Annotated in this window: 56 protein-coding genes and 4 pseudogenes (1 of these 60 cut by a window edge); 30 read left to right on the forward strand and 30 right to left on the reverse strand. The window is 59.9% G+C overall.

Annotation, left to right across the window (positions count from 1 at the left end):
• Positions 1-72: 72 nt before the first annotated feature.
• Entirely contained in the window at positions 73-1224 is a 1152-nt protein-coding gene (locus FXB40_RS11085; RefSeq protein ID WP_148772253.1) for a CYTH and CHAD domain-containing protein, read from the forward strand.
• Positions 1225-1511: 287 nt separating this feature from the next.
• On the opposite strand, the gene FXB40_RS11090 is transcribed toward FXB40_RS11085, so the two are convergent.
• On the reverse strand, positions 1512-3287 hold the full coding sequence (locus FXB40_RS11090) for an adenylate/guanylate cyclase domain-containing protein (RefSeq protein WP_148772254.1): 1776 nt from the start codon (positions 3285-3287) through the stop codon (positions 1512-1514).
• 230 nt (positions 3288-3517) lie between these two features.
• Here FXB40_RS11090 and FXB40_RS11095 point away from each other — a divergent pair.
• The 3 genes and pseudogenes from FXB40_RS11095 to FXB40_RS11105 all read left to right on the forward strand — a co-directional run.
• A pseudogene (locus FXB40_RS11095) lies at positions 3518-4363 on the forward strand (IS110 family RNA-guided transposase); the annotation flags it as partial.
• Positions 4364-4439: 76 nt separating this feature from the next.
• Positions 4440-4721: a hypothetical protein gene (locus FXB40_RS11100; RefSeq protein ID WP_148772256.1), complete on the forward strand. Its 282-nt coding sequence runs from the start codon at positions 4440-4442 to the stop codon at positions 4719-4721.
• Positions 4722-5083: 362 nt separating this feature from the next.
• The gene (locus FXB40_RS11105; protein WP_148772257.1) at positions 5084-5284 is read left to right on the forward strand and encodes a hypothetical protein; all 201 of its coding nucleotides are present in this window, start codon (positions 5084-5086) and stop codon (positions 5282-5284) included.
• 292 nt (positions 5285-5576) lie between these two features.
• Here the strand turns inward: FXB40_RS11105 and FXB40_RS11115 are convergent, their stop codons facing one another.
• Together FXB40_RS11115 and FXB40_RS11120 are read right to left on the reverse strand one after the other, a co-directional pair.
• Positions 5577-5867 carry a hypothetical protein gene (locus tag FXB40_RS11115; protein ID WP_148772259.1) on the reverse strand — a complete coding sequence of 97 codons (291 nt, stop codon included), beginning with the start codon at positions 5865-5867 and terminating at the stop codon, positions 5577-5579.
• Positions 5868-6004: 137 nt separating this feature from the next.
• Positions 6005-6262, reverse strand: a complete 258-nt coding sequence (locus FXB40_RS11120; protein WP_246207526.1) for a hypothetical protein — start codon at positions 6260-6262, stop codon at positions 6005-6007.
• A 738-nt stretch (positions 6263-7000) separates the two neighbouring features.
• Between FXB40_RS11120 and FXB40_RS47760 the strand changes: the two genes are divergently transcribed.
• The gene (locus tag FXB40_RS47760; RefSeq protein ID WP_187434659.1) at positions 7001-7150 is read left to right on the forward strand and encodes a hypothetical protein; all 150 of its coding nucleotides are present in this window, start codon (positions 7001-7003) and stop codon (positions 7148-7150) included.
• Positions 7151-7395: 245 nt separating this feature from the next.
• On the opposite strand, the gene FXB40_RS11125 is transcribed toward FXB40_RS47760, so the two are convergent.
• The 4 genes from FXB40_RS11125 to FXB40_RS11140 all read right to left on the reverse strand — a co-directional run bounded on the left by FXB40_RS11125 (position 7396) and on the right by FXB40_RS11140 (position 9166).
• A complete protein-coding gene (locus FXB40_RS11125) occupies positions 7396-7614 on the reverse strand; it encodes a hypothetical protein (RefSeq protein ID WP_148772260.1) in 219 nt (72 codons plus the stop codon).
• Positions 7611-7796 (reverse strand): hypothetical protein, encoded by a 186-nt coding sequence (locus FXB40_RS11130; RefSeq protein ID WP_148772261.1) that lies wholly within the window; start codon positions 7794-7796, stop codon positions 7611-7613. Before FXB40_RS11130 ends, FXB40_RS11125 begins: the two co-directional genes overlap by 4 nt.
• Before the next feature lie 59 nt (positions 7797-7855).
• Complete coding sequence (locus FXB40_RS11135) at positions 7856-8458, reverse strand: N-acetylmuramoyl-L-alanine amidase (protein WP_148772262.1); 603 nt, start codon at positions 8456-8458, stop codon at positions 7856-7858.
• 141 nt (positions 8459-8599) lie between these two features.
• The gene (locus tag FXB40_RS11140) at positions 8600-9166 is read right to left on the reverse strand and encodes a hypothetical protein (protein WP_148772263.1); all 567 of its coding nucleotides are present in this window, start codon (positions 9164-9166) and stop codon (positions 8600-8602) included.
• A 348-nt stretch (positions 9167-9514) separates the two neighbouring features.
• Here FXB40_RS11140 and FXB40_RS11145 point away from each other — a divergent pair, with 348 nt between their 5' ends.
• Positions 9515-10960, forward strand: a complete 1446-nt coding sequence (locus tag FXB40_RS11145; RefSeq protein ID WP_210250861.1) for a DUF1254 domain-containing protein — start codon at positions 9515-9517, stop codon at positions 10958-10960.
• 201 nt (positions 10961-11161) lie between these two features.
• Here FXB40_RS11145 and FXB40_RS11150 read toward each other — a convergent pair whose 3' ends face one another.
• Positions 11162-12160 (reverse strand): ABC transporter substrate-binding protein, encoded by a 999-nt coding sequence (locus FXB40_RS11150; RefSeq protein WP_148772264.1) that lies wholly within the window; start codon positions 12158-12160, stop codon positions 11162-11164.
• A 132-nt stretch (positions 12161-12292) separates the two neighbouring features.
• Between FXB40_RS11150 and FXB40_RS11155 the strand changes: the two genes are divergently transcribed.
• Positions 12293-12871 carry a tetratricopeptide repeat protein gene (locus tag FXB40_RS11155; RefSeq protein WP_148772265.1) on the forward strand — a complete coding sequence of 193 codons (579 nt, stop codon included), beginning with the start codon at positions 12293-12295 and terminating at the stop codon, positions 12869-12871.
• A 121-nt stretch (positions 12872-12992) separates the two neighbouring features.
• Here FXB40_RS11155 and FXB40_RS11160 read toward each other — a convergent pair whose 3' ends face one another.
• Positions 12993-13376, reverse strand: coding sequence for a cupin domain-containing protein (locus FXB40_RS11160; protein ID WP_148772266.1), 384 nt, complete (start codon positions 13374-13376; stop codon positions 12993-12995).
• A gap of 309 nt (positions 13377-13685) precedes the next feature.
• On the opposite strand from FXB40_RS11160, the gene FXB40_RS49055 reads away from it, so the two are divergent.
• The 4 genes from FXB40_RS49055 to FXB40_RS47765 all read left to right on the forward strand — a co-directional run bounded on the left by FXB40_RS49055 (position 13686) and on the right by FXB40_RS47765 (position 17215).
• Positions 13686-14189, forward strand: coding sequence for an alpha/beta fold hydrolase (locus FXB40_RS49055; RefSeq protein ID WP_148772334.1), 504 nt, complete (start codon positions 13686-13688; stop codon positions 14187-14189).
• Positions 14096-14470 carry a hypothetical protein gene (locus FXB40_RS49060; protein ID WP_187436807.1) on the forward strand — a complete coding sequence of 125 codons (375 nt, stop codon included), beginning with the start codon at positions 14096-14098 and terminating at the stop codon, positions 14468-14470. Before FXB40_RS49055 ends, FXB40_RS49060 begins: the two co-directional genes overlap by 94 nt.
• Positions 14471-14741: 271 nt before the next feature.
• Positions 14742-16811 carry an adenylate/guanylate cyclase domain-containing protein gene (locus FXB40_RS11175; RefSeq protein ID WP_246207527.1) on the forward strand — a complete coding sequence of 690 codons (2070 nt, stop codon included), beginning with the start codon at positions 14742-14744 and terminating at the stop codon, positions 16809-16811.
• A gap of 5 nt (positions 16812-16816) precedes the next feature.
• Positions 16817-17215, forward strand: a complete 399-nt coding sequence (locus FXB40_RS47765) for a hypothetical protein (protein ID WP_187436791.1) — start codon at positions 16817-16819, stop codon at positions 17213-17215.
• A 640-nt stretch (positions 17216-17855) separates the two neighbouring features.
• Here the strand turns inward: FXB40_RS47765 and FXB40_RS11190 are convergent.
• The 5 genes and pseudogenes from FXB40_RS11190 to FXB40_RS11210 form a co-directional block, all read right to left on the reverse strand.
• The gene (locus FXB40_RS11190; protein ID WP_148772269.1) at positions 17856-18113 is read right to left on the reverse strand and encodes a hypothetical protein; all 258 of its coding nucleotides are present in this window, start codon (positions 18111-18113) and stop codon (positions 17856-17858) included.
• Positions 18114-18514: 401 nt separating this feature from the next.
• Positions 18515-19108 (reverse strand): DUF1349 domain-containing protein, encoded by a 594-nt coding sequence (locus FXB40_RS11195; protein WP_148772270.1) that lies wholly within the window; start codon positions 19106-19108, stop codon positions 18515-18517.
• Positions 19109-19246: 138 nt separating this feature from the next.
• Positions 19247-20164, reverse strand: a complete 918-nt coding sequence (locus FXB40_RS11200) for a substrate-binding domain-containing protein (RefSeq protein WP_430647086.1) — start codon at positions 20162-20164, stop codon at positions 19247-19249.
• A gap of 37 nt (positions 20165-20201) precedes the next feature.
• Positions 20202-21539: an ABC transporter permease gene (locus FXB40_RS11205; RefSeq protein ID WP_148772272.1), complete on the reverse strand. Its 1338-nt coding sequence runs from the start codon at positions 21537-21539 to the stop codon at positions 20202-20204.
• Positions 21536-23176: pseudogene (locus tag FXB40_RS11210) on the reverse strand (sugar ABC transporter ATP-binding protein). The gene FXB40_RS11205 and the pseudogene FXB40_RS11210 overlap by 4 nt, the downstream one beginning before the upstream one ends.
• Before the next feature lie 168 nt (positions 23177-23344).
• On the opposite strand from FXB40_RS11210, the gene FXB40_RS11215 reads away from it, so the two are divergent.
• The gene (locus tag FXB40_RS11215; RefSeq protein ID WP_148772273.1) at positions 23345-24058 is read left to right on the forward strand and encodes a GntR family transcriptional regulator; all 714 of its coding nucleotides are present in this window, start codon (positions 23345-23347) and stop codon (positions 24056-24058) included.
• Positions 24059-24405: 347 nt separating this feature from the next.
• On the forward strand, positions 24406-24705 hold the full coding sequence (locus tag FXB40_RS11220; protein WP_148772274.1) for a hypothetical protein: 300 nt from the start codon (positions 24406-24408) through the stop codon (positions 24703-24705).
• 1522 nt (positions 24706-26227) lie between these two features.
• Here FXB40_RS11220 and FXB40_RS11230 read toward each other — a convergent pair.
• Entirely contained in the window at positions 26228-26446 is a 219-nt protein-coding gene (locus FXB40_RS11230) for a hypothetical protein (protein WP_148772276.1), read from the reverse strand.
• Between the two features lie 468 nt (positions 26447-26914).
• Here FXB40_RS11230 and FXB40_RS11235 point away from each other — a divergent pair, with 468 nt between their 5' ends.
• From FXB40_RS11235 to FXB40_RS11270, 9 genes and pseudogenes are all read left to right on the forward strand, one after another.
• Positions 26915-27352 carry a DUF2231 domain-containing protein gene (locus tag FXB40_RS11235; RefSeq protein ID WP_210352149.1) on the forward strand — a complete coding sequence of 146 codons (438 nt, stop codon included), beginning with the start codon at positions 26915-26917 and terminating at the stop codon, positions 27350-27352.
• A gap of 8 nt (positions 27353-27360) precedes the next feature.
• Entirely contained in the window at positions 27361-28671 is a 1311-nt protein-coding gene (locus tag FXB40_RS11240) for a PQQ-dependent sugar dehydrogenase (RefSeq protein WP_148772277.1), read from the forward strand.
• A 546-nt stretch (positions 28672-29217) separates the two neighbouring features.
• Complete coding sequence (locus tag FXB40_RS47770) at positions 29218-29571, forward strand: sigma-70 family RNA polymerase sigma factor (RefSeq protein ID WP_283812895.1); 354 nt, start codon at positions 29218-29220, stop codon at positions 29569-29571.
• A gap of 190 nt (positions 29572-29761) precedes the next feature.
• Positions 29762-30019 (forward strand): sigma factor-like helix-turn-helix DNA-binding protein, encoded by a 258-nt coding sequence (locus FXB40_RS50355; protein ID WP_148772279.1) that lies wholly within the window; start codon positions 29762-29764, stop codon positions 30017-30019.
• 273 nt (positions 30020-30292) lie between these two features.
• Positions 30293-30727 (forward strand): annotated as a pseudogene (locus tag FXB40_RS49065) (ATP-dependent DNA ligase); the annotation flags it as partial.
• A gap of 83 nt (positions 30728-30810) precedes the next feature.
• Positions 30811-31119, forward strand: coding sequence for an ATP dependent DNA ligase (locus FXB40_RS49070; protein ID WP_246207530.1), 309 nt, complete (start codon positions 30811-30813; stop codon positions 31117-31119).
• A 25-nt stretch (positions 31120-31144) separates the two neighbouring features.
• A complete protein-coding gene (locus FXB40_RS47775) occupies positions 31145-31294 on the forward strand; it encodes a hypothetical protein (protein WP_187436794.1) in 150 nt (49 codons plus the stop codon).
• Between the two features lie 2002 nt (positions 31295-33296).
• Positions 33297-34079, forward strand: coding sequence for a DUF6597 domain-containing transcriptional factor (locus FXB40_RS11265; RefSeq protein WP_148772281.1), 783 nt, complete (start codon positions 33297-33299; stop codon positions 34077-34079).
• A 71-nt stretch (positions 34080-34150) separates the two neighbouring features.
• Positions 34151-34552: an ester cyclase gene (locus FXB40_RS11270; protein WP_187436795.1), complete on the forward strand. Its 402-nt coding sequence runs from the start codon at positions 34151-34153 to the stop codon at positions 34550-34552.
• 79 nt (positions 34553-34631) lie between these two features.
• Here the strand turns inward: FXB40_RS11270 and FXB40_RS11275 are convergent, their stop codons facing one another.
• On the reverse strand, positions 34632-34982 hold the full coding sequence (locus tag FXB40_RS11275) for a hypothetical protein (RefSeq protein WP_148772283.1): 351 nt from the start codon (positions 34980-34982) through the stop codon (positions 34632-34634).
• Positions 34983-35092: 110 nt separating this feature from the next.
• Between FXB40_RS11275 and FXB40_RS47780 the strand changes: the two genes are divergently transcribed.
• Complete coding sequence (locus FXB40_RS47780) at positions 35093-35248, forward strand: hypothetical protein (protein WP_187436796.1); 156 nt, start codon at positions 35093-35095, stop codon at positions 35246-35248.
• 1230 nt (positions 35249-36478) lie between these two features.
• Positions 36479-36637 (forward strand): hypothetical protein, encoded by a 159-nt coding sequence (locus FXB40_RS47785; RefSeq protein ID WP_187436797.1) that lies wholly within the window; start codon positions 36479-36481, stop codon positions 36635-36637.
• Positions 36638-36959: 322 nt separating this feature from the next.
• On the opposite strand, the gene FXB40_RS11285 is transcribed toward FXB40_RS47785, so the two are convergent.
• Both FXB40_RS11285 and FXB40_RS11290 read right to left on the reverse strand, forming a co-directional pair.
• Positions 36960-37742: an alpha/beta fold hydrolase gene (locus FXB40_RS11285; protein WP_187436798.1), complete on the reverse strand. Its 783-nt coding sequence runs from the start codon at positions 37740-37742 to the stop codon at positions 36960-36962.
• Positions 37743-38183: 441 nt separating this feature from the next.
• Positions 38184-39665, reverse strand: coding sequence for an FAD-dependent monooxygenase (locus FXB40_RS11290; protein WP_210352151.1), 1482 nt, complete (start codon positions 39663-39665; stop codon positions 38184-38186).
• A gap of 84 nt (positions 39666-39749) precedes the next feature.
• Here FXB40_RS11290 and FXB40_RS11295 point away from each other — a divergent pair, with 84 nt between their 5' ends.
• Positions 39750-40403 carry a TetR/AcrR family transcriptional regulator C-terminal domain-containing protein gene (locus FXB40_RS11295; RefSeq protein WP_210352152.1) on the forward strand — a complete coding sequence of 218 codons (654 nt, stop codon included), beginning with the start codon at positions 39750-39752 and terminating at the stop codon, positions 40401-40403.
• A gap of 99 nt (positions 40404-40502) precedes the next feature.
• Here the strand turns inward: FXB40_RS11295 and FXB40_RS11300 are convergent, their stop codons facing one another.
• Together FXB40_RS11300 and FXB40_RS11305 are read right to left on the reverse strand one after the other, a co-directional pair.
• Positions 40503-40838, reverse strand: coding sequence for an antibiotic biosynthesis monooxygenase family protein (locus FXB40_RS11300; RefSeq protein ID WP_246207532.1), 336 nt, complete (start codon positions 40836-40838; stop codon positions 40503-40505).
• Positions 40839-41008: 170 nt separating this feature from the next.
• Positions 41009-42004: a zinc-dependent alcohol dehydrogenase family protein gene (locus FXB40_RS11305; RefSeq protein ID WP_148772287.1), complete on the reverse strand. Its 996-nt coding sequence runs from the start codon at positions 42002-42004 to the stop codon at positions 41009-41011.
• A 119-nt stretch (positions 42005-42123) separates the two neighbouring features.
• On the opposite strand from FXB40_RS11305, the gene FXB40_RS11310 reads away from it, so the two are divergent.
• Positions 42124-43044, forward strand: a complete 921-nt coding sequence (locus FXB40_RS11310) for a LysR family transcriptional regulator (RefSeq protein ID WP_210352153.1) — start codon at positions 42124-42126, stop codon at positions 43042-43044.
• A 302-nt stretch (positions 43045-43346) separates the two neighbouring features.
• Here FXB40_RS11310 and FXB40_RS11320 read toward each other — a convergent pair whose 3' ends face one another.
• From FXB40_RS11320 to FXB40_RS11335, 5 genes are all read right to left on the reverse strand, one after another.
• Complete coding sequence (locus tag FXB40_RS11320; RefSeq protein ID WP_148772288.1) at positions 43347-43979, reverse strand: cyclic GMP-AMP synthase DncV-like nucleotidyltransferase; 633 nt, start codon at positions 43977-43979, stop codon at positions 43347-43349.
• Entirely contained in the window at positions 43936-44181 is a 246-nt protein-coding gene (locus tag FXB40_RS11325; RefSeq protein ID WP_148772289.1) for a hypothetical protein, read from the reverse strand. Before FXB40_RS11325 ends, FXB40_RS11320 begins: the two co-directional genes overlap by 44 nt.
• Entirely contained in the window at positions 44178-44699 is a 522-nt protein-coding gene (locus FXB40_RS47790; protein ID WP_246207534.1) for an SAVED domain-containing protein, read from the reverse strand. The genes FXB40_RS11325 and FXB40_RS47790 overlap by 4 nt, the downstream gene beginning before the upstream one ends.
• Positions 44700-44740: 41 nt before the next feature.
• Positions 44741-45190 carry a hypothetical protein gene (locus FXB40_RS47795; protein ID WP_187436800.1) on the reverse strand — a complete coding sequence of 150 codons (450 nt, stop codon included), beginning with the start codon at positions 45188-45190 and terminating at the stop codon, positions 44741-44743.
• Between the two features lie 664 nt (positions 45191-45854).
• Entirely contained in the window at positions 45855-46103 is a 249-nt protein-coding gene (locus FXB40_RS11335) for a hypothetical protein (protein ID WP_148772291.1), read from the reverse strand.
• 70 nt (positions 46104-46173) lie between these two features.
• Here FXB40_RS11335 and FXB40_RS11340 point away from each other — a divergent pair, with 70 nt between their 5' ends.
• Positions 46174-46425 (forward strand): hypothetical protein, encoded by a 252-nt coding sequence (locus FXB40_RS11340; RefSeq protein ID WP_148772292.1) that lies wholly within the window; start codon positions 46174-46176, stop codon positions 46423-46425.
• Positions 46426-46827: 402 nt separating this feature from the next.
• On the opposite strand, the gene FXB40_RS11345 is transcribed toward FXB40_RS11340, so the two are convergent.
• Positions 46828-47163: a hypothetical protein gene (locus tag FXB40_RS11345; RefSeq protein WP_148772293.1), complete on the reverse strand. Its 336-nt coding sequence runs from the start codon at positions 47161-47163 to the stop codon at positions 46828-46830.
• Positions 47164-47335: 172 nt separating this feature from the next.
• Here FXB40_RS11345 and FXB40_RS11350 point away from each other — a divergent pair, with 172 nt between their 5' ends.
• Complete coding sequence (locus tag FXB40_RS11350; protein ID WP_148772294.1) at positions 47336-47677, forward strand: P27 family phage terminase small subunit; 342 nt, start codon at positions 47336-47338, stop codon at positions 47675-47677.
• 272 nt (positions 47678-47949) lie between these two features.
• On the forward strand, positions 47950-48348 hold the full coding sequence (locus FXB40_RS11355; RefSeq protein ID WP_148772295.1) for a hypothetical protein: 399 nt from the start codon (positions 47950-47952) through the stop codon (positions 48346-48348).
• A gap of 246 nt (positions 48349-48594) precedes the next feature.
• Here the strand turns inward: FXB40_RS11355 and FXB40_RS11360 are convergent, their stop codons facing one another.
• The 4 genes from FXB40_RS11360 to FXB40_RS11375 form a co-directional block, all read right to left on the reverse strand.
• Positions 48595-49518, reverse strand: a complete 924-nt coding sequence (locus FXB40_RS11360; RefSeq protein ID WP_148772296.1) for a MerR family transcriptional regulator — start codon at positions 49516-49518, stop codon at positions 48595-48597.
• 122 nt (positions 49519-49640) lie between these two features.
• The gene (locus tag FXB40_RS11365) at positions 49641-50468 is read right to left on the reverse strand and encodes a patatin-like phospholipase family protein (protein ID WP_148772297.1); all 828 of its coding nucleotides are present in this window, start codon (positions 50466-50468) and stop codon (positions 49641-49643) included.
• 244 nt (positions 50469-50712) lie between these two features.
• Complete coding sequence (locus FXB40_RS11370; RefSeq protein ID WP_210352154.1) at positions 50713-52470, reverse strand: FAD-binding oxidoreductase; 1758 nt, start codon at positions 52468-52470, stop codon at positions 50713-50715.
• 772 nt (positions 52471-53242) lie between these two features.
• Positions 53243-53542 carry a PRC-barrel domain-containing protein gene (locus tag FXB40_RS11375; RefSeq protein WP_148772299.1) on the reverse strand — a complete coding sequence of 100 codons (300 nt, stop codon included), beginning with the start codon at positions 53540-53542 and terminating at the stop codon, positions 53243-53245.
• 484 nt (positions 53543-54026) lie between these two features.
• On the opposite strand from FXB40_RS11375, the pseudogene FXB40_RS11380 reads away from it, so the two are divergent.
• Positions 54027-54784 (forward strand): annotated as a pseudogene (locus tag FXB40_RS11380) (KUP/HAK/KT family potassium transporter); its annotated part runs 411 nt beyond the window's last position; the annotation flags it as partial.

A 54784-nucleotide genomic window follows, 5' to 3' on the forward strand; every position in this document is an offset into this window, starting at 1 on the left:
CGCGACACCGCGCTCGCGCCGCTCCTGACGGCCAAGCTGACGAAACAGCTGAAGCCCATATTCGAGACGCGCGTGGAGCGCGTCGTCATTCCCTTGCATATTGGCGACAGCGATATCGAGCTAGCCTTCGATCAAGGCTGCGTGGCCACGGCGGATGCGAAGCTCGACCTCGCCGAAATCGAGATCGAATTGAAACATGGTGATCGCAGCGAAGTCGCGCGGCTTGCGAAAAAGCTCATGCGCATCACTCCCTTCACGTTGTCCGTTCGCTCCAAGGCGGAGCTGGGCTATGCGTTGCTCGAAGGCCCGCTGGATGCTCCCGTCTTTGCTGAGCCGGTCATGATGGCGCGAGAGGTCACGGTTGCAGACGCCTTTGCCACGGCCGGCTTCGCCTGCCTCCGCCAGATCGCGGGCAACGAGGGCGCGGTGCGGAACGGTGATCCTGAAGGCATTCACCAGATGCGGGTTGGCTTGAGACGGATGCGCGCGGCGCTATCGCTATTCAAGGATATGCTGCATGACCGTAAGGTGAAGAGACTGAAACGAGAGCTGAAGTGGCTTACGGAACAGCTCGGTCCCGCGCGCGACTTCGATGTATTCGTCAATGAGACGCTGACGCCCTATCGCGCCAAGCATCCGGACCGGCAAGAGTTCGAGATCCTGGAGCACGATCTCGAGAGAACACGCAACGCCGGTTTTGCGACTGCAAGGGCGGCGGCTGGAAGCAAACGTTTCTGTAGCGCGTTGCTGGATTGCGCGTTGTGGCTGCTTGATGGCGACTGGCGCAACGATACCGATGCGTTGACGCAAGCGCTGAGGAAGCGCCCGGCGCGTGCCTTCGCGCGAGACGAGCTCGCGCGCCGCATCCGCAAGATTGGCAAGCGGGGGCGCAAGCTTGAGCGGCTCGATTGGCGCAAGCGTCACAAACTTCGGATTGCGGTGAAAAAGGTACGATATGGTCGTGAATTCTTCGCAACGCTCCGTTGCGATGGCCGCAAAGCCGGGCGTAAGCTCGACAGTGCCCTGAAAGAACTTCAGAACGAGCTCGGCATACTCAACGACATGCGCGTGCATCTGGAGCGGGCACGCGAGTTCGCCAGCGCTGGCAAAGCGGCAAAAAAGGCTTTCGCGATTGGCTGCCTCACCGGCCGCGAGGAGAGTTCCGCAAGCGACGTACTGACGAAGGCACTTGCAGCAGGGAAGCGATTGCAGAAGGCCGCCTGACTTGTGATTAACCTGTCACCTGATGGCCAGTATCTGGCCGGGGTCATCCACGGCCCTACAGGAGATGGAGAAGCTGCGGACGAGCTGGACTGGCACTTTTTGATATCGAATAGGGCGATCCGTTTCGGTGTTATGTCAGCATCTGGCCCATCAGCGAAGTGGCGCCTGCTTCATTGAGGTCCGCTTACTGAAAAAGGGCGGACTAGATTTGCCCAGGTTGAGTTCTTTGCATTTTGACCCTGTGCAGACATAGGCTGCTTCGCCCATGCCAAGGAAGTCAACGTGCATCACTCAGGAAGCCCGGTGAGGCGGAGGCCCGCGTCAAATGCGGCCAAATCCTCGGGACGGCGCAGCGGCCACATCTGGGCGAACTTGCCGATGCCCGAAGTCGGATCGATTTGGTGCAGGCGGCCAACCGCCTTTCGCACCTCGTCGTCGCGTCCCGCCATGGCCGCACTTGCCGCGGCCATAATAATCGCAGCGACATAATTTGGGTTGTGTCTCAGCGTTCCCTGGGCCGAAGAAAAAGCCTCTTCGTAGCGTCCGGCGAAGAAGTGAGACAGCACAATGCCGTTCTTCACGATGAAAATCAGCGGATCGAGCGGGCTCAGGCGGATTGCACGTTCGAGATGGGCAATCGCGAGTTCCGGCTCACCGAGAAAGACCCTGATGTATCCGCTGAACCGCCACGCCATCGCTAGGTTGACATTTAGGGCAAGGGCTCGGTCGATCAGCGCGGCACCGTCGTCGAGGGCACCAACCACGAAGGCAAGTGCGAAGCCGGCCTGAGAAAGCGCTACGGCATCATCCGCCCCGAATCTTGCCGCCGAACGGGCCAGTCGCTCCGCTTCAGCGGTTTCCCGCTCACGATCTTCCACCCAGCCATTTGCCTTTCGCCAGACGTAGCAATATGCACACATGCCGTAGGCGGTTGCAAAATCCTCATCGACGCTGATCGCTCGTTGAAAGTTTTGCAAGGCGTCAAGGTTGGCCTGTTTCGTGCCTTGATAGATATTCGCCATCCCCCGTAGAAAATGGTCGTAAGCCGCTAATTTTTCAGTTGGCTTGCGCTTGGCGCGTTCGATCTCGGCCTGTTCGATCTTTGGCGAGATCGCTCCGATGACGTTTGTGGTCACTTCATCCTGGAGATCGAAGATATCCTCAAGACTTCCATCAAAACGATCAGCCCACAAATGCGTCCCGGTCGACGCATCGATCAACTGCCCCGTAATGCGTACCTTGTTGCCGGCCTTACGCACGCTGCCTTCCAGCACATAGCGCACGCCCAGTTCACGGCCGACCTGCTTGATATCGACGGCTTTGCCCTTGTAGGTGAAGCTCGAATTGCGCGCGATGACAAATAGCCACGTCATCCGTGACAGCGCAGTTATGATGTCTTCCACCATGCCATCGGCAAAATACTCCTGTTCGGCCTCGCCGCTCATGTTGGTAAAGGGCAGCACCGCTATGGAAGGCTTGTCGGGAAGTGCGAGCGTGGGCAGATCGGTAGCAGGCGGCGGATCCACCGTTGAGCCGACAGGCCGCGCGCGCCACGCGCGCATCGGCTCGGAAATATTTTTCAACGATTGCTGACCCATATCGTCATATGCGATTTCCGTTTTGCCCCGGATCTGGCGATGAGCGTCGTCGGAAATGCAGATGCCACCAGGGTCGGCGATCCCCTCAAGCCGGGCGGCGATGTTGACGCCGTCGCCGAATATATCGTTGTCGTCGATGATGATGTCGCCGACATGGATGCCGATACGAAATTCGATACGCTTGGCTTCGGGCACGTCGATATTGCCGTTGGCCATGCCGCGCTGAACCTCGACACCGCATCGAACCGCATCCACCGCGCTTGCAAACTCGACCAGCATACCATCGCCGGTCGTCTTGACGATACGGCCGCGGTACTCGGCAATCTTGGGGTCGACAAGCGCCCGCCGGCATTCCTTCAGCCTGGCCAGCGTGCCCTCTTCATCCACGCCCATGAGCCGACTGTAGCCGGCAACATCAGCCGCGAGCACAGCCGCAAGGCGTCGCTCAACCCGGGCGGTAGTCATATTCCAGTTTCCATGCGGGAAATTTGTACGCCCAGGCTGGTCTGAATTGCCGGGAGTGCTCCTGTATTGCGCTACCCCAAAAAGTAAACCGAAAAGTCGGGCTCTCGGCAAGCGGATTGTTCATCGCTGTGCTTGTGAGCACACCTGGCTCCGTTCTGGCTCCTCCACGGGCACGAGAGTGCCAAGGAGTGGGCGCCGCTTGAAGCTCCCACGATTCGGAGGAGCAGCCTATGCAGTCAATTTCAACGATTGGTCTGGATATCGCGAAGTCGGTCTTTCAAGTGCATGGCGTCGATGCAGCCGGTCAGGTGGTCATACGCCGTCAGCTCAAGCGCCGCTTCGTGCTGTCCTTCTTTGAGAAGTTGCCGCCGTGCCTGGTGGGAATCGAGGCTTGCGCGTCATCCCATTATTGGTCCCGCGAGCTGCGGGCGTTGGGGCATACGGTGCAATTGATGCCTCCGGCCTATGTGAAGCCCTACGTCAAGCGGCAGAAGAACGACAGCACCGACGCGGAGGCGATTTGCGAGGCGGTCACGAGACCCAACATGCGGTTTGTGCCGATCAAAACGATCGAGCAACAGAGCTGTCTGATGCTTCATCGCGTGCGCCATCTCTTCATTCGCCAGCAGACTGCCGTCATCAACTCAATCCGCGCTTATCTGGCAGAGTTCGGGGTCGTCGCCCCCGTCGGGCGCAGGGGTGTCGAACAGCTGTTGGAAGTCGTCGCCGATCCAGCTGAATGCCGCCTTCCGGAGGTGGCCCGTGCGTGTCTTGCGGCTCTCGGCAGTCAGTTGCGGGCACTGAAGGCTCAGATCCTGGATTTCGACCGGCGCATTATCGCCTGGCATCGCTCAAACGCGACGAGCAAGCGACTGGATGCGATCCCCGGCGTCGGTCCAGCACTGGCAACGGCGCTAGTCGCGAGCGTTGCCGATGCCAATGCCTTCCGATCGGGGCGGGACTTCTCGGCCTGGGTCGGGCTCGTGCCGAAGCAGAACTCCAGTGGGGGCAAGGACAGGCTTGGCAGTATTAGTAAGCAAGGCGATCGCTACTTACGCAGCCTGTTCGCGGCAGGTCACCCTGGGAAATTTACGGGTGGGTTGCTGCCTGATTTGGATCAAGCCATCACCGGTTGGCGCCGCACCTTTAGGCATGGCCAAACCTGACTCTCTTGCGCTCTTGAGCGTCACCGCTAAGATTGCATCGGGGCTCAAACGTATCCTTGGGTTTAGCGAACCCAAGTTCGGCGCCATGTTCGATGAGGCAGCCAAGTTCCGTGGCGAGTATGAGTACTGCCGCAGGCAGGCGGGCATGACGCGCGACCCGTCCTCGAAAGCTCGGTGGCTCTTGTTTGCCGCCGAATGGCTAGAGCGGGCAGAAACCGCCGAGGCTCTTGCGAAACGCGAGGCAGCTGAAACTGTCTCCGCGAAGTGAGGCCGCCCTGGAACAAGCGTACACTTTGGGACTTAGCGAGGCAGTGCCAATGGACCGCGATTTTAAGAACCAAGTATTTTCCAGCTACGACCCTAACCCCATGCGATCCTGCAACGACGGCGGCAGGAAGTGAAGCCTGCGCTCGTCCGGTTAATGCTCGACTCTCTCACTGGACGAACGGTGCGCATGTTCAAATGCGAGTGCGGTAGCCAGATCTGGACCGAGGATAATGGGTAAGGCGCTGGCCTGTTTCTGACCTCAGTGGCCTCATTTGTAGTGTTCACTTCTGAACCGACGTGCGACCAACGGCGTATTAAAGATTGGGAACTCAAACCCCCACGGCTAGGACCCGAGGTAGCGTCATGCAGCATCGTCGCAGGTTCACACAAACCACGTCCCTCGAAGAACGCCTCGCCCAAGAAGCCGAACGATTGAGAGAGCAAGCCAAGAAGCTTCCCCACGGCCCAGCGCGCGAAATCCTCCTCCGCAAAGCCAGACAGGCCGAGACCGGCTCGCATATGAGCGAGTGGCTGACCTCGCCCGGCTTGCAGGCGCCAAAATAGAAGGTCCCTCAGCCAGCCGCGAGTTGCCCCGCGTATATCCGAACGCGGCCGTTTGTGGTCATTCTGAGCCGGCCAGACAGATGGGCCATGTAGCCCAGAGCAATCAACCGGTCGCGGTGTGCAACAGGGATTACGGGTGCGGGGCCATTTGGGGGCACATTGCCAACCACAAGCAGCGATGCGAACTCTTTATCGGTCAGGGGTTCTGTTTTCGGGGGCATACCCTCAGACTGAACCGCATCGACAATCCTGCCTGTTCAATTTTGCTCAAGACAGAAAAATAAAGGCCGCCTCAGTTGGCCGCCTCTTTCATACCGATGATCGCTAGCCGTTGGTTGCCACGCTCAAAGGCGGGCCGAACATCGGCACCGCGGGATCCACAGCCTTGGCAGATAAACCGCGGCTCGATATCGGATAGCCTTACATTGTCAGGCCAGCGGTCGGCATCCAGAGCAACGTGATGGCCGCAATGGCAATAGACCAGGACGCCGCGCAGGCCCATCTCGCGCATCTCTCCGAAGGTGATCTTGAGCGGCCGGCCGTCGGCGTGCGTAGGTGCTTGGTGGCGGGCAGGACGAGGCATGCCGCCATCGAAGCGCGGCGCGAGCGAGAGTCAAATTATTGTCGATTACTGGTGGCTCGGGGCGCGCGCGAGCTACTGCGCGTCGTGGGTGTGGAGAAGTCTACGGCGGCAACGGCATAGGGCTTCAGTCCCCTCTTTCAGCGCATGAGCGCGCCGAAGGTTAGAAACTCGCACCCGACAACAACAGAACTGCACCGATTGCCATAAGGAGAATGCCCGGCCAATTCTTCGAGCCCCAAGAATCCCACGCCGCGCCGTCGCGGCTCCAGAGTGCCGCGAACCGGCCGGCCGGAATCCGGGCCGCTAAGCGATCCCCGCCAAATAACAGCGCGCACCATGTACAAGACACCGCCGAGAACGAGCAGCGCGCCAAGCCCCATCAGGATATTGCTCATAACTCGAAGCTCCCGGGTTGGTGGTCGCCCCGATCACAACCTTCCTCAACGCGCGCGGCGCTTTAAAGGTCCTACGCGGCACCGGCGCGTCGCCGATTGCTTTTCCCCGTGGCCGACGGTTGAGGCGGTAATCAAGGGACCCGCCGGTTCACGCTGGCGGGCCTCGTCCTCTCGGAAAGCTTGGCAATAGCGCCAGGAACTTCGACTGGTCGCGCGCGTCGTATCCGAGCTCCGGCCCCACTTGCGCCCCGAAAGCCCCCCGGGCCGCGAGAAAAACTTTCAGAGAGGTTGGCGACCTTAGCGCTCCCCGCGCCGAGGTCGTTTGGCGGCAAATGAATAGGAACAGCGGCTCGCGTTATTGGTTTTCGACATGCGAACGGCCATTTTGTGTATCGGCCGGACGTCAGAAGCACCCTCGGCCCCGGCTCATCCCTGGGGCCATTTTTTGTGGGCATCCTCATGCAGTAGGGCCGCCTTGGGCTGGCATTCAGGCATCTGCCGCTGCATATTTCCACCTATGGAGACGCGCGAGGACTACCTGCTCCGGCTAGGGCCCTCATCAGCAGCCCCTGCAGATCGATGGTGGCGGCGGTGGATAGGGCGGCAGCGCAGGTGGGGTGCTGTCCGTATTTGACCCCGAGTGTCCTAAGTTGAATTCGCGCGACTGTCCTAGTTTGCTTTTGGGAACGGCAACCTGACCGACGGAGTTTATTCGCGGGGCGGACATGGAGACATCCCATGTTGACGCTGCTGGTACTGGCCGGGACCGTGTTGATGATGATCGTCATCACTCTCGTTCTCTTTAAAGCCGCTGGGCTGAAGCGAGTTGAAGATTTGATCCCGACGCCTAAGAAGACCGATAAATGGGACCGTCTTCACGAGGAGTAAGGCCGCTCGCGGACAAAGTTCATTGTTTTAATTCCCCTCCGCGAGTGTCGGAATCGAAAGGGGCCACCTCGCGGTAGCCCCTTGCCGGTTGAAATCTTGTTCGGGATGAAATGCCAGCCCCGGCCTGCGTAGTTCAACTGAGAGCGGCGCGAATGTGGAGTCCGGGCAACTCCGGTGTTCCCGTACCGGAACTTGGACTGTCCTAATTTCCCGAAATGAGCCCAGTGGTGGGACTTGGCTGTCGCCTATGGCCTTCCCAGCCGGGGCGGCCCTCCGTCGAGCACGCCGACGAAGTTGAGCAGCAGCAGGATGATGATCAGCACGCCGATCACCAGTATCGCGACCTTGGCCACGCGGCGGAAACGCTCCTGCAGCGGTAAGACATCGACCAGATAGCTCAGCAGCCAGAGGATCAGGCCGACAACGATGATGTAAACCACGAGATAGGTCAGACCGGAGATCATGGCCGTGCACTCCTCTCAATGCAGCTTTGCAGGATGCTTTCCCGTCGCTCCATTGCGTTGCTGACTTGGTGCAGCGTGTAGGCAAAGCCTGCGAGCACGATGATGTTGATCACCAGCAGGGCGAGCACGAAGGGTGTGCCCTTGAGCTGCTCGACCACCTGCCGCGCAAGCTCTCCGGTCATGGCCCTACGTGACCGGGACGCCGTTGATGATGATCGCGATCTCGCCGGTCACCTCGACATCAAGCCGAAGCGTTGGGCGGTGCCTTGTCGGGCTTCGGTGGCGGCTCGGTTTGTCCAGGCGGGGGCTCGACAACCTCTTGCGATCCGCCGAGCACGCTGGCGATGGCGTCGCAGATCGAGCTGAACTGCGCCTGATAGGTGGCAGCGTCGGCTTCGCTATCGACAAAGCAGGTCTCGATCAGGATCGAGGGCATTTCGGTGCTGTTGAGGAAGAACAGATCGGTGCGTTTCTTCGCGCCTCGGTCGATCAGATCGCCAGCCTCGGCGATAGCGCTCGACATTTCGCCCGCAAGCGCGCTCTGCGTCACGAACAGCACCTCGGTGCCCATCGGCTTGTCGGTCTCGACATAGGCGTTGAAGTGCACCGAGACATCGAGATCGCGCTGCTTGGAATTGTGAAAGTCCACGATGCGATTCAGGTTCTCGCTTTGGCTCTGGCTGACATCGTCGTGGTAGGTGGTGACCTCGGCATTGCGTTGGCGCAGCTCATCGGCCACTTGCTCGACCACGCGGCGGGCCTCGTCGACTTCATCGAGCACGCCAGAGGCACCGCGGATGTATTTGCCATGGCCTGACGAGATCACGATGCGGCCGTAGCTCATCGCTCGGGGCTCCACGAAGAAACCGGCCTCGATGGGGCGAGAGCCGGTTAAATTCCAGTCGCGTTGTGTAGTGGGGGCGCTGAACAGTCACACCTGTGGCCGCGCCAGCGCGCGTGAAGAGATCACCCCGGAACCGAGAAATCAATTCCCGGCAGCGGCGGGAAGATCCGTTCTGAGCCGATCTGGACCTCGCTGGTCAAGGCGGGCTCGGGCCTCGCTGTAGGACATGCCGCGACCGAGCTGCTTGGCTTCGAGCCGCCACGCGCGATAGCTGCGGTTGAACTCGTGCAGTTCGCCGGCAGCCTGCGGGTGGGCGATCCTCTCCTCGATGTACGCGACCGCGCTGCGCGTGCGCATCAGCACCGTCTGATGATCGGTGAGCGGGATGCCCATGTGCGCGGCGGTGTTCTCGATCTGGCGCTGCGCGGTCTTGGCGTCGGCCAGCAGCACGCGCCGCTCGGGATGCCGCAACAGTCTGGCGTTGACCTCGGTGGCAATCAGGCGGGCCTCGCTGCGATCCCTGGCCCAGTATGCGCAGCTGATGCGCAGCCCGCGCCATTGTCGCCGCAGCGTGAGCAGGCTGTGCAGCAGATCGCGCGAGAAGCCGACGACGCTTTCGTCGCTTGGCAGCGCGCCGACATAGACCGCGACGATGCCATAGATTGCGAGATATTCACGCTCTGCACCCCTTGGCAATTTGAGCGCCATGGCTGTTCCGCTCCAACTCGCGCACGACCAAGACTATTTCAGTCCTTGCCTTGGCGATAGGGCGCGGACCTGGCCCCAAGTGACGCAGACCAGTGCGCTGATGTCCGACACCAGCGGCGGTCGAAGGATCATAGCAGGTGAGTCCGCTTTACTAGTGACAGCGGACCACGGCGAGCCTCTGGGCGACTTCGCCTGGGCCAACAGCGGTCATGGCACGCTTGGCTTTAGAGTGCAATTAATGGTATGCTTCAAAGATTAAGGTCAACTGGGCGTCGTGTTGAGCCGCTGAATTTTCCTTAGGTTCGACGAGCGCTTGTCTCCCCTTTGAACCAAAGTGCGGAGTTCGCCATGAAATCGACCCGACGATCATTCGTAAACGGCGCGGCTGCGGCCAGCTTGGCATTCACAATCCTCAACGGAATGCCCCTGCCTGCAAACGCACAAGCAGTCACTCCTGAGGAAGCGCAGCAAATCGCTGAGGACGCCTATATCTACGGCTATTCGCTCATCACGACCGAAGTCACCCGGGTTCAGATGAGCAATGTGCCAAAGGTTGAAGGGCTTACGGCGCCGACCGGACAGTTCATCAACATTCCGCGGTATCCGCCGGCGGATTATCGTGGCGTTTCGGCGCCAAATGCGGACACACTTTATTCTCTGGGTTGGCTCGACCTCACTGAACCGCAGGTGTTCAGTCACCCAGATATGGGCAATCGTTTCTATTTGTTCGAGGTGACCGACCTTTGGATGTCGGACTCCGAGTCATCGCCGAGCAGACGCACGGCTGACGGCAAGGCCGCCAACTACCTGTTCACCGGCCCTGGCTGGAAGGGCGAGGTACCGGCAGGCATGAAGCAGTTCCCCATGGCGACGCGCTACATGGTCATTCTGGGCCGAACTTATGCCGATGGCACCGAACAGGATTACAAGGCAGTTAACGAGTTGCAGGCACAGTACAAGATCACGCCGCTTTCCTCATGGGGCAAGTCGTATACACCTGTCGCGCCGCCGGTGAATCCGAATCCCGGCTTCAGCATGACCGATAAGCCGCAACCGGTCATCATAGCTATGGGAACGGAGGGATATTTCAATCTCTTGGCGAAGCTAATGGGTGGGGATGCACCGCCAGCAGCGGGAGATGGCCCCATCCTCGCGAGCATGGCGAAGATCGGTATCGTACCCGGCAAGCCGTTTGAGATGAGCAAACTCGATCCCGCTGTGCAGGCTGCATTGAAGGACATTCCGCAATCAGCCCTGAAGAAGATTGAAGACAACAAGGCAGCCTTGGGCGGGATCATCGACGGCTGGGTGGTGACAAAGGGACTAGGTACCTACGGCCCCGACAGCTACATGATGCGCGCTGTGGTGGCGGCATTCGGTTGGCCCGCCAACCAGCAGCGGGATGCGGTCTATCCCTACACGGAGACCGATTCGACGGGACAGAAGCTGACGGGCGCAAACAAGTACACCTTGACCTTCGCCAAGGACGCGACGCCGCCGGTCAACGGCTTCTGGTCGATCACCATGTACATGATCGACCAGGGCTGGTGGTTCGTTCCCAACCCGCTGAACAAATTTACCGTCAGCCTGCGCGACAATCCAAAGTTCAGTGCCGATGGTTCGCTGACGCTTTACCTCCAGGATGAATCGCCGGGTAAGGACAAGGAGGCGAACTGGCTTCCGGCTCCGAAGGGCGAGTTCATTCCGATGCTGAGGATGTACTGGCCGAAGGATGAGTCGCCTTCGATCCTGAACGGCTCGTGGAAGCCCCCGGCGGTGCAAAAAGCGAGCTAAACTTGTACCGCGCCGGCGCAAACGCACCGGTGCGGTATTTCCCAACTGCGCAGTTAAATCGGAGACAAGTTCAACGTCCGAGTTGGGTCATTCTCGTCGTTTTGACAGCGTAACCGGCGCTTCCGGTCGCCTTCGGAGAAGCGGACGATCACCAAACCGATGGGCAGGTCTCAAACGGGCCATAACCGGACCTTTGCTTGTTTACTCAATTACTTTGTCGGCGCTCGCGAGAAGTGCTTGAGGTACGGAAAGGCCCAGCTGCTTGGCAGTCTTGAGGTTGATGGACAACTCAAATTTGGTCACTTGATAGATCGGGATATCGCCGGGCTTTGCTCCTCGGAGAATAGCGTCGATATTGTTGGCGACGCGCTTATACAGTTCGATCAGGTCGAAAGAATAGGCCATTAAGCCCCCGGCCTCGACGGATTCAGTAAATCCGGAAATCGACGGAAGGTTCGCGTCGCCGAGCAACTTGACGATCATGGTACGGTTTTGAAAGGTCTCAGGTGAATCGGCGACCATGACCGCATTTGCACCGTCCCGGGAGATGCTCTCGACCGCCGCCCGCCAGTCCGTTTCTTTGGAACCAATTTCCAGTAAAGACACTGGAAGGCCCGCTGCCTCGGCCGCCGCTGCGATTGGAGAACCCGTGAAAGGACCGCTGTTTTGAATGCGAAGCGCGAGACAGCCAAGTTTCGATAACGCCGGAAACATCTCGCGCAACAGCGCAATCCGTTTTCCATGAATGGACGGGCCGGGGTCAACGCTGGCTCCCGTGAAATTGCTGCCGGGATGAGCCAGACTTTCGGCGATCCCTGCTTTAACGGGGTCGGCAGTGACTACTGCGATCGGAATACGCGATGTCAGTTTTTTGAAGATAACTACGCCAGGGCCAGTGGCGAGGATGACATCCGGGTTGCTCCGAACGATTTCCGCCGCCAGGGCTTCGAAGCCGGATGTATTTTGCTCTCGGCCGTAACTTTCGACCGAGAGGTTCTGTCCCTCGATCTGCCCCAACCGTCGAAGCTCGGCGAAGAAGGCTCGAGAATATCTGTTTCCGCTGCGCTCATGCCAGTCCGCACCCAGCTCCGATGGGACGAAGATAGCAAGATGTTTCTTATTGGCGTTCTGCTGTGCCGCCGCAGCGAGCGGCCATGCCACCGCACTACACACGACACCGAGAAAAGCCCGCCGCCTCATGTCCAGTCCCTAGCTTAGATTGTATGCATCAAGACGATCCCTAAGAGCAAATGTGCAAAGGGGTGGTTCGGTGCATGGGACAGCGCCTCTAGGAGTATCGTCTCTGTGGCTGCCAGACGAAGAGGTAGGTCGTTGATCAAAAAGATCGATGAGGATGTCACATCGACCGCGGCCATCCAGACTGTCGCGTCAACGTTATCAGCGTCGATCGCCAATGCCCGCTCGACGAACCGCGCGCTTCAAGGCCTGACAGAGTGCGAGCGAGCGTTGGAACTAGATCGCAATTTTGCTGACGCCCACGCGATGATTGGTCTCGCTAAGTATATGATGGGTTGCGGCGCAGAGACCGAGGCGCACGTAAACCAAGCATTGCGTCTCTCTCCTCGTGACATCCTTGCCTACCGACGGCTGTCGCCAGTGGCGTTTTCCAAGTTGCAGATCGGTGCAGATAACGAAGTAGTCAGCTGGTTCCGTCGCGGTATCGAAGTGAACCGAAATTTCCCCCTCGTACATTTTGGGCTTGCGGCTGCTCTCGCCTTACTTGGCAAGCTGAACGACGCATACGCCGCTGCGAAAGCAGGGCAAGCGCTCGATCCCACATTTACTATTCGTCGTGTGAAGAGCATCTCAATGAGCAATAGTACGCCGTATCTCGAGGGAAGTAGGCGCATCCTGAAAGGGCTGCGCTTGGCGGGGATACCTGAGGAATGATGTCCGAAGTGGGTCAAAATGCGAAGAAGCAAATCTTGTCCGCCATGCCTCAGCATAGCGGACCTCGTGGAGCGATGCTGCCACTTCGCCGAAGGGCCAACAACGGAAATGAGCCCGAACATCATTTCTGCTTCCGTGGATCATCCTCGGGATTCAGGTAGTCGATACCTGTTGGTCCGATCCCGGTAACCTCAAAGATCACTTCCTCGTCTCTCGTTTCGGCAAACTGCCAAACCTTGGGCGGCACATGCGAAAACGTCCCGGGTGGAAAGCTCAAGAGTTTCGATGTATCGACCTTGTCACCGAGCGCTGAATAATATGTCCCCGAAATGATAACGCGAACGCGTTCGTCAGGGTGAGAGTGCACAGGCATTTTGGAATTTGCCGGTATCTTGAGGCGAGCAGTATACAGGCCAGGCTTGCCCGGATTGCCGTGAAGCACCGTCGTTTGCGTCCCCTTCGGCATGGAGGGGATTGGTGCCCATTTGATGTCGCTCGACGTCACGCGGTTGTATTCAAGCGAACTATCTTCTGCCAGGACTGTACAAATTCCGCTCGTGGCAAGTATGGCATCAAACCAGCTATGGTCTTGAAAATGCGCATCTCGCGCTCCATTGGGACTTTTACGGGCCGGCGGCCGCGAAGAATATTAGACGACGAGATCGAGTTGCATCACCCTAACGGGTGACAGTTGGGATGTCTGCTTACCTTGTCACTTTGGTGGCAACTCTTTATGGTCAACGACTAATAGTTGTGGATTACGAAACAGAGGGAGATACGCGTCGTGACAAGATTTCACGTTACTCGCCGCCGCATGCTTCGCACTGTTGCAGCTGGCGGTCTCGTGGCAACAGCGGCATCCGGCGTGACTGGTGCCGCCCGCGCCCAATCGGCGCGAAAGACCTTCGTCTTGGTCAGCGGAACTTATTGTGGCGGCTGGATCTGGCGCCGGGTCACGGACCGGCTCGAACAGAGCGGCCACAAAGTATTCGCTCCATCCCTGACGGGTCTAGCAGAACGCTCGCACTTGCTGAGCAAGGACATCAATCTTGACACCCACATTGCCGACGTCGTCAATCTGGTCCAATGGGAAAGTCTCGAGAACGTCTGCCTTGTGGCGTGGTCCTATGCTGGCTTCGTAGGCGCAGGCGCACTCGAAAGCATTGGCGGTCGCGTCTCCTCAATCGTGTGGCTTGATGCCTTTCTGCCGACCGACGGACAGCAGTGCCGGACCTCTCGGTCGAGGCGGTTCGCAAGGCCGTGCAGTCTGCTGTTGAAACGGGCACGGCAGGCTTTGGTCCGCCGAAGTTTGGGGTGACTGCTGTCGCTGAACGTGATCAGCCATTCGTAAAGTCCAAGGCCACAGCGCATCCGGTCGGCACGTATGTCCAGCCGATCAAACTTTCTGGGGCGCTCGAAAAGGTTGCAAAGAAAACTTACATCCGCCTTCCGAAATTTCCGCAGCCAGTTTTCGATAAGGCTCTTGCGGACTGCAAAGGCAACAAGTCTTGGTCCACATTCGAACTGCCGGACGCTGGGCACATGGCCATGCTCGATGCACCGGACCGCCTGAGCGACTTGATCCTGCAAGCCGCGTGAGATCGACTCCCCATAACGTAAGGTGCAGACATCACGCCGGAGTGCGCCGCCTTGGTCAAAAGCATCGCTCTAACACGTCGCCGTTCACTTCCGGTCTACTCCGATGATCGGACGTGCTCAGGCTCGCTTGCCACTTCGCTGATGGGCCATGACCGGACATCCCCGCGATCAGACGTTTGGCAGAGCTAGCCCAGCCGAGAGGCCTTCCGGCGGCTGTCCATCCAAGCCTGCAATTTGGTGTATAAGGGGAAGGGGGTTGGAGATCAGGGCCATGGCTGCCTCGGGTCAGGACCGCATCGAACGCCGACTTGCTGCCATACTGGCTGCCGATGTGGCCGGCTACAGCCGCCTGACAAGTGCGGACGAAGAGGGCACGCACGTCCAGCTTCAGGACCATCTGCGCGCCCTTGTCGATCCCAAGATCGCTGAACACCGTGGCCGGGTCGTCAAGAACACCGGCGACGGGATGCTGGCTGAGTTTAGCAGCGTAGTGGACGCATTGCGCTGCGCTCTTGATGTCCAACACGGGATGGCCGAGCGCAATGCCGAGGTGCCAGATGAGAAGCGCATCGAGTTCCGGATAAGTGTAAATGTCGGCGATGTCATCATCGATCGAGATGACATTTTCGGCGATGGCGTGAATGTGGCAGCGCGTCTGGAGGGATTGGCGAAGCCCGGTGGCATTTGTATCTCCGAAGATGCGCACCGGCAGGTTCGGGGCAAGTTCGATGTCACCTTCGAGGACGCAGGCGAACAGCAACTCAAGAACATCGCACGGCCAGTGCGGGTCTTCCGAGTCGCTCTTGATGATGCGCGGCCCGCCAAGCCAATCTCGCAGCCGCACAACGCTGCGCTAGCTGTGCGTCGCGACAGGTCGAGCGGGCGCGTCACGGCGATTGGAGCCGCAGTCGTGCTGATCGCCGCCGCCGGTGGCGCTGCATTCTACTTCCATCTCGGCCGCGCGCCCGTCGTTTCACAGATGCCGGACCAGCTGGCAAAGCCCTCCGAGCGCTTCTCCATCGTCGTGCTCCCCTTTGCCAACCTATCCGGCGATACAAGCCAGGATTATCTGGCAGACGTCATCAGCGACGAACTGACCACCGGCTTCTCGCGTTTTCGGGACATTTTCGTCATCTCCCGGTCAACCGCTTTCACTTACAAGGGCAAGCCAACCAACGTGCGGCAGATCGGGAAGGATCTCGGTGTGCGCTATGCGCTAGAAGGTAGCGTGCAGCCGAATGGCGACCGGCTGCGTGTGAATGTCCAGCTCATCGATACCGAGAGCGATGCACATATCTGGGCTGACCAATTTGACGAGAACCGGTCCGACCTCTTGCAGATGCAAGATGCCATTGTTACGCGCATCGCGCACGCGATCGGTATGAAAATGATTACAGAAAGAGCCCGTTTGGCGCAAACTCGCGCTGCTAATCCCAATGCGGAAGACCTTGCTTTGCGCTGCTCCGCGGCCTTAATGCGCGCGCATGCGACGTCGGAACGCGATTCTGCCTTCCGCATGTGCGAGCAGGCATTGCAGATCGACCCTGAGAATCTTCGCGCAGCGTCCCAAGAGTCATTCAAGTTCACCCACCGCGTTGCCAATTATACGAGTCCCGATCGTCAAGCTGATCTTCGACGCGCGGACGAACTTGCCTCCTTAGCCATAAAGATCGATCCAAACTACTCCCAGGCCCACACGGCCAAAGGCGATGTTCTACTATTGGCGGGGCGCTATCGGGAGGCTCTTTCCTGGGCGCGTCGTCGGAAGATACCGGTTGTAATGGTGCGCAGCCATACCAAGCTGGATTCGCTGGGCGCGGAATATGGTCGTCTCGGCTCTCTGGCTGTCGTCGCAGACGACGCGACGGGGCAGTTGGTCGATGTCGTTAACGAAATGAAGACGGCCGTACGCCTTTTCGGCGGCGCGGCGCTGCCGGCGCATTTCCCGCCATATGTGGGCTCCGAACAATTCAGACGGCTGACCCGTTTACGGATGGCCGCCATGCTCCGTAACAATCGCATGGCAGCCCGCGTCCTGAGCGTGGCCTTCGGGTCGGCGCTTGACAAATGGAGTGGCCTCTATGTCACGCTGACCGGGGACTTCGATGAGAACGCTGCGCGTAATATCGTGGAACGCATGAGCAACGAATTGCGAGCAGAAGGCTTGCCGCTCCGACATGCCGGTAGCTTTGGATTCGATTTTGCCGCGACCGAGTGGTTCCGGAATTCCATAACGGGCCGATATGCGGTTCGCATCGCGTTATCTGATTTTCCTGACACCATCACTCGACGGCTAATTACCGAGATCGCGGGGTGGTGGGGCCGCAACCAACGCCAATAGGGGTGTTGTTCGGCGACGCCGCCGGGTGGCTATGCCAAAAGAAACGACAGCGAGGCGAGGAAGGCGGGCAAGTCCGCCGGAGCTTGCCGTCGCCCAGCGACGTGGTCGCCGACTTCGCGCTGGGTGCGATCATCGAGCGCTGCTGCGCCTGTGGACGGCTATCCGCTTCGAACATCGGAGAAAGTGCGACCATGCCCATTCTTGAGAACGCCAAGGAATACATTCAGCGCGCGACCGGGCTGCGCCGTCGAGGCAGGAAGGCGGCTCCGGAACTCGCCCGTGCGCGAAACCTCACACTGTCCGCTTCAAAGATGACGGTTTCGTCCCCAATCACCCGCGATGGCCGCTCATCATCTACCGAAGCGCTGTCGATATCGGCGAAGGGCACGACCCGGCGGCCGTGATGGAAGAGCTCTTCGAGGGCAACGGCTCGGGCGATACTTGGCGTGACGGTATCTATGACTGTACGCAGCGGTAAATCCTTGGCCAGTCGCCTTTTTGAAGCGCCGCTCAGCCTCGGCCAGGTGCTTGGAGCCATCTTGCTTAAAGAAATTTCGGCTGTCGCCTGTGTAGTGGTAGCCATGGAAGAGAACTGCGCAATGCCTAGCTTCTGATGAGGAAAGAAACCTCGCGGCGCTAAATAGTGTGCCTAAATCTCGGCGCGCCATTCCAGCAGTTGGCGACTAGTCTGGGGACGCTCGAAATCGAAGAAAACCTGATCCGCCGCGACCTGACGCCGGCACAGCGCGCGAAGCTGATCCGCGAAGCGGAAGTTCAGTGAGTGTTCCGACGTGGCGTGTCCAGCGTCTCGCATCAGTGAGCGATCCTGCGTACTGTAGGTGCAGGCGAACGCTGCGGAGACCTTATAGAGAATAGCGCTTATAAAGCTGCGACTGGCCCGCAGAGATTGAGCTCGCGTTAGGGAGGATGGGGGTTGCATGTCTTTGCTCCAGTTTGGCGCGGATTGGGCGCGCGGGCTTTTTCCTGGAAGACTTTGGCAATGGCAAAAAAAGCCCCGGCTGAACAAACCGGGGCTGGGAAATCTTAGTCGTTATCGTGATGGATTACAGTCTTCTCTCGATTCCCATCACTGTCTTCTTTCTTGATGACAGTCTTGCTCTCCGTCGTGGGCTCGCGCTCCTTCACAACGGTCGTCCGGTCACGCTCCACCACAGGCCGATCACGAGTCTCGCCAACCGTCACACCGGCACCCACCGGGCCCGCGTGCACGCCTATCTCATCCGCAAACGCTGGGGCGGCAACAACCGTAGCCAGAGCGGCAGCAAATAAATACTTCATCATAGTCTCCTCCAATCTTGTGAGTTCTTAGAACTGATAGGTGCGACATATTGTTCCCTGCAAAGTAGCTAGTATCAGACCTCGGGGTGCTTTCGATAAAACCGCTGCGCGTGGGTTGTGCACGCCTTCGATGCGCGAAGAGGAAGCAACGGTCTTGAGGCACGAGCTTGCTCCGTCCGCACGGACAATAGTGGCGGACGGCGTGGAGTCTGCCGGAACGAAGAAGCGACGATGAATGAGGCGATGTCGTCCCGGAGACCGGCGAAGCGATGCTGGCGTGCTTGCGTCTGCGGATGTAGGGATCGAACGAGCGTAGCCGGAGCTGGGGGCAGAGCCACGCAGGCTGTGCGTTTGCCCGTGGCCATACATAACGAAGGCGCCGGTTCCACACGTTCGCCGCTGCTCTAGCTGAGATCGTGCAGATCTTTGCCAAGCGGCGGTTTCAGGGAAAATTTCGTGAACGTAACCGGCAATCCCTCTCGTTCGGGCGTGCAAGCCATAGGTCCGACCCAGTAGGATCCCGCTTTGGTGAAAGGAGCCAGTCGGACGAGGGGCCAGATTTTGCCATCAGCCGACGCTTGCAATCGCAGAACGCCGCCGGTGACGGTGACGCGCATCCAGAAATCGCCGGCATAGTGCTGGTAGGGGGCTGTTGCCCAATCCGACTGCCCGTTGGTCAATACGCTCGAAAGCATGGCGCGCCCGTCCGAAAACTCGATTCCGGCTTTGACCCAGTGCTCCGCATCGATGCGCACCATGATGCCGGCTTGATCATAGAGTTCCTGAAAATCGCACTTGACGCGCAACTCGGCAGTGAACGCCTCCGCGGTCTGAAAACCCAGAAAGTGGCCGCTGTCGCGGCAAAACCCGTAATGAGTTTTTTGCCAGAAGTCGGTGGCCTTGTCGGTGACGATCTCGAGGCCATCGCCCTGCGCGGTCCACCGTTCCGGTTCATTTAGCCAAACACCATCGTGCCTGGCGAAGATGGCAGCGCTCATGTCAAACCTCAAAGATAAATGCCGATTCCACCGGATGTCGATCTGGCGCGGTAAGACGGCCGCGAGGTGAACGGAGAGCCCGGTGCGAGATGAAGCACCCGGCTCTCCGAAACACACTTCAGTGTGGCCAGATCAGGGCTATCCGTTCTTCTTCAGGATTTCCGACGCGTTCTCCTTGGTGATCAGCATCGTCGGCAAGGTGATGACTGGCTCGAGCTTCTCGCCCTTGAGCAGCTTTGCCGCCTGCCTCAATCCTTCAGCGCCGGGCGTTGCGTAGAGGAACGTCGCGGTGAGCTGGCCCTTGGAGACCCAGGTGACGCCTTCGTCCGGCAATCCGTCGATGCCGATGATGAACCTGATGTCCTTGTCGCGGCCGGCGTCCTTGGCCGCGAGATAAGCGCCATAGGCCATCGGATCGTTATGGCCATAGACCATGTCGATCTTCTCGTTGTTGCGCAACGCCGTCGTCATGATGTCGTAGGCCTTGTCCTGCTTCCAGTCGCCCGACTGGTTGTTGAGCAGGTTCTTGATGCCAGGCTCCTTGTCGGTGAAGGCATGGAAGCCGTCGTGCCGGTCGTGCGCAGGTTGCGTGCCCATGCCACCCCAGATTTCGACGACGTTGCCGGCCGCCTTGCCGGGACCACCGAGCAGCTTCACCGCGTGCTCGCCGGCCGCCTTGCCGATCGCGACGTTGTCGCCACCGATGAACTGGGTGATGCGCTTGGTGTCGACATTGCGGTCGAGCACGATGACGGGAATCTTGGCGTCGATCGCCTTTTCGACCACGCCGGTCAGGCCGGCCGATTCCTTGGGCGAGATCAGCAGCACGTTGACCTGCTGCACGATCAGATTGTCGCAATCGGCGACCTGCTTCTGGGTCTTGTCCTGACCGTCCGTAATGATGAGGTCGATGTCTGGATGGTTCTTCGCCTCGGCCTGGATGTCCTTGTTGAACTGCACGCGCCAGGGCTCCAGCGTGGTGCACTGGCTGAAGCCGACTTTCGACTTGCCGGCGGCCCTTGCAGGCGTCCAGCCAACCGGTAGATAGATGGTCATTGCGGCACCCGCCGCCGTGGTCGACATCTTCAAGAATTCACGACGCTTCATCGAGATCCTCCCTTGCGAGTTGGGCCTTTGCGGCGCTTGGCGGCCGATGGGGTTCGGCCGTTCTCGGATCGGCCTGTGCTTCGCCCGATCGGCGAAACCGCCATCGCGCGACGAGCTGGCCGAGATTCTGTTCCTGCACCAGTACGGTGCAGACGATGATCAACCCCTTCATCACGAGCTGGACATTGGAGTCGATGTTCTGAAGTTGCAGGATGTCGGAGAGCAGGCCGAAGATCAGGACGCCGACGAATGTGCCGGCGAGGCCGCCGCGGCCGCCCATCAGGCTGGTGCCGCCGATCACAACGGCGGCGATCGCGTCGAGCTCGAGGCCGGTACCTGCGTCAGGCTTGCCCTGCCGGTACTGCGCGACGAATAGCACGCCGGCGATCCCCGCGAGAAGGCCAGACAATAGGTAGGCCGTGAGCTGCACCTGCGCGACCTTGATGCCGGAAAGCCTTGCGGCCTCGATGTTGCCGCCGATCGCGTAAGCGTAGCGCCCAAAGGTGGTGAAGCGCAGGATCGCGCCGAACAGGCAGATCGCCGCGAGGAAGAAGACGCTCGGAACCGGCAATACGCCCCACAGCATCGAGCGCAGCAGCTCGAAGGCCTCGGTCGCATTGGTGCCGGTGTAAACAGGTACCACGGCATTGTCGGACCCTGCCGTCAATCGCGCGATGCCGAGTGCGCTGACCATCATCGCGAGCGTCGCGATGAAGGGCTGTAGCCGGCCGGCGACGATCAAAAGCCCGTTGATGCCGCCAAGCACCATCGCGAGGCAGGGTGCGATCAGCAGGACACCGAGAACACCGAATTTGGCTGGTACCTGGTTCATCGTCCACCACCCGATTGCGATCGCGGCGAGGAGGCCGAGCAATCCCGGAATGCCCATACTTTGCCAGCGCGTCAGCGAGACCTCCCGTCGCCGCCCGGCACTGACATAGCGGCCACGCGCGAGGCCGGCGAATACGAAGCGCGCAGCCAGCGCCACGGCAGCGCCGCCGACGAGGATCGCGGCCGGCACGCCCATAACGGACGCCGAGGTCCAGCCGGGCTTGGTCAGCAGCATCGCGCAGATCACCGTCGAGAAGCCCATCACCGAGCCGACCGACAGGTCGATGCCGCCGAGCAGGATGACCATGGTCATTCCGGTCGCGACCAGTCCGGTGATCGAGACCTGGCGCAGCACGTCGGTCAGATTGCCGTAGGACAGGAAGATGTTGTGGCCGGATGACGTGTGCGGCGAGATAAGGGCGCCGATCAGGCAGATCAGCAGGAGTCCCCAATAGAGCTTGGTGCGGGAGAGCAGGTGGACCAGGGCTTTCATGATGCGGCTTCCTGCGACCAGTTCGCCATTCCTGGTGCCGCAAGGCGCATCACCGTCTCCTGCGTTGCGTTCTCGCGTGCGAGAATGCCGGTCTGCCCTCCCTCGCACATGACGAGGATGCGGTCGGACAAGAGCAGGAGTTCGGGCATTTCCGAGGTGACCACGATGATGCCGAGCCCCTGCGCGGCGAGATCGAAGATCAACCGGTAGATCTCCTGCTTGGCGCCGATGTCGATGCCCCGGGTTGGCTCGTCGAGCAGCAGGATGCGCGGTTCGGTCGCCAGCCATTTGCCGATCACGACCTTTTGCTGGTTGCCGCCAGACAGCGCGGCGGCTTGCTGGCCGATGCCGGTGCAGCGAACCGACAGTCGCTTGATCATGTCGGCGGCGAGTGCGCGTTCGCGGGCGAACGTGCGCAGGCCAAATCGCGCAAGCGCGCCGATCGAGGGTAGCGCGACATTGTCGCAGATCGAGGCGGCCAGATGCAGGCCGCGCTCCTTGCGGTCCTCGCTGACAAGCGCGATGCCGAGATGGTAGGCGTCGGATGGAGAGCTGATGTCGACCGCCGCGCCGTCGATCGCGATGCTGCCCGTCCGCCAGCCGCGCGCCACGCCGAATATCGACTCCAGGATCTCCGTCCGGCCGGACCCGAGCAGGCCACCTATACCGAGGATCTCGCCGCGCTTCAGCTCGAAACTCACGCCATGCAGCATCCGCCTCCATCCGTGTGGGCCGAGCGTGTCCAGCGTCAGGTCCTGCACCGAGAGGACGACCGCGCCGTCCCGCGCCGTCGCGCCGCGCTCGTTCGCTGCCATCTCGCGCCCGACCATTGCCGAGATGATGGCTCCGCGCGAGAGTTCGTCGATTCGCGCCGTCACCACCCGCCGGCCGTCGCGCAGCACGGTGACGCGGTCGGCAAGCTCCAGCACCTCCTCGATGCGATGCGATGTGTAGATGATCGCGACGCCTTCGCGCGCGAGCTGACGCACGATCTTGGACAGCGTGTCACATTCCGACGACGACAGCGCCGAGGTCGGCTCGTCCATGATGAGGATGCGCGCATTGAGCGACAGTGCCTTGGCGATCTCGACGAGCTGCTGCTCGCCGACGCGCAAGCCGGCAATCCTGGTGTCAGGCGCGATCATGACACCGAGGCGGGCCAGCAGGCGCTCGGCGGCTCTGACCATCCGGCGCCGGTCGATCAATACGCCGCCGATCAACGGCTCTCGGCCAAGGAAGATATTGTCGGCCACGCTCAGCTCGGGAACGAGGTTGAGTTCCTGGTGGATGATCGCGACGCCGGCCTATTCCGCGTCGCGTACGCCGTTGAAGGACCCGGCGTAGCCCTCGACCAGAATAGTGCCGTCATAGCTCGTGTGCACGCCGGCTAGGATCTTCATCAGGGTGCTCTTGCCGGCACCGTTCTCGCCCATCAGCGCGTGCACTTCGCCGTGGCGAAGATCGAAGTCGACGTCGTGGAGCGCCTTCACGCCCGCAAAGGATTTGGAGACCCGCTTCGCGCAGAGGACGGTGTGTCCGCCCGGCACACCAGCACGGTTGCCAAGCTCGACCACGCGAGAGGAGCGCGGCGTCCCGCGCTCGTCGTCCGCCCCGAGCGCGCCGAAGCGTGTCTCCATTGGCTTTCCTCCCGGCGTGCTGTCAGTCCTTGAAGACATCGAGCCGCAGGTGATCATTTTGCTTATTAACTGATATGCTAGTTATATCAGTCGACGCTCGTCAAGCCTTTTGGCCGCGCGATTGGCGTCGCGGCGTCGAAATGCGTAGATCGGCCGAGGTAACACAGCATGCATTCAGTCGGCGGGTTTAGTGGCGGCGCGAGGCCTACGCGCGGGCGCGGCACAGGCGGGTCGAAAGTCGATCAGGCCTATCTTGCGCTGAAGCGCGCTATCGTCTCAGGTACGCTCGCGCCCGAAACGCCGATCGACAAGAACGAGTGGTGCGCGCGCTTTGACGTGTCGAAGTTGTCGATCACGACGGCGATCAACAGGCTCGCCTTCGACGGACTCGTCGTGGTCGAGCCGCAGCGCGGCTCCTACGTCGCCAGGATTCATCTGGAAGATGTCCGTCAGTGGATGCTGATGCGTCGCGCGCTGGAGGTCGAGGTCGTCGGCGTCTGCGCGGCCAGCATGTCAGACGATGCGATCGCAGCGCTCGGTCAGAATCTCGCCTATCAGAAGGCTGCGACCGCGAGCGGAGACCTCGAAGGCTTCCACGAGCTCGATACCAGGTTTCATCACCAGATGACCGAGAGCCTGAGCCTCGCGCGCGTCGGCGAAGCTCTCGACACGATCCGGACTCATCTTGAACGCGTTCGCCGCACGCTGCTGCCCGAGCCGGGCCGGCCCAAAGGAACTTACATGGAGCACGAGGCGATTTACCGCGGGATCGCAGATCGCGATCCGGATCAGGCCAGGGTCGAGATGGCCAACCATCTCGATCGCGTCGCGCGAGAGCTTCAGACCTTTGTGGAAAAGCATCCCGGCTTCTTTGAGGGGTAGCTTCCAGTGTGCGACATCTCGCGCAGCTCCGGCGACACCGTTAGATGCGGGTCGCATCCTCGAACTCTCTCCGGGGGCTTCAAGCACGGGTTTCTGGATGGGAGAACTAGGCACTCAGTCGAGCAGCGTCGGCCCCCACCGGCTTGGCGTCGTTGCTCTCTCCGTGGTGAGATAGGGTCGAGAAGGCGGTCCGCAATCCATGGGCACAATGATCAGTCTTCGTGTCGATGCAGCTCGCCGAGCTTCAGCGTTCCCTGTCTCATCCTGAGGCGTTCTGCCGAACACCTTAGCGAAAGCAATGCCGCACTGACGCGCTGGCGCTTCGCCTGCACCCTCAGGCAGACCGGATGGATTACGTATGGGCCGGCCGCTCTGGCGTGTCGAGCTTTTGCGACACGCTCATCGCCGAACAACTGAAGTGGAGGCATGCAATGCGGAGGTTCGTTGGTGTCTTCCTGCCGACGTTGCCGACCGATCAAATTCGGCGGCGGAACGGCGGCAATCCAACGCATAAGCGGCGTATGGTCATCGCGAAGCAGGAAAGCAATCGCCGTATCTTGACGCCGGTTGACGATGCCGCGCGTAAACTCAAGCTGTCTCCGGGCATGACAGTCGCGCATGCGCAGACGCTCGTGCCGGATCTGTGAGGACGCGATACCCGAAGAAGACGGCGCCGCGCTGGCTCGGGCACCGGTGCACGCGGTGCTCTCCGCTCGTGACCCGAGTTGCCCCGGATACGATCTTTGTCGATGTCGCGGGTTCCTCACACCTCTTCAGGGGCGAGGCGACGCTGCTCAACGACTTGCCTACCCGGCTTTCATCCGCGCAGCTTTCCGCGCGCCGCCATCGCCGATACGCCGGGCTGCGCTCAACGCAGTCGCTCGAGGGCAGTTCAAAGCTTCACATCTCGGCAAGCGCTCCTCGCTCGCGGCAATAGGTCCTTGGCAACTCAGCGCGAGTAATCTAGTCCGTGTCGGGCTCTGAGGCCCGCAGAGCCTTATCGATAAGCGCGCGTACGCGCCGGGCGGCCAACAGTCCGAGCCTTGCTTTGACCGTACCGATGCGCTCCTTTCTGCAGATTGAAAAGGAGTAACGCCAGCGATCAAGGCTCTCGGTTTGTTCAACGCGATAAAAAACTTCGCGGTGAAATCCGGTTTGAACTGTTGGCAGCTTGGTGCGCCGCGGCATCTGAAAAAGCCGGTGGGTTGAAAAAGGCGTTGATGAAAGCAAACATCCAAGCGCACCTGAGGGTGAGCGCAAGGTAGTCGTGGCTGCGCTCGCTGGATAGAAGTCCCCCGCGGGATGTCGCCGGGTGCCTGGAGACGGAAAAGCTGCCGCGGTAGGCCCGGCAGCTTCTGTTGCTTGTCAGGCGTGAATGGTTAGCGACCTGTGGGGATCCTGACTGCGCCCCGGACGAACATTCTGGGGGCGAGCCCGAATCGCTGAGACCGGAGCCCACCTAAGCGACTGGGTACAGTCTTTGGGCCTGCAGGCGCCTAAATGACGCCGACGTCACTTGATGATCTTACTGAAATACAGGGCGACCTAGCTGGGCTCAGAGAGCTCGCCAGTCTCTTTCCTCCAGCTACTGAGCGGATCTTGCGATTGTTTGCCGATCAAATGGAAGTCTACGCTCGGGCCATCGACGAGAGAATTGAGGACTGACGACGGTCCCTTATGATCGTCAAAGCCCGATACGTTGTCAGATACGAGCAACCTAAGACGGGACGGTTCACAGTGCTGGATACATCGACTGATCAACCTGAGATTGGAGCCGACGGAAAACCTCTTACTGGATTATCACACTCGACTGCTGAGACAGAGAAGCTGAAGGCGGGTGAGCCATGGCCTGCAAAGCAAGACGCGCCGCGCCGCGCCGCTCGAAAAAGAGCCGTAGCTAAGCAGCCCTAATCCAACCCGATAGGACCCTGCTGCCGCTGTTTTATCTCACATGCATCTTCTCGACGATCGCGTATAGCAGCACGAAAATGGGCAAGAAGACCAAGAACCAAAACCCGTTCCGATCCTTCCGCGCGAACTCGCGGTTCGGATCGGTATCGGTCGCGTGAGGAGTTGAGATTGGCGAGCGAACGGACCGCCGACGTCTCGCGAAGCCACCTAGCAGGCGGCGAACCGTCGCTTCCGGGAGAGGCTTGTCCATCGTTGCGCTCAAAGCGCGAGCATAAGCGGGAATTTGCGCACGAGCTCGAGGTCGACATCGCCGTCGCTATTGATCCATTCGTGCGGACAGAAGGCGAGAGAAGCCGCGTCAATCTCCAGGCCGTCGCGCTTGATCGCGTTGCGAGTGCCCATTTGGCCGGCCCATTCCCGCTCGGCTCTCTCGCGATCAGGACGCATGGCGTCAAACACGGCTGTGTCGTTGGTCATCGGAAATCTCCAAGGTGCTCAAATCGAGATGTGCAATGAGTGGGAGATTACCGCGGGCGGACTAGCTGGCAAGAAACATCGTTTGTGCGCTGCGCTCAACCGGCAAGGCCGGTTTGAGAAATTTCCCAGCGTGTGCGACGCGGCACGTTGCGCGAATGGCAGCGGCTGATGACGCACCGCAGCCGATTAAAGCGATAAGGAACAAGCCGCAGGAGCTGTCACAAGCGGCCTGCGGCCGATTTTCCGGATGCCCGCGCTCAGTCAAACGCCGTTGATCAGCGCGCTTGCAAGTTCTCCCCATGGAGCCCCGCGAGTAGTTTTTGATCCGGCTTAGCAGCCGTCCTGGATGGTATCGAGATGACCGCTTAGGCTCGCCGCTGCGCCAAGTAGGAACCGCCCGAACGCGACTGCGTTTCCCGCGTGTAAATCGACGTTTCAGCCCGGTGCGGCGATGTTTTTGGAGGACGCATGGCGAGAATGGCGCCCGGAGTCGGTCCCAAATCACTGCTGCATCCCGGCTTCATCGGCGCTGGATCGACTCTACTGATTGCCGGTTTGGCGACCGACATCATGTACTGGGATACATCGAACTGGCAGTGGGCCAACTCATCGGCATGGCTGATTGTTGGGGGATTGGTCCTGGCTCTCGTCGCCGCGAATGTTCTCATCATCGATTTTCTCACGGGCCGCGCCGGGCGGATCAATTGGATCTCCTTCTTTCTGGTCGCAGCGGCCACGCTTCTATCTCTCCTGAATGTTTTCGTCCACAGCCGCGACGCCTGGACCTCGGTCGTGCCGCAGGGAATCTCGATCTCCGCGATCGTGACGATTCTGCTGCTGGTGGCCGCCTTCAATGGATGGAAGGTGACCACGATTCGTACTCCTGCGAACGGAGACCGCTTGTGACTCATGCAATGTTTCGCGCCCTGCCGGCCCTCTGCGCCTTGGTCGCGCTGGCTGGCTGCGGCGATCAGGGTGGCGATCCCATGCGGCAATACGGGGCAGACCCCTACCTTCCGGAGCCTCAGAATTATCTGTTGCCGCCCATGAGCGTCCCCAAGGCGGTGGGCTGGAAACCAGGTGAGACGCCGACCGTCACGGGTGGATTGAAAGTCCAGGCTATGGCGACAGGACTGATGCATCCTCGCATCGTCTACCCTCTGCCGAACGGCGACATCCTGGTCGTCGAGGGCAACAGTCCCGGCACAACACCTTTCCGGCCCAAGGACTTCATCCAGGGCAAGGTGAAGGCGAGGGCCGGAACGGCCGGCAGAGGCGGCAACCGCATCACACTGCTTCGCGATGCCGACGGCGATGGGAAGCCGGAAGACCAGACGGTTCTCGTTGACCACCTTCATTCACCTTACGGCGTGGCCTATGTGGACGGCACGCTTTACGTCGCTAACACGGACGCGATCATGGCGTTCAAGTACGCGCTCGGGCAGACCAAGATAACCGAGCCAGGTACGAAGCTTGCGGACCTTCCAGCCGGACCGATCGACCACCACTGGACCAAAGCCATGGCCGCCAGCCCCGATGGATCCAAACTCTATGTCGGTGTTGGGTCCAACAGCAACATCACCGAAAACGGCTTTGACGCCGAAGAGGGGCGGGCCGCGATTTACCAGGTCGACCGCCAGACCGGTGCCAAGCGCATTTTTGCCTCGGGCACGCGCAATCCGACCAATCTGGCGGTCGATCCCGAAACAGGCCGGCTGTTTGTGGTGGTGAACGAGCGCGACGAGATCGGCCCCGACCTGGTACCGGACTATCTCACCATGGTTCAGGAGGGCGCCTTCTATGGTTGGCCTTACAGCTATTGGGGCCAGCACGTAGACGTCCGCGTCCATCCGCAGAGACCCGACTTGGTGGCCAAGGCGGTCAAACCCGACTACGGCCTGAGTTCACACGTGGCGGCGCTCGGCCTCGCGTTCAGCAAAGGCGAGACGCTGTCTGATAAATTCAGTAACGGCATTTTTGTCGGTGAGCACGGCAGTTGGGACCGCAGCCCGGTCAATGGTTATCAGGTCATTTTTGTGCCGCTAGTGAACGGGCGCCCGGAGGGCAAACCTGTCCCGGTCGTTACCGGATTTCTCGGCAACGACAACGATACTGTGCGTGGCCGCCCCGTCGGCGTGGCGCTCGACCGCACCGGAGCGCTGCTGGTCGCCGACGACACGGGAAACGCGATTTGGCGCGTCAGCGCGGATCAGTCGGGACACTAGCTCATGGAAGCCCGGCACAATGGAGCATGAGCATCCGAAGGAAGCCGCGGCAGCGGAAGGCGGCAAGGCGATTCTGGTCGGGGGCGACCCGCGCCGAGTCGAGGCTATCTCGGCGCACTAGCTCTGCGATTTGCTACTCGATATGACAGGCGGCGGGGGCTCTTCGAATAGACATGGGAATCTGCTCGTCCCCTAGCTTTGCGCGGTGCTCCAGGTAGAGCTGGCCTGCGACCAGCATGACACCCGCGCAAGCCAATCCGAAAGCGGCGGTAACGAGGTCGCGATAGTCGTCCATGGTGGCGTTAACAGAAGTACCTGAACTTTCCGCGCAGCGCTTTGGTTCCGGCGGAGTGGCCTCCACAAGTTATCGAACCACATTCCTCTTTCCTGCAATCAATTACGATCCGTTGACCACTCGCAGACCTGCATGATTCATTCATTCCGAAGCCATCTCGATTGGCGTTGGTTTCGACCGCCCTTGGGGTGCGGCCGCCAAAACACGCATACGAGCGATCTCATGGAACAAATCCGTTACGTCGTAATTTTGTGATCGCCGCCGAAACCAGTGCCGGGTGCCGATCGGGCCAACCACATTCCGGCGGAGCTGCGTACCGTTTGCTTACAAGCCATCTTCGCTTGGCTGGCAAGGTGGCTCTTCGCTACCGGGGCTACGGGCTGCCCGTCGCCGACCTTATCTCGGAAGCGAATGTCGGCCTTATGCAGGCCGTCAAGAAATTCGATCCGCACAAAGGCGTCAAGCTCGCCACATATGCCCGCTGGTGGATCAAAGCGAGCATGCAGGAGTATGTCCTTCGGTCCCGGTCCCTCGTGAAAATGGGCACTACGCCGGCGAAAAAAAGCTCTTCTTTAACTTGCGCAGCTCAAAAGCCGTCTTGGTGAGACGATGCCGAACTAACCGCCGATCAGATCGAATAAGTCGCTCAGGATCTCGGTGTTGCAGGTCGTGACGTCGTCGAAATGAACGGCCGGATCCGCATGAGATGTCGTAAAGTGCCCATCGCCGAGGACGCCTCCGCGGAAGATATGATTTATCCCCTGAGAGAAGATTCACCGGATCCCTCAAAGTCAAATGGCCGAAGCAGAGGAGCGCCAACGCGTACTTCGGGCTCTCAATCGAGCTCTGTCCGTTCTTTCCGCGAGAGAACGACGCGTGATCGATGCGCGGCTTATGACAGAACAAGCGCAGACGCTTGATGAACTTGGTGGGGAACTGCGTATTTCGAGCGAACGCGTCCGGCAGATCGGAGGGCGGGCTCCGCAAAAGATCAAGGCTGCGGTCAGAGCAGAAATCGAAGGGCGCCGCCGATCCGCGCGATCGCGTGCGTAAAAGCGCTGTCCCTATGCCGGGTCGCCAGCGGCGGCGGCCGAGGCTGCACATCCGTAGTCGAGCGGAGAGTTTCGCCGCCTGAAGATGCGCTGGGGTGGGTCTGACGCCGAGCAATCTTGGAAGCGGGCGCTCGCAGGAGGTTCGGTTGCGTTTACAGTTGTAGTTTCTCTCAGGCTGATGGACGATATTGTTACAGCTCTTGCAGCGATAAAGGCGCTTGAAGACGGTTCATGCTTTTGCGTGGCCTCGTAGCAATCTCCACAGTCGGCGCACATGAAGATCACGGTAATCGGCTCCGCCACCTGCCCACCCCTAAGCTTAGCAGATGGGGACACTTTACGCCTGCCACGCAACGGTCACGATTGGATCAAGCGCTTCTCCGTCATTGCCGGTGCTTTCGACCTTCCATATCAGGCCATCATCGACGGCGAGGTGGTGGTCGTTCACGAAAACCGCACCAACTTTTCCGAATTGCAGGCCGAGCTCGCAGGAGGCCGCCAAGACCGTTTGCTGTTCTACGCCTTCGATCTGCTGTGGCTGGATGGTCAGGACCTTCGGAAGACTTCCCAGCTTGCGCGGAAAGAGCTGCTGAAGGAGTTATTCGAGACGCACGGAATAGACTCGCGGGCTCTCTACAGCGAGCACGCTGAAGGCGACGCGCAGGAGCTGTTTAAGGCAGCAGCACGGTTGAATTTTGAAGGCATCATCTCCAAGCGTGTTGACCCCCCGTACCGATCGGAGCGGACTGAAGCCTGGTGGAAGGTCAAGACCGTCCAGCGCGAGAAATCCCCGTGGTTGGCTTCATCAAAGATCCCACCGGAGTCGCTGCACTCTACCTCGGCAAGAAAGAAGGCAAGGAGCTGCGCTACATGGGGAAGGTCGGGACCGGTTGGAGCCGAACCACGTCGGCCAAAATCCGCAAGGCACTGGATACGGTCGTCAGCCCAAAGCAGAAGCTCACCAAACCGATCAAGAAGCCGAAGGCTACTTGGGTTGAGCCAAGGTTCTATGCTGACATCGAATATCGGGACATCACGTCGGAAGGGCTTTTGCGCGCCAGCTCATTCAAAAGTCTGAGCAAAGGAACAGGCGGTCGATAGCAGCGTTTCTCCGATGGAGGACGCTATGACCACCGAAACCCAAGATAAAGCCGCTGAATGTGCCCGAGAGGCTCGCAAACAGGCTGCGTTATTGGCTCCGGGTAAGGTTCGCGATGCACTCCTCGAAAAGGCTAGACAATATGAGGCCGAAATGCCCGATGAGAAGCTTCATTGACGATCAAAGCGCGAGGGCGTGGAAGTATACGGCAGATGATGTGGCCGACGAAAACCGGACTTCTCTGTCTGAACGCCCGTGTACTTAGCCGCGCTCTCAGATTATTGAGCTGCGCTTCTTCACCGCACATTTTCGTCCATGTGGTGGGTTTGTTGACGGCCCTGCAGATTTAAAACGTTCCACCTTGGGAACAAATGCGGCGGTCATCGGTTGATTGACTGAGGAGGACATCATGGGCTTTGGAAGAGGCGCACTGCTTTGGATGCTTGGCATTCCGCTGCCGATTGTTTTGCTGCTCGCACTGTTCTGGCATCACTAAGGGCGGATGTACCCCTTGATGCTTGTTGGCCCTCGGCTCACGCTGGGGGCCTTTTGCATTTGCGACGCACTGATTGCTCAACGCAGTCGCTCGAGGGCAATTCAACACATCTCGGCAAGCGCTCCTCGCTCGCGGCAATAGGTCCTTGGCAGCTCAGCGCGAGTAATCTAGTCCATGTCGGGCTCTGAGGTCCGCAGAGCCTTATCGATAAGCGCGCGTACGCGCCGGGCGGCCAACAGTCCGAGCCTTGCTTCGAGAAATCCGGTTTGAACGGTTAGCAGCTTGGTACGCCGCGGCATGAAAAAGCCGGTGGCTGTAAATGGCGTTGATGAACGCAAACATCCAAGCGCAACCGGAGGGTGAGCGCAAGATAGTCGTGGCTGCGCTAGCTGGATAGTCGCCCAACGAAATCCCGCTACACGACATGTTGCGGTAGCGCCAAATCGAAGGTCTCTCTCGCCTGGCTGGAGACGGAAAAGCTGCCGCGCTAAGCCCGGCAGCTTCTGTTGCTTGTCAGGCGTGAATGGTTAGCGACCGGTGGGATCCTGACTGCGCCCCGGACGAACATTCTGGGGGCCGCCTTGGCCGGCGCTGGTGCCTCCGTTGGACCCGGCCCCGGCACCGCTGGTGCCCGCGCTTGATCCATTACCGGCCCCGGCTCCTCCCATGCCTGCGCCACCTGTTCCAGCTCCGGCACCCGCGCCTGCTCCCCCTGCACCCGCGCCGCCGGCTCCTCCACCTGCGCCGCCGCCCGCTTGGGCGTGGGCGAAACCGACCGACGCACCGGCAAGCAATGCGCACAGAGCGACCGAGAATATTGTCTTCCGCATTGTTCAACTCCGTTTTGTTGATTAATCATCAACCGAAGCTGCATGCGGGCGTTCCTAAGCATCGGTCTGGCGATAGACTTGCTTCCTGCCCATTGCGGCGGCGATCAATCACCTCTTCGTGGGTCCGCTTTATTCGCAGGCTCCCGAATCAAACGGCCGCGTGTCGTTGCAGAGTCTCATTCGAGGGTCTCAGCCGTAATAGGAACGCTGGCTTCGGAATCGTGTTGCCTATTCTGGCCGTGCTAAGCTGAGGCAACGTTTAAGATCATGGCATCCGGTGAGTTCTCGCATTACGCCAAGATGATTCGTCCGCTCAGCAATTTTATAAGGAGGCGGCGGACTGCCGCGCGGAGGCAGCAGGCAGCCCCAGCCAGGTCGATAGAGAGGGCTGGTTGAAGCTTGCGAGTGACTGGGCGGAACTCGCGTTGACAGCGGGAGAGGGGCCAAATTTTCCGGCGGGGCTAACGCTCGATGCGGCGCAGCAAAACATTCCGCTCGCTGGGTTGAGCCACGCGCACAAGCTGCCTTGGTTCGCGCTTTGGCCGGGCGCGCGGTTACACGTTGGCTGAAACCAGGACGAACGTCCCCCGTACACTAGCTATGGGTAAAGATCGGAAGCCAGCGGATCAGCCTGAAGAAAAGCCGTCTCGCACGAAGGAGGCGCGGCAGGTCGTCCAAGAGTACATCGACGACCAGAAGGCGCTGATTAAAAAGCTTTGCAGGAAGTTGAGTTAAGTCCGCGCCTCAGTTGGCAGCGCTTCGAGAGCGACCTGATCTTCATCGACTCGTGGCTTAAGAAGAAATCTTGTCGCCCGTTAGAGCGCGGTTTAGGCTTCGCAATCGGAGACCACGAATGGATGTCGAACGGGCCTTGCCACGTCCTCTGTATCGAAGCGTGGTGCGCTCGTTCGAGGAGAGACGCATCGAACTAGGCAGCGCCGTACTGAGCTGGCCAGTTGCCGCACCACCTCATCAAATCCTGAATATCCACCTTGGCGAGCCGTATCGCGTTCGCGTCGATGGTCGCGCAAACAGTACTCCCGACATCAGCGTGGTCGGACCGCAAACCTATCGTCGTGCGCATGTTTCATTGTCCGGCTCAGTCCATGTCTTCAACATTCTTTTTCAACCGGCTGGCCTGAACCGCCTCTTCGGGATCAACATGATGTCCCTGGTCAATCAGGATCCTGCGGCCTCGGACGTCCTCGGCAAATCCGCCGCAACCCTTGGCGACGCCGTGCGCACGGCGGCTGACTTCGAGCTGCGTGTCGCAGCTGCCGAAAGCTGGGTCGGGACGATGCTTGAGCGACGTAGCCCGGAACACCCAATCGGCGTTGCGGCACGCAACATGATTACCGTCCAGGGGCTGCGTCAGGATCGAGTACCTTGTCGCCAAATCCGGTCTCAGCACGAGCCAATTCCAGCGCCGGTTTGCGACACAGGTCGGGTTAGCGTCAAAGCTGTTCGCGCGGACTATCCGCTTCGATCGGTCCCTCCTTGCCCGCCGGAAGAGCCCGCGTCGTTCTTGGACCGACATTATCAGGCCCAGTTCATCCGAGAATGTCATGGCTTTGCGAGCCTGCCGCCAAGCGGCCTCGTCGGCGATTGGGACAACGCTTTTACGCCCGGAGAATGACCGAAATCTACAAGCGCTGCCGCCGGCACTCCGATAATCTCGACCCACGTAGGACTGGCGGAGTAACGGAGATGTCGACGAACCTCGAGCTTTTCAAAGCCATCGTCGAGCGTGGTTTCTCGCGTGGCGATGTGACGGTTGCGGACGACGTTTGCGCCGAGACGTTGGTCGAACATCAATATCTGACAAAAACCGATCTTCCGGGTCTGCAAATTCTGAAGGGTCAGATCGCGGATGCGCGGCAGAGCATCGAGGATCTAACGCTCACGATCGAGGCGAGCGTCGAAACCGACGATACGGTGTGGGCTCGCTGCAGAGCGACCGGCGTCGATCCACGCTCGGACAAAACGGTGGCGATCGACGTCATGGACGTCTGTCGGTTTGCCGACGGCAAGCTGGTCGAGCACTGGGGCGTGCCAGACCGGTTTGCACTTCTTCACCAGGCCGGAGCGTTGGCCCCGCCCCGCAAATGATCACAAGACCGAAAGGCCAGTGCCCTGCCGCGACGATACGCACGAAAGCCTCCGGCGTTTTCCGCTGGAAGGTCATCGCTCAAACCAAGCGCAGGCTGAACTGCCGCGTGTCTAGTGCCGCGTGGCGATCCACGAATTCCTGCAGATGCGAGGGGACGTCGCTCAGTTGCAGATTGCAGCGATGCTGGATTTCGCGGGCGACATCCTCCGAGACGTCTTCCGACCAGCGCTCTGAGGTGTTGAAAGCCACGACCCTGATCGGCCTGCAATACTCACCGGTGATCAGGTCCTGGATCACCGTCTCGAGGTCCGCGGTCTCCAGGTCCGCCTCGCGCCAGGCGCTTCCCGCACTCCCGAAATCATCAGCCACGAGATAGACGGTCGGCTCGTCGGCCGTGACGATCGAGGGGGTCCAACGAAACTGACGCATAAGCAACTCCACATCACAGAACCGGGACTCAAGCGGGCGCAAGCTCATTAGTTCCGGCTAGAGGAACGCATGTCGGTTCAAAGCTTTTGTCTCTCAGCACAGGAGAGAACATGAGCAAGGAAACACCCAAAGACGATCCGCGGCAGCAGTCCGACGAGGCGACGCACAAGCAAACGGACAAGCCCTGGAAGGGCAATCCTGAGAAAGAGCAGCGTAACGAGGCCGAACTCGACCTCGAGAAATGGCACAAGACGAAAACGCACTAGCAGAGCTCGGTGCAGTCACGTCGGCCGTCCGGGACGACGCCCGCACCTCCGGGAGCCCCAATGAAGAAACATAGATTGCTGGCTATCGCCCTTTGTTCGGCCGTGAGCCTGAGCGGCTGTGGAGGTGCACCCGTAAAGGGCGATAAGGGAGACAAAGGCGACACCGGTGCGGCGGGGGCGCCCGGCCGACAGGGCCAGCCGGGCCCTGCTGGACCACCAGGCAAGGACGGCAAGGATGCCGTCGCCCCGCCGCAGTTCAGGGTAGTCAGATCCAGCAATGAGGGAGGTGTCCCGAAGCCGGCGCTGTGTAGTGCCGACGAGGTGATGGTGTCCGCCACTTGCGTCGTGACCCACGGTTCTGTCAGCCAGGCGCCGACAACGTTGGGGACCACCGGCGCCAGTTGCGGCCAAAGCCCGGGCCAGACCGAGGCCTCGCTAGCTATTGTCTTGTGCGTGAAGAAATGATCGCGGCAGACGGCGAATTGGCGATCCCGCAGCAGCACTAGACTTTGGAACAGACCGGACTTCCTGCGGGTTAAGCGCAACAGCCTTAGGAGTTTGCTGTGAAACTAATCCTATTATTAGCAACTGGTTTGGTTGTCTCGATCGCTACTGCGTCGGCGCAGCCCGCTGGCGCCCCGAGCGGTCGAGGAGCGGTTGCCGGTGATCCAGCGGCCAGCTCAACGGCGCCGGGTAGAGACCCGCGCGGCACCACCGGCATGTCGTCTGGTTCGAGCAGCGGAAGTGGGACCTCCACTTCTGGCGGTAAAGACGACAATGGAGATCAGGGCCGAGACAAAATGCCAGACAGCAATAAGACTGTTAGGCCCCTAAGCCAGCAGCCGGAAAAGCCGCACTAGCGTCTTGCCTCGTCCAGATTGATACTCACAGACCCAACCGCCTCCGGAGAGACGGCCCCGGTTGGGGCATTGCGAGGGCAGGTTGACGGCCGCTACGCTAGCACCGGCGGCGGTGCTTAGCGGGTTATCATCGGCCCAAGGTGCCGAGGCACCTTGGCTTCGTCGAGCATGGGCAAGATCGGATTTGCAGCATGCGGTAGGTCGGTGATGTCAGCTCAATGGGCAACCTCATTAATTCGGTTCAACGCCCCTATTGCGCCGATCCGGGCGAACAGCCCGGGGCAGGATGCCACTAGCAACGCGACGCCCGTGCCATTCCAAAATAGTATTGAACTATTCGCCGCGTCGTCGACTCTGCGGGATGACACCAATGATGCCAGACCAACTAGCCCGCCAGGAGCAAATCGCATTTCGTTTGGCGCAATCCAAGCGCTTGCTGAAAGCCGTGAACGATCCCACGACCACAGAGCGCATCGGAAAGCTGATCAGCGATCTTGAGCACGAACAGGCGGAAGAAAAAGAGAAGTAAGCCGGCTCAGCCGCCAGATATGTATCCGGATCCGCCCCAGCTGTGGTTCATGGGCGGCGTCGTCCATCCCCGGTAATCTGCTGTAGTCGTCGATCGCGTCCACCAGTGGACGCACATAGCCAAGGATCCGTTTGCGGATGAGATAGCGGCGAAGCGGATCCAGCTCGAGGGCTCGCCCTTTCGCGGGCAGAGGACACGGCACTTGAGCATTAAATGGGGCCCGGCGTGCCTAGGAGTGTTCGTCAATCGTGAATTAAGGCAATGGCGCGGGCTTCGCCGCGACGCAATTCCGGCGAATACCAAGTCATCGCCGCCTGCATGCCTATGCGCCGTGCCGGCGCAGAAACTCAGTAGCCAAAGAGAGAAATTCGTCGGCCCCTTCGAAGTAGGCTAGATGCCCGGCATTGATCTGTTGGTACATCGAACCAGGAATGCTTGCGGCCAGCTCAGGTGTCTGTGTGACGATCTGATCGTGAGCACAGTTGATTACCAGCGTGGGGCCCGTAATACTCCTGGCTTGTTCGCTGACGTCGACAGCGAGATCAAGCTCGACCTGGCGCGCAATCCCCTCCCAATTGGCCAGAGGCATGTACCCCTTGATCATATCTTCGATCGTCGGAATGCCCACACTCGAAACGAACGCCGGCGTGAGTCCGGAGAGCAGCAGTAGCCTGAGAAATGCTTCGCGGTTGGTTCGGATCAGGTCAAGCCAGAGCTCGAATTGAAGCTTGAGCCGCGGCTCTGTCCCCCGCGAAAAGCCGGCGACCACAATGAGGGATCGGACCAGGTCTGGAGAACTGGCTGCAAGCTGGATTGCAATCGCCGCTCCGAGGGAATGGCCCACTAGATCGAACCGGTCAACACCGGCAGCGCGGGCCACTTCGCTTACCTGACGCGCGAGTTTCTGCAGGCTGAGTGCATCGCCCTCATCGGTCGTGTCTCCGGAACCTGAGTAATCCAAACTGATCACGGTCCGATGCTTGCTGAACTCCGCGATCACCGGACCCCAATGCGCATCCAGGGCGGCAGTACCGTTTACGAGCACGACAGCTGGACCGCGCCCCTGCAATCGATATGCGACGCGCGCACCGTCGACGTTGACCACGCTTGTTGTTGCCACGAATTCACCCTTTCGTTGATATGATGATCGTCATTCATAATTTAGAATGATACGTGTCGTGCTCCGCAGCAAGTCAAGGCGTCGTGAGAACCACAGCGGGCCAGAACCAATAGGGCGTTCTGTTGTGAGCTAGAGATGAGGGAAATGCTGACCAGCATCCAGCTCGAGGGTGTGGCTTTCACGCGTGCCGACAGGAGCGTTTCCCACTTGGGCGATATCGCCGGATTGTGCTCGACACCGCATAGAAGTGGGTTTGGAGCGCCCGATGGCGACCGTTAGTCTTTCGCCGCAAAGCTCGTTGGATTGTTCTCAGGCATAAACAACTTCTATCTTCCCGTGCTCGATACCTTGGCGATAGTATTTAGAAGCACATCCTCGGAGGTTTGGTACGCCGTCGCGATCCTAAACGCCGGCCCGCGCGCACAATCACGCGGCGGCCTCGAAGTCGTCTGACTCGTATAGGATGCGCACATGGGCGAGGTAGCCGTCCGGACGGACAAGCATTGAAGCGAATTTGCCGAGCAGGCCGTCGTTGGCGCCGGGTGCCAGGCTGACGATGTTGATTGCGTCCCTGACGGGGGTTGCGTTGCTCTCCGCAGCGACTTGCAACAGGACCCAGCGGCCTTCTTGGAGATAGTGGTAGAGGGTCGTGCGCGCGCCGCCCCTCAGTACAAGATTCGCGTCGGAAAGACGATGCCCGCTCACACCTTTCCGATGTTCCCAATTGTGCGCCGCCTCAAACAGCGGTTCTGGATAGGCGACTCCAAAGCCGGAGAGCTGGTCCGAGAGCTGACGGTTGACCTGCGGCAAGCGAAGAAAGCCGCTGAGCATGCGCCGCAGCGCCAATGCCGGAGGATCAAATGAGGAGAAGAGCGCGAATTGCGCAAGCGTGTCCTCTTGGAGCGCCTCGCCGATCGGTCTACGTTCTGACTGATAGCTATCGAGTATCTCGTCAGACGCGGTACCGTGTATAACACTCGCCAGTTTCCAGCCGAGATTCATGGCGTCCTGGATGCCGACGTTCATGCCCTGACCGCCCATCGGCGGGTTGATGTGAGCGGCATCGCCAGCTAGGAAAATCCGCCCTTTCCGATAGCACTCGGCGAGGCGCGATTCATCGGTGAAGCGCGACATCCAAACAGGATCGCGCGGACGGAGATCCCCGCCGAAAATGCGGGCCGCGCAAGCCGCGACCTCGGCGAGCGATACCGGCTCGGAGGATGCTGAATAGGGTGACGATGCATCAATGACGCCAATTCTGTGATGAACACCATCGCCACGTGGCGCGAGAACCAAACCACCAGCTTCGTTGACCAGGGTGAGGACTGGTTTTTCTGGTGGCGCATCAAGCGCAACGTCTGCCAATGTCATTGTATGCCGTGCCGGATGTCCGACAAAATCGATTGCTAAAGCATGCCTTACCATGCTGCGCGCGCCATCGGCCCCAGCGGCGTAGCGGGCAGCAAAGACGAACGGCGTCTCCCCAGTCCGGCCCCGTATGATGACGCTCTCGGCATTCTGCTCAACCTGTTCCACAAGGTGGCCACGCCTGATGTCCACGCCCAATTCCAGTGCACGCTCCTCGATGAGCCTCTCGGTCGTCGCCTGTGGCAGGAACAGCGTGAAGGGAAAGTGCGATTCCAATGTCGAGAAATCAAGCAGCGTATCCAGTCCTCCGAAGAAAAAGACGGGGTTCGGACGACCTTGTGAGAGGAAGCGCTCCGCGATCCCACGTAGGGCGAACACTTCCAGGGTTCGAGCGTGGATCGTCAATGCGCGGGATTGAGTGACGCGTTCGGTGCGCCGTTCCAGCACGAGGACTTTCACTTTTGCCAGCGCCAGCTCACAAGCTAGCCATAGTCCAACCGGTCCGCCGCCAACGACGACAACGTCGAATTCATTGCTCACGATCATCTCTCCACGTATCTTACGACGTAAGACCACGTCCCTTACGATGTAAGGCATAGTCTAACAGTGTTAGGGAGATCAAGCGTGGCGGCCGGTGCAGGCATTCAACAACAGGTGATCGTAGGGGCGGCGCTGACCTTGCTTGATGAGGTTGGACTGGAGGGTCTCACGATGCGGCGACTCGCCACCGCCTTGAAGATTCAGGCGCCTTCGCTTTATTGGCATTTCCCCAACAAGCAGGCCTTGTTAGACGCCATGGCGGATGCCATTTTTGGCGGCGTGTCGCTGCCGCGGAATCGCAAGGGCAAGACTTGGGACGAGCGGCTGAAGGGTGTCTTTCGTGCCATCCGGAGGGCATTTCTCGCCCACCGCGACGGTGCTCGAGTTTTCGCGGGCACGTATGTTCCTACCGACAACGTGCTTCGAGTCGTCGAAGCCATGATGGCGCTAATGCAGGAAGCTGGCGCCTCGCCAGAGCTTTCATCCGACGGAGCCTTCAGTCTTGTATACTACGTGCTGGGTTTCACGATGGAGGAACAGGGGCTGGATCCGCGAACAGGTGGGCCGCTCGATCTCGCAGACCGGCAAGCGAAGTTCGCAAAGCTTGCGGCGGTGAAGTACCCAAGCATCCACGCGGCATTACACCGTATGTTCGACGACGATCTCAACGATCGCTTCGAAGCGGGACTCGACCTCCTGATCAGCGGGCTAAAGGCCCGGATCGATATCCGGTCGTAGTTGGCTTCTCGCGACCTGCCGGCTGAGGCCGATGTCTTCGTACCGGAACGTCGCGATCTAGATGGCTGGCATATCGGATGCAGCAAAACCTCAGTCGCTTCAGTTCGGGTCGTCGGCGGGTGCGTAGGTTTGCACCACCTCGTAGATGCCGGGTTCAAACTTGGCGATGGTCAGAGCCTCCTGAAAAAACGGGAGCGGGGTAGGGTCCTGACGCATCGCTTGATAATCATCGATGCTCCGCCATTGTGCGTACATCGTCACCTTGGTCCCGTCGGTGCTGCGATGGAGAGTTGCAGAAACAAACCCCGGCGCCCCGCGCACTGAAACCTCTGTGGCTTCGTTTAGAAGTTCAATAAGCCGTCGTTGGTTGGCCGGCTCAACCGTGAACACGTTGATCAACGTTATCAGGCCGCTTTCCTTCGAAATGGTAGTCATCATGTCCCTCCGAGCAGAGCCCTTGTTCTTGCAGTAGGCTTTCGTCCAGCCAGCAACTCGAGTCGAGACAAACTCCTGAACCGCTTCACTCCCTTATGGGCGGTGCGGAGAAGCCTCAAGGCAGTTGACCGACACTCTTTCAGCTATGCGAGTCCGAGATCGGCAAGAGATCAGTGCCGAATAACGACCTTGCCCACGATATTACGCGCGCCGTAGTGTGCGATCGCTGTCCTTGCGTCGTCGAATGCGTAAACGCTGTCGATGACTGGCCGGATGCCATGCTGTTCCATCGCCCGGCACGTGTCCTCGAGGTCTCGGCGGCTTCCAACTGTCACAGCGCGGAAGCCGACGCGGCTCCTGAACATCGTCATGAAGTCGACGCTACCTTCATGTCCTGCCAGGATGCCAATGATGGAGATGTCCGCTCCGGGCGCCGAGGCCTTCATCGACTGGGGCAGGGTAGCTGGGCCGCCCACCTCGACAACGCGATCGACGCCGCGGCCGCTGGTGAGTTCGCGAACCGCATCACCCCACTCGGGCGTCGCATTGTAATTGATGACATCGTGCGCGCCGAGCCTGCGAAGCATCTCGGCCTTCTCATCGCTGGAGGTCGTCGAAATCACCTTGGCACCAAGGGCTGTAGCCAACTGCACTGCGAACAGTGACACACCACCGGTGCCTTGAGTGAGCACCACATCGCCGGCCCGCACACCCTCAAGTGCCGACCATGCGGTCACAGCAGCGCAGGAAAGCGTAGCGCCTTCCTCGAAGCTCATGTGAGATGGCATAGGAACAAGGATCTCCGCGCTGACCACCTTGTATTCCGTCAGCCAGCCATCGTGATCGACGCTCCACTGCTCGGCTCGCGTGTTCAGCGTTCCACCAAACCAGTTGGGAAGGAAGGAATTGACGACCTTGTCGCCGACTCGGAATCGCTTGACGCCTTCGCCGAGCGCTTCGATTTCGCCGGCGCCATCCGACAACGGCACGCGGCCAATTTGAATCGGTGGCTGATACTGGCCAGCAAAAATTATCAGATCCCGGAAGTTGAGCGAGGACGCCCTGACGCGGACCAGGACTTCACCTCGACCAACCCTTTGAAGCTCGCTCTCTTTGATGATCAGGCTGTCAGGTCCGCCAAAACTGTTGATGTGGAATGAACGCATGGCTCTTGCTCCTCGACGTGATGTCTTGTGGTTTCCGTCTACCGGGAGCATGATTGTTTGATAATCGGCCTATATTGGTACAAGCTGTGCAACCAGGCTTCACAATAGATCGAGCGCGTATGGACGGCGTGGTCATGTTTCTGGCCGTCGCCGAGCTGCGGGGGTTTCGGGCCGCTGCCACGCGTCTTGGCGTGACGCCGTCCGCTGTCAGCCAAGCCATTCGCAACCTTGAGGCTCGGATCGGCTCGCCTCTTTTTGTGCGGACGACCAGAAGCGTAAACCTGACTGAAGCAGGCGAACGGCTTCTCGCCCACGCGCGGCCGGCTGCGGATATGTTGAGCGCCGGCATAGACGCCGCTGGCGGGTTAGGCGATGACGCACGGGGCAGGCTACGAATCAACGCGCCGCGGCCGGCGCTGCCGTTGCTGATCAACCGCCTGCTGCCCGATTTTCTGGCTGCCCACCCAAAGATCCAGCTCGAACTCGTTGGCGAGGATCGTCCGATCGATATCGTCGCGGAGGGGTATGACGCAGGTATACGGCTCGGCGATTTCGTCGAAATGGATATGGTTTCCGTTCGTCTGACGCTGGCCGAGCGGTTTGTCGTGGTGGGAACGCCGAGCCTCTTCAAGGCGCAGGGCCGGCCGGTCCGCCCCGAAGATCTGCAGCGCTTCCGGTGCATCCTTTATCGGACCGATGCGAGTGGTGCGGACCACTGGCGATTTTTCGTTCGAGGGCGGCCTGTCACGATCGCGGTCACGGGTCCCTTGGTGATCTCCGATGTTGATCTGTGCATCAGGGCGGCACTGCGCGGTGTTGGACTGTTTCGCCTGCCACGTTCGCTCGTGATGCCCTATCTGGATGCGGGAGCGCTTGAGACAGTGCTCGATGCTTTTGGCGAGGATGTGCCAGGCCTCTCGCTCTATCACCCAAGTCGCAGCCAGGCGCTGCCCAAATTGCGCGCCTTTATCGAGTTTGCGGTCACTCGCCTGCGTCATCCCGTGAACGCAACCGACTATCTACCGATGGCAGCGGATTAGCAGCCTAGGCTATTGGGCGGCGTCGAGGATCCGCAGCTCTGGCAGGGCATCGGCTTGTGTTCAAGTGTCTGCAGAACGGCGTCATCCGCCTCTGATATCAGGAAGCGGGCACGTCCCGTCTCTGACGCGCCGGCACCGGTTACGACTGAGCCTTGGCGGTAGCGGCCGCACTCCAGAGGGAGCCGGGATTAACGCGATCGGGGCAAAGCTCCAGCAGCTTGTCGTAGAGTTCCACCGGAGTTTTCGTCGACTCATTCAGCCGGATGAAATCGCGAATGTATCCAACTGCGCCTTGAACCGCTTCACTTGGTTTGCGATTTCGGAGTTGGCCGTGAACTCGGATCTATCAACGGGATTGTACACCGTCGAATCGTCGAATCTAATGCGAGACAATTCCTCAGGGCGACGACCCTATCGTAGAGGGCGACGTCGTCGCGCTCGAAGCTGGGACGGTAGCATTCGACGACTAGGCTCGAGACGATCAGGCCCCCGGGCAGGCTCCATGATGGTCGCGACCGAGTAGACCATTTCAGGAAACGCACTATTCGTCGAAGTTGACCTTCCGGCACCTTGGTCAGCAGACCGAGAGACGGGCTCTTTGTGGCGACGGCCTTCCTGAACCAATCGTTTATTTCCTGAGGATTGCGCTCTTTCCAGTCGGTGCTCGCGTGCTCGATCTTCTCCCGGCCGAAATCGTCGCTGTAGCTGCGGAAAACCGCGAAGTCGACGTGATAGCCCTCCGCGTACCAGACGGTGACGGCGTTGGTGCGCGCCGACGGCTCCTGAGTGAAGTTGGTGCAGCGCTTGCCGAGCGCGTCCGCGACGCGCTGCCGGGCGGCGCGCGGGTCTTCCGGGAGGGCATTTCTTTGGAACAGCAACGCCACATCGATGTCATAGTCGTTGTCGTCGCGCGGATCCTGATTGAGGGTGTGCATCGCGTAGACCACCCTGATTCTGCCAATTGTATGGATGTGGTCGCGGACGCTTCGACTCTTCCGCGAGATCGTCCAGCCCGTTCTTCAAGCGGGTGATGTTCAGGTCCCGGTGGCCGGCCAGTTTCTTCCGGCGCTCGCTGCCGAGCCGGACATGCTTGTCGTAGAAGGCCTGCAGATCGGCGCTCAGGTCGAACATAGTCATGTGTAGATTGCCACCATTTCTTCCGGCTTGCTTTCCCTCGTTACCTCCACGCTCCAAGCGTACGCAGGCGTCGTGTTCGCGGTGTAGTTGTAGACGACGACCGGATCTTGGATCGTCCTGCTGATGCGACGGCCGAGGGTGAAGCCGAGCCCGACCGGGCCGGAGTAGAAGACGTGAACGACGACATTGCTCGGAAGCTCGGCGTGAATCTCGTCGAGGAGCTTGCGGAACGCAGAACTTATTTCTTCGACCTGACCGTAGTGAGTGACCTTGTCGATGCCCGGTTTGCCGATGGAAATGGAGTAGTCGCGGTAGGGGCCGGCGACGACCTCGGCCACGTGATCGGGCCGCACCGCATAGCTGACTTCCACGCGGATCACGCAGGCGATCGGGTGAGGAGGATCTATCGTCCGCGCCCTCGTCACGCCGAGATTTAGTCCGGCGCCCACTTGGAGCTCGCGCCAGGTACCCGTCTCGCGGTGAAGGTCGAAAAGAGCGACCTGCGGAAAGGAAGACACGCCGCATCCCGCCAGCAACTGAAGTGGGATGTGCACGATGCCTAGTAACCGAGCGCCGACGAAGAGTCGGCTTTCAAGATACCGGTGAGCTCCGTGATCATCCGTTGCTGCTGCCGTATTGCGCCGACGGGATCGAAGGCGCCAAGACTGAGGAAGTTGGACTGGTCGCAGTCGTAGGTGACTACCTTCCTGCCCCGCATCATGCGCGGGAGCGCGCCCGGAGGGAGAGGTGTGGTGAGCGGCCGAAAGGATTGATGCCGAATGGCGACGAATTGTCCTGCGAACTTCCCTGACGATGTCAGATGCCCAATCAGGACGATGGTGCCCCCCAGGAGCACGCAGGCCGCGCCGACCCACCAGGGTGCGTTCAGAGATAATCCGAGGCCATAGGTCCGGTTCACGTACGCGAGGGCAGCGTCCTTCCAGCCTGGCGAGAGGAGCACCACGCCGACGAGAACGATCGGTAGTGCGATCTTGCCGTGAAGAGGCATTCCTTCCTCGTCCCCGAGCCAAGCCCCTCAGATACTTCCATAGGCTCTTCATGGACGGTCATGTATGGCACGGACGTCCAATCAACTAGAGTGCACCACCCATCTATATGGGGGTGCAGCGGTGCAGCATGTCAAAAAATAGGGTGCCGCAAAATTAGGGTGCTGCGGCCCGGGTAGGGCCGGGCCGCTGGGACCGCGTTGGCGAGGCCGTGCAACGGCTTTGGTGTTGGGGGGTCGGTAAGGGAGGCTGTCGAATGCGCGCCCTACGCGGCCCGCCTAGCGTCTCGGCAGCGGTTCGCCGGCTGTACGGTCCAGCGGTTGGTGCGGCCTGGCAAGCCCTGTCGCGCCGGGAGGCGCGTCGTTACTTGCCGTACGGGTGTTGACGGACTCGATGGTGATTGCAGATGCAACCACAATGGCGGTGGCCAACGCGAGGGCAAACAAAACAACGGCCGGCCGATGTTGATCCATCGATAATCCTCCGCGACCATGTCTAACGCGCTGGGGAGGCCGTAGGTTCATTTAGGGGTTGGCCGGTGTTAAGTAAGCCTCGCTGCCAATTGACGCGCCACGGCCTACACCAACGGCTGGCTGGCGGCCTTTAGCTCGTCGCGCAGCCTCCCTACGTCCTAGTCGTGGATGGCCCGAGTATCTCTCAGGGTGTCTAGCACCTTTCGAGCGTCTGTGGTGTCGTGGCCGCACCGATGCAGGTCCGCAACCACAGCATCTTGGCGTGCAACAAGGCGCCTGCCTTCCGCAGCGTGCCGTTCGGCTTGATCAAGGTGCTGTTGAAGCGTGGCTGGGTCCATTCGCCGAGAACGCGAATGGCCGGTTCTTGGTTCGATGGCGCGCGCTGAGTACGGAAAACGGCACGATCCGTTTCAGAAAGCAAAAAGAGAATTTCTTTCTCCATCCCGATTCTAGGAACGGCTTTATTTTAGTCCCGTTGGGCTTTTTTCGTACAGCCAACCCAAGGAGTTCCAATGAAAAAGATCGTCGTCGCCACCGCCGCCCTTGCCCTGATGTGCGGCTCCGCCTTCGCGCAGGGTACGGTCAACCAATCGGGTAATTCGAAGCCCGGCACTGAGCCGTCCGGCCAGGAGAGAGGCTCCACGACCAACGGCACGACCGGCATGAGCAACGACGGCATGTCCAAGCAGGGCATGTCGCAGAGCGGCATGAAGAAGGACTCCATGCACAAGGAAGGCATGAAGAAGGACGGAACGTCCAAGTAAGCCAGGCTCCTCACGGTCTGCGACCAACCGCGTTGCCTTGCCCGGCAGCGCGGTTTCTATTTGCTTAGCAGGGCGAAGCGAGCTTTGCGTCGGTTGTGGGGTATGTGCGGTACTTCCTAACGATCCTGGAAAGATTCGCTTTGGATCAATCAGGGCACGTTCACAGCAGGAAGTGGTGCCGTGGCTAGCGGCTTGAATGGACCGTTATAAACGGCGGCCATCGCCACAAACGCGACGACCAGAACAATAATGGCGCGCATGATAAGGCTCCGCATGAGCGGCAAATCTAAGCAGGCGCGCGCAACAGAATTGTGAACTAGACCACAAGAGCATTCGTTGTTTTTGCAACTGCGAAGGGTACCTGCTGTCGTCCCTACACTTCTTGCGAAGATGGCGCAATAGCTAGACAGGCAGACGCAGCCAGATGTCTTTGCTGGATAGGGTACCGGCCGGAGTGGCTATTTCCATGTCGACGACGCGAAACGAACTCGGCCGATCTTCATAAAGGTTGCGCAGGCGCCAAACCGGTCCGAGTTCGGGGGTTATCGCAAAATCGTCTAGTGCGCTCGTGATGTTGTGAACTGCATCGCGTCGCGCGATCGGTGCGGAGAACATCGCGTCTAGCAATGCGGCCAAACTCATACCGTCGACCAACATGGCCCGTGCAACTTCGTCGCCATGAGCAAGCCGGAGGGCTGTCACGATGACGGCAATAGATTCCGGGTGCTTCAAAGACATGCAGGATAATACTCCGGCTGCGGTGCAGGCGCGAGCGCTTGCGCATTGCAACGGGCCGGAGGGTAGGGGGGGCGTCTCATCCCTACCGCTTTGAGGGCTTGGACCGGCCATCAACAAGATTCACACGCGGGGGTCCCGCGTTTATTTCAGATTCTAGACCAAAAGGAATTGTATGACCAAATCGAACAAGACGGCGCCGGCTGCGCCGAAACATTTGCGCAAAGAGTCCGGCGAGTCCTTCAAGCACGTGATGCGCGACTACGACCTAGACGAACATCACGTTATCCTGCTGACGAAGGCCTGCGAAGCGCTCGACCGAGTCGAAGAAGCCCGATCGGCGATTAAGACGCACGGCATGACATACACGGACCGGTTCGGAACGCCCCGCGCGCGGCCAGAGATTGCAATCGAGCGCGATAATCGAACCGCCGTGGCTCGCCTGTTTCGCGAATTGGGTCTCGACCTGGCCGGCGATGGCAAGACGGCTCCCGCAGCCCTGCCGGCGAACCGCTGATGCCGGTTCGCAAGCGCAATCTATCGCGTCGTACTGCCCTTAGCAGCGCCGCGCAGGCATGGCTCCGTGGAGAACCATGCGGGTTCTTTAAATTCAAACCACAAGACGAACTCGCGGCCCTGTGGGCGGACTACGGAGACCATGAGAACATGATTTGGGAAAGCCGATATTGTCTACCGGCGAAATTGGAAGAGACATCGTAGGGAAAGGCGAGCCGTCGCAACTATGTCAGATTTCGAGCGTTGGGTGCTATGGCTATCCAAGGAGTGGTGATGACAGAGTCCGTTGATTCCAACCGGCGAATCTTGCCGTGGCTAGTAGTTGCGCTGGTTGTCGTGCTCGCGGCAGGCGGTTTTGTTTGGATGAACCGCGAAATACAGGCGCTACAAACAGCGACTGCATCGCATCAAGATGATCCCAGCGTTGAGCAGGCCAAACAGACGGTGGCCGAGCTTCAGAAGGCCGTTCAAGATGTTCAGGCGGCCCAACAAAAGTTTGCCGATCAACTGACTGACCTACAGCGCAAAGTTGCGGGAGAGGGCGGTGAGCGCAAGCTCATGTCGGATCAATTGGGCTCAATCAGCGCGCGCGTAGATGCGCTGGCATCCGCAAATGCTGAAAGCGTTGCTAATACGCAGCCAGCGCGACGAGACCAGCGTACTACGCGATAAAGACGTTCGCGGTTGGTTCAGAACCGGAAATTGTTTTCCGAAAACGGGCAAAACTTTCCGCGAACATCATAGATCAAGAGAACGAACCGAGACGCGTCAACGCTGGTGACCGAGTCCAATTCCGAGGCTTGATGCCTTCATCCGTAGAGAAGGGACGCTTCGCTTCGTCTGCTTCGAGATTTTTGTCACAGGTGTTCGCGCCTTTGAATGGGCGCGCAAACTGCCGTTGGGCGCCTGCAGTTGCGATTAGGCGGCAGATTCCAATAGAGGCGTCATTGCTTCATGACTCCAAAGCCATTCGCCGGCGGCTGCTCGTGCGCTGTCATGGCCGCGAAGCGTCAACACGAGTTCCTGATAGCGCCGAGCGCGCTTGCGATGCGTCCGTGCCCAATCGATGAAGTCACCGTCGGCATCGCGCCGCATGACTCGTGCCAGCCCGGTGAGCCACTCCCGTGCAATGGCGACTGCATTCGTGGATGTCGGCAGATCTCCATTCGCAATTGCCTGACGGGCCTTGGCCAAGGTCTCTTCGGAAACGGCGGTATACGCAGCTAGATCAAACTCGCCCTTCCACACGAGCGCCATTTCGCTTCTCATCGTCTCGGTGAAAGACTCTTCTGTGAGCATCTTAATGATTTCGTTACAGGCATCGATCTGTTCGGGCGTTGGCTCCTCTGGAAGCTCGGGCGTGCTCGCCTCTATCATTTGCGTCTTCCAAGCATCGTCGACTTGAAATCCATCGACAACCTTGTCGATGAAACTCTCAATCATCTTTCGTAGCTGCGCTTGCGAAAGAGTCGTGATGGCCCACAACTTTCTAAGATCGGATGCGGCGGGCTCAGACGCTCTGAGCGTCGCGCGCACCACGGCGGCGATACGCCGACGCGAGGCGATCTCGGCTTCGAGAGTTCCAAGCCGCATCTGTAGGACTTCGGTGAGTGTCAGGGCGTGCGACAGTATCTTCCGAATGGTCTTGAGACCGACGCCAGTGTCGCGTAACGCACGAATTAAGTCGAGGCGAGCTAGATCACCTTCAGAGTAAACTCGGTATCCATTCGAGCTTCGCCCCATAGGTGGAAGCAATCCCTTGTCCGAATAGAATCGGATGCGTCGTACTGACACGCCGCTGAGCTCAGAGATTTCACCGATGGTGTAGCTGTTACCAGTCATCGATTCTACATACCGTATTCACCGAGTGTATGGTCAGTGTTATTGATTGCGTTTTCAACAGAGTCTCTGGAGATCCGCCTGGGAAGCTGCCGTAAGAACCCAAAGGTTCCCGTTGATTGGTTTCAGTCTGCTTGCTCCCAACTGGAACGGATGGCTTCAAATCGCGGCTGCGCCTGGCGCTGGCCGAACGCATAGGCGTCGGGAACGAGCGTAACGTCGAGCATCCTGGTACCGTTTCCAGTCAATTCGCGAAAGGCTGCGCTAGGCGCAACGATCTCAACCGTCGCGCCTTCGCGGCGCAGCCCGTCGATCTCTGTCAATAGGACCTTGTTAAGCGTTCTGTAGGCATCCGGCGTCCCTGGCCCGGAGACCAAGTCGATGCATGAAACCACAACCACGCTGACACAGCCAGACGCGACGTCGGCGTTCAGAATGCTCCGCACACCGCCGTCCATGTAACGATCGTCTCCGATCGTGATCGGGGGCCACATGCCGGGCAACGCCGCACTCGCCGCGACGGCGCGCTCCAGAGGCACGCCCGCTGATGCATCCCACACCTTAAACCGGCCCGTGCGCGTACTGACCGTCGTCGCCCGGAAGCTCGGCGGCCATGGCTGCCTCTTGATCGCAGCGAAAGTCTCTCGTGCGAGCGAAGTGTCTTCGCTAATGGTTGGTGCAGCGAGCGCCATGCGACCGATTTGTATACGTTCCGTCTCCGGAGTGGGCGAGTTCGCGGCGCGGATCGTACCAGCCATCAATGCCTGCAATCCTGCCATGACTGCGGCTGAGGGTAAGCTGACGGCCGTAGCATCGGCCGCGAAGTTCATCGCAATGGGGTCGAGGCCGAGGGCTAGTCGCGCGCCGACGACGGCGCCGGCAGACGTGCCAACGATGAGATCTGCCTCCCGCAGATCAATGCCCTCGGCCAGCAGACCGGCCGCGATCCCCATCTACCACGCGCGTCCGACCGGGCCACCTCCACCCAGTACGAGCGCCTTGCCTCGCAGAGCGCGTGGCTCAGTCGCGTGATCGTTCATTCGTCGATCTCCGTCGCTGCCCGTGCTCCCTCACCAGGCCACGGTTGCGTAGGCGCGCCGACATCTCCCCGTCCCAGGGCCCGCTTCCGGAAGAGGACTGGGGAGGGCAAAGCTCGGCGCATGTTGGCCAGATTAATCTATTCATGCCGGCGTGCTTTCAAAGCCGAGTAAAGCCATCGGCGCTCCACTCCTCGCTGCCGACGCCATTGTGCACGAAGAACAGCCCGTCGGGATCGTATTTGGCTTTGACGGCGCGAAGCCGCGCGTAGTTGTCACCCCAGTACGCAGTCTGCCACCGCGGATTGAAGTAATTGCTTTCGGACACATAGGATCCTGCGTCTGGCGCGATTCGAAGCAACTCGGCGGCGGCGAGATCGATCGCACGCGCGTCTTTTCGCGCCGCGACCTCGTCGATCGGCGGTTGCGCGAGCCCGGGATAGCGAGCGCCCTCGCCGTCGGCGATGATGGCCAGCGCAAAGGCCGTCGTCGCCGCCGGGTTGGTGGCGGTGTCCTTGGCGGCGGCGATCGCCTCGTCCGGGCCGCCGGCCAATCCCTTGTTGAAATGCAGAGCCACTTTCTTGGGACGGCTGGCGGCGAACAGCGCGTCGGCGAGGCGGCCGGGCTCTTGCAGCAAGGACGCCGGCAGCCAGACCGACTCGTATCCGTGGAAGAACGCGCCGACCTGCTCCTGATCGCCGCGCCACCAGCCGTGAAATTTGGGCGCGCCGGGGCGCGGGTCTGGGACAAAGAAGGGAAGGACCCCGTTATCCCAAAAGCGCCGCGCCGGAAGTACTCCGGTCCCGGACGGCGATTTGAAGGAAAACTCCAGCGGCGACGCGTTCGCCCAGTCGAAGAAGGGCCGCCACGCCGCTTCCGCTTGGTCCTTGTCGAGACCCTGGCAGACCATGCTGATAGTGATCGCATTGTCGGGCGCGAAGCTGACCGTTTCGCCCCAGTGCGGATTGAAAAGGTTTTCTGCATACGACCCGACAAAGCGCTCGATCAGGCGCCGAAACGCCTTGTCCGATCGCGCCTGGATTGTTCCCCGTGCGCCGCCGAAGAAGGCTGGCAGCTCGTGCGTGCGCAACGTGAGCCGAGTCACCACGCCCCAACTTCCGCCGCCGCCGCCCTTCAGCGCCCAGAACAGGTCCGGATTGACGCAAGGGTTTGCGATGCGGACCGCCCCGTCCGCGGTGACGACCTCCGCCTCCAGCAAGCCTCCGGCGGCCGCGCCGAACCCTTTCGAGAAGCTGCCGAAACCGCCGCTCTGGATCAGCCCGGCGACGCCGACATCCGTGCAGCCGCCGCCTTGCACGTAGCGGCCGGCCTCGCTGGTCACGGCGTGATAGAGATCGATCCAGACGGCGCCGGCTCCGGCGGTGACCGCGGGAGACGGCGCGATTTTGCCTTCGCAAGCCTGCGGCGTGAAGGCGTCGTGCAGCGTCACCTGGTTCATCGCGCGCGTCCAGATCAGCAGCGAATCCGGCGCGTTCGACGTCCCTTGATAGGAGTGGCCGGCGCCCTTCACGACCAGGCGCAGACGATTGTCGCGGGCGAAGTTCACCGCCGCCGCGACGTCGGCGCTGGATCGCGCCTTCACCGCATAGGTGCTCGGCGCCGGCGTCCAGGCGTCGAGCCAGCCGGAGACTTGGGTGCCGCCGGGCTGGTCGCCGATATAGAACGGATTGTGAATATCGGCGAGCGCGTGCGTGCAGGCGGCGCCTTGGGGGTCGGCGGCGCAAGCGCCGAATGGTGGCTCGACCGCGATCAGATTGCCGCCAACCGCCTCCTTCAACTTGGCCCAGCTTTCGGCGCTCGGCCAGGCGGGGTCGCCGGGCCTGACGCGGCTGAAGCCGGAGGCCGCGGCGGCGTTGGCTGCAGCCCGAGACAGCAAATCGGGGTGCAGGGCGATCATCGCCGCCATCCCTTTGAGCAGACTTCGTCTGTGCATTCGCATCCCTTACCTTTCTGGGCGCTTACTGGGCGCGGCGGCCTTGCACTGATCGCTGACACGGGCCCTCCCTGCCAACCGCCGCAGCGCCCAACCCAACGTCGATCTTGTCTGCGCGCCACACTCTACGAGAGTGATCGTATACAGAGAGGTGGAGCGAGATTTCGGTTCGTATCTCTCAGCGTCTTCCAGACAAGCCGCTCCGGCTCTCACCTTCACTCGCCTAAGGCCGTGTAGCCCATCGACCGCTTAGGTTCGGGTTTCCAAAAGCGCCCTAAAGCTACGACGGGCGTACAGGCGGCCCGCGTGCGCTAGTCGTAGCCCATCGACCCTACAGCTGTCAGACCACTCGATCTTGGAGATACAATACCGTCTCCACCAAGTGGAGGGTCAAGCCTGCTCGGCCCAACGTCTCGACGACGATTTGCAGAATTAGCGTCAACAGTGCGGGCGGTGCGAGATTTGGATACCTCCTCTATGCCAACCTGGGTATATCTTGTTCGACCAATCGCAAGAATCGGGTGTTGTGAGCCCCCGCAACCAACGATTATTGCGATACCCGATCCCAGGAACAGACGTTCCATCTTGATGCAAACTCGCCTTCGGATATTCCATAATGAAGGTTATGCGAATCAACAAATGGCTGTCAAATCAATATCTTGTATTCATTTTTGCAAATTCGAACGGCGCCTGATTATGAGAATTACTTGCCCGCTGACATTGCAACCCATTCCGTTCAAAGTCCCATACCGAAAGGATCTTCGGGAAGTGAGGAAGCCTTCAATTGCTTCCGCGTGAGGTTCACCCGATAGGCCGCGAGTTGACGGTCGTAGTCGAGCCGATTCCAGGGAAGTAGATAACGACCTGCAACAAATCCGAATTTTCCGACGCTCATGACCACAAGAGAGATCGCACCACTCATTTGATCGATGGCGGCGCTCTCGATCGATCCGATCTGATCCCCGTCCGGGCCTATAACGGCGATGCCTTCCAACTGAACAGACGAAGAGCTGGATGACTGGATGGAATTGTTCATGATCGTCTCCACTTCCGATAGGTTGAGGCGCGTCGTATGATCGCCGGCCCCTCGTCCAGTTCGGACAGCTTCGTATAGTTGCCTTAGGATCGAATTAGCCTTTCGTGAAGTTTTGCTGAAGAAACCGCGGCGCGAAGAAGGCGTTATCGGCACTCAATCGCCGGTGGCGACTACCTGGAGCCTATTGCGGAAATTCCCGAGCCGCACGCGTTCACGACCAATATCAGGACCGGCAAACGGATTTCATTACGGCAGTGAGGACGTAGGCCTGCGGCTAGAACATAGGGCGAAATCTGCTTAGGTTTCCTTATCGAGCTCATTTTGCAGAAGCAGCATGCCCAGTCATACGATTTCCGCGCTGTCCGGCCACACGGGGTTTGCGGGAGCTCCTCAGGAACGCGGGGAGCAAAGCGCCAGTCCGGCCACCCTGCTGCTGGCCCTCGGCATCGTCTATGGCGATCTCGGCACCACTCCGCTGTATACGATGCAGACCATCGTGCATCTGCTGGGTTCCGACTTCTCCGCGGACGCGGCGCTTGGCACCCTATCCCTGATCGTGTGGGCGCTCATCATCACCATTTCAATCAAGTACAGCGTGTTTGTAATGCGCCCGACAATCATGGCGAAGGCGGCATTCTCGCGCTGATGGCAATGACGGGCGCACACTGGTCGGGGCGCGGCCGGTGGCTGATCATCGCCGGTCTGTTTGGAGCCGCTCTGGTGTATGGCGACGGCATCATCACGCCGGCAATTTCGGTCCTGAGCGCGGTGGAAGGCCTCAATGTCGCAACTGAGGTGTTCAAGCCTTACACCATGCCGATCGCCGTTCTCATCCTCCTGGCGTTGTTTGCGGCTCAAAGCCGTGGGACAGCCACCGTCGGGCGCGCGTTCGGACCGGTAATGCTGCTGTGGTTCGTCACCATGGGCCTGCTTGGCGCGGTCAATATCGCCGCCCATCCTCAGGTTCTTGCCGCGCTCGATCCAATTCATGGGATCAAGCTGCTGACCATGCATGCCGGTCTCGGCTTTACGCTCTTGGGAGGGGTGTTTCTGGCGGTGACCGGGGGTGAGGCGTTGTATGCCGACATGGGCCATGTCGGACGGACTCCGATCCGTCTCGCCTGGTACGGTCTGGTGCTGCCGGCCCTCATCCTGAACTACGCGGGCCAGGTCGCGCATATGATCGCGCAGCCCGACCTTCAGGCGAATCTGTTTTTCAGCCTGGCACCACCCTGGGCGCTT

This window comes from Bradyrhizobium rifense (assembly GCF_008123425.1).
Classification (GTDB): domain Bacteria; phylum Pseudomonadota; class Alphaproteobacteria; order Rhizobiales; family Xanthobacteraceae; genus Bradyrhizobium; species Bradyrhizobium rifense.

Excerpts from the sequence above, each read along its gene's own strand:
- FXB40_RS11090 (WP_148772254.1), bottom strand. The coding sequence starts at position 3,287 with ATGACTACCGCCCGGGTTGAGCGACGCCTTGCGGCTGTGCTCGCGGCT.
- FXB40_RS11100 (WP_148772256.1), top strand. The coding sequence starts at position 4,440 with ATGGCCAAACCTGACTCTCTTGCGCTCTTGAGCGTCACCGCTAAGATT.
- FXB40_RS11105 (WP_148772257.1), top strand. The coding sequence starts at position 5,084 with ATGCAGCATCGTCGCAGGTTCACACAAACCACGTCCCTCGAAGAACGC.
- FXB40_RS11115 (WP_148772259.1), bottom strand. The coding sequence starts at position 5,867 with ATGCCTCGTCCTGCCCGCCACCAAGCACCTACGCACGCCGACGGCCGG.
- FXB40_RS11120 (WP_246207526.1), bottom strand. The coding sequence starts at position 6,262 with ATGAGCAATATCCTGATGGGGCTTGGCGCGCTGCTCGTTCTCGGCGGT.
- FXB40_RS47760 (WP_187434659.1), top strand. The coding sequence starts at position 7,001 with ATGTTGACGCTGCTGGTACTGGCCGGGACCGTGTTGATGATGATCGTC.
- FXB40_RS11125 (WP_148772260.1), bottom strand. The coding sequence starts at position 7,614 with ATGATCTCCGGTCTGACCTATCTCGTGGTTTACATCATCGTTGTCGGC.
- FXB40_RS11130 (WP_148772261.1), bottom strand. The coding sequence starts at position 7,796 with ATGACCGGAGAGCTTGCGCGGCAGGTGGTCGAGCAGCTCAAGGGCACA.
- FXB40_RS11135 (WP_148772262.1), bottom strand. The coding sequence starts at position 8,458 with ATGAGCTACGGCCGCATCGTGATCTCGTCAGGCCATGGCAAATACATC.
- FXB40_RS11140 (WP_148772263.1), bottom strand. The coding sequence starts at position 9,166 with ATGGCGCTCAAATTGCCAAGGGGTGCAGAGCGTGAATATCTCGCAATC.
- FXB40_RS11145 (WP_210250861.1), top strand. The coding sequence starts at position 9,515 with ATGAAATCGACCCGACGATCATTCGTAAACGGCGCGGCTGCGGCCAGC.
- FXB40_RS11150 (WP_148772264.1), bottom strand. The coding sequence starts at position 12,160 with ATGAGGCGGCGGGCTTTTCTCGGTGTCGTGTGTAGTGCGGTGGCATGG.
- FXB40_RS49055 (WP_148772334.1), top strand. The coding sequence starts at position 13,686 with ATGCTTCGCACTGTTGCAGCTGGCGGTCTCGTGGCAACAGCGGCATCC.
- FXB40_RS11175 (WP_246207527.1), top strand. The coding sequence starts at position 14,742 with ATGGCTGCCTCGGGTCAGGACCGCATCGAACGCCGACTTGCTGCCATA.
- FXB40_RS11190 (WP_148772269.1), bottom strand. The coding sequence starts at position 18,113 with ATGATGAAGTATTTATTTGCTGCCGCTCTGGCTACGGTTGTTGCCGCC.
- FXB40_RS11195 (WP_148772270.1), bottom strand. The coding sequence starts at position 19,108 with ATGAGCGCTGCCATCTTCGCCAGGCACGATGGTGTTTGGCTAAATGAA.
- FXB40_RS11200 (WP_430647086.1), bottom strand. The coding sequence starts at position 20,164 with ATGACCATCTATCTACCGGTTGGCTGGACGCCTGCAAGGGCCGCCGGC.
- FXB40_RS11205 (WP_148772272.1), bottom strand. The coding sequence starts at position 21,539 with ATGAAAGCCCTGGTCCACCTGCTCTCCCGCACCAAGCTCTATTGGGGA.
- FXB40_RS11215 (WP_148772273.1), top strand. The coding sequence starts at position 23,345 with ATGCATTCAGTCGGCGGGTTTAGTGGCGGCGCGAGGCCTACGCGCGGG.
- FXB40_RS11220 (WP_148772274.1), top strand. The coding sequence starts at position 24,406 with ATGGATTACGTATGGGCCGGCCGCTCTGGCGTGTCGAGCTTTTGCGAC.
- FXB40_RS11230 (WP_148772276.1), bottom strand. The coding sequence starts at position 26,446 with ATGACCAACGACACAGCCGTGTTTGACGCCATGCGTCCTGATCGCGAG.
- FXB40_RS11235 (WP_210352149.1), top strand. The coding sequence starts at position 26,915 with ATGGCGAGAATGGCGCCCGGAGTCGGTCCCAAATCACTGCTGCATCCC.
- FXB40_RS11240 (WP_148772277.1), top strand. The coding sequence starts at position 27,361 with ATGTTTCGCGCCCTGCCGGCCCTCTGCGCCTTGGTCGCGCTGGCTGGC.
- FXB40_RS50355 (WP_148772279.1), top strand. The coding sequence starts at position 29,762 with ATGGCCGAAGCAGAGGAGCGCCAACGCGTACTTCGGGCTCTCAATCGA.
- FXB40_RS47775 (WP_187436794.1), top strand. The coding sequence starts at position 31,145 with ATGACCACCGAAACCCAAGATAAAGCCGCTGAATGTGCCCGAGAGGCT.
- FXB40_RS11265 (WP_148772281.1), top strand. The coding sequence starts at position 33,297 with ATGGATGTCGAACGGGCCTTGCCACGTCCTCTGTATCGAAGCGTGGTG.
- FXB40_RS11270 (WP_187436795.1), top strand. The coding sequence starts at position 34,151 with ATGTCGACGAACCTCGAGCTTTTCAAAGCCATCGTCGAGCGTGGTTTC.
- FXB40_RS11275 (WP_148772283.1), bottom strand. The coding sequence starts at position 34,982 with ATGCGTCAGTTTCGTTGGACCCCCTCGATCGTCACGGCCGACGAGCCG.
- FXB40_RS47780 (WP_187436796.1), top strand. The coding sequence starts at position 35,093 with ATGAGCAAGGAAACACCCAAAGACGATCCGCGGCAGCAGTCCGACGAG.
- FXB40_RS47785 (WP_187436797.1), top strand. The coding sequence starts at position 36,479 with ATGATGCCAGACCAACTAGCCCGCCAGGAGCAAATCGCATTTCGTTTG.
- FXB40_RS11300 (WP_246207532.1), bottom strand. The coding sequence starts at position 40,838 with ATGACTACCATTTCGAAGGAAAGCGGCCTGATAACGTTGATCAACGTG.
- FXB40_RS11305 (WP_148772287.1), bottom strand. The coding sequence starts at position 42,004 with ATGCGTTCATTCCACATCAACAGTTTTGGCGGACCTGACAGCCTGATC.
- FXB40_RS11310 (WP_210352153.1), top strand. The coding sequence starts at position 42,124 with ATGGACGGCGTGGTCATGTTTCTGGCCGTCGCCGAGCTGCGGGGGTTT.
- FXB40_RS11320 (WP_148772288.1), bottom strand. The coding sequence starts at position 43,979 with ATGCACACCCTCAATCAGGATCCGCGCGACGACAACGACTATGACATC.
- FXB40_RS11325 (WP_148772289.1), bottom strand. The coding sequence starts at position 44,181 with ATGACTATGTTCGACCTGAGCGCCGATCTGCAGGCCTTCTACGACAAG.
- FXB40_RS47795 (WP_187436800.1), bottom strand. The coding sequence starts at position 45,190 with ATGCCTCTTCACGGCAAGATCGCACTACCGATCGTTCTCGTCGGCGTG.
- FXB40_RS11335 (WP_148772291.1), bottom strand. The coding sequence starts at position 46,103 with ATGGAGAAAGAAATTCTCTTTTTGCTTTCTGAAACGGATCGTGCCGTT.
- FXB40_RS11340 (WP_148772292.1), top strand. The coding sequence starts at position 46,174 with ATGAAAAAGATCGTCGTCGCCACCGCCGCCCTTGCCCTGATGTGCGGC.
- FXB40_RS11345 (WP_148772293.1), bottom strand. The coding sequence starts at position 47,163 with ATGTCTTTGAAGCACCCGGAATCTATTGCCGTCATCGTGACAGCCCTC.
- FXB40_RS11350 (WP_148772294.1), top strand. The coding sequence starts at position 47,336 with ATGACCAAATCGAACAAGACGGCGCCGGCTGCGCCGAAACATTTGCGC.
- FXB40_RS11355 (WP_148772295.1), top strand. The coding sequence starts at position 47,950 with ATGACAGAGTCCGTTGATTCCAACCGGCGAATCTTGCCGTGGCTAGTA.
- FXB40_RS11360 (WP_148772296.1), bottom strand. The coding sequence starts at position 49,518 with ATGACTGGTAACAGCTACACCATCGGTGAAATCTCTGAGCTCAGCGGC.
- FXB40_RS11365 (WP_148772297.1), bottom strand. The coding sequence starts at position 50,468 with ATGGGGATCGCGGCCGGTCTGCTGGCCGAGGGCATTGATCTGCGGGAG.
- FXB40_RS11370 (WP_210352154.1), bottom strand. The coding sequence starts at position 52,470 with ATGATCGCCCTGCACCCCGATTTGCTGTCTCGGGCTGCAGCCAACGCC.
- FXB40_RS11375 (WP_148772299.1), bottom strand. The coding sequence starts at position 53,542 with ATGAACAATTCCATCCAGTCATCCAGCTCTTCGTCTGTTCAGTTGGAA.